Consider the following 55479-nt stretch of genomic DNA (forward strand, 5'->3'; position numbering starts at 1 on the left):
AGAGATAGCGTCGTGCCCGGCCTTCGTAGGAGCCGGCTTGCCGGCGATGGCGGCCGCATGGGCGCTGCAAGGCTCAAGGGTCATATGCAAGCCCTCGGCGCATGGCTATCATGCCTGCCTCATTGTGAGTCGAGACCTGCATGCTGACGTTGTTGAAACTCCTCAAAGATGGTCGATTCCACTCCGGGCAAGCGCTGGGGGTGGCGTTGGGCGTCAGCCGTAGCGCTGTCTGGAAACAGCTCCAGCAACTGGAGGCGGAATTCGGGCTGGTTATCCATAAAGTCCGTGGTCGAGGTTATCAACTCGCCAGTCCATTGGTGTTGCTGAGTGAGCTGGAGATAGCCGCGGCACAACCCTCGGTCTCCTGGCCGGTGCATGTCTACGACACCATCGACTCAACCAATGCCGAGGCGCTGCGCCTGGTGGAGAAAGGTGTTGTTGCACCTTTCATCGTGGTGGCCGAGCGGCAAACCGCGGGGCGAGGGCGTAGGGGGCGGCCGTGGGTCAGCCCGTTCGCGGAAAATATCTATTACAGTCTGTTGCTCAGGATCGAAGGCGGCATGCGCCAGCTGGAAGGCCTGAGCCTGGTGGTCGGCCTGGCCGTTTTAAGCGCATTGCGTGAGCTCGGTATCGCCGGGGCGGGGCTGAAGTGGCCAAATGACGTGCTGGTCGACAACAAGAAGATCGCCGGCATTCTGCTGGAGCTGGTCGGCGACCCCGCGGATGTCTGTCACGTCGTTCTGGGTGTCGGGATCAACGTCAATATGCAGGTTGCCGAACAGGTGGATCAGTTGTGGACATCGGCTCGCCTGGAAACGGGGCGCTCGATCGATCGCAATCAACTGATCGCCAGCCTCGGGGAAAAGTTGCGCTTTTACCTGGAGTGGCATCAGTCCTCCGGTTTTGCCGCGATCCAGGCCGAGTGGGAGCAGAATCATCTCTGGCAAGGGCGCAAGGTTGCCCTGGTTGCCGGGGTGAACCAGGTCGAAGGGATCGTGCTGGGCATCGATCAGCAGGGCGCCCTGCGTCTGCAGGTGGATGGCGTGGAAAAGGTTTTCAGTGGTGGCGAACTCAGTCTGCGCTTGCGTGATGATGCCTGAGTTCGAAGTCGCTAGCGGTTTTCGCAAGGGTTGGGCGCATTGGCTGCCCGCCCTGGTATTGGTTGGCTTGGCGGTGGCGTGTCCGCTCGATTGAGGTTCCTATGCGTTGGTTGTTTCTGTTGCTGCTGGTGCTCAATGGTGTCTATTACGTCTGGCACCAGCAGGAAGCGCCCTTGAGGGCCAAGGAAGTCGCCCCTCTTTCGCTGTATCGCAGCGCTCACCAGGATATCCAGTTGCTGAGCGAGTCGGATGGCGCCGGCGGGCGTCGCGCAGTCTCCGCGGCGCCGGAGCGCGAGGGTGATTGTGTCTATCTGGGCGCCGTGACTCGCCAGGATCTGGCGCAGACCATCGCCCAGCGCCTTCAGGGCAGCAATATCAAGGCGCGGGTCGGGCAGGTCAATCTGCCGGATTCAGCGGGCTACTGGGTACGCATCGCACCTGAAAGCCAGCATTTGCTGGACGATGCCCTGCTGCAGAGCCTTGCTAAAGAATTCAATGAGTTAAAACATAAAATAATGCCGTGCGAAGGCATTGCAACTGTCGAATAGTTTGAATAGAATGGCGCCCGCTTCGCAGTGAACACCTCTTGAGGGACTGGCTACGAAGCGTGTCAACGCAGCTAACCTCATAATTTAAATGAGAAAAATGCTTGACAGAAGGTCGACATGATGTAGAATGTCGGCTCGCTTAGGAGGGGTTCCCGAGCGGCCAAAGGGATCAGACTGTAAATCTGACGTCTACGACTTCGAAGGTTCGAATCCTTCCCCCTCCACCATATTTAAGCGTGAGCTGCAAGCTCCGCGGGTATAGTTTAGTGGTAGAACCTCAGCCTTCCAAGCTGATGATGCGGGTTCGATTCCCGCTACCCGCTCCAAGTTTGCTGTTTGTGCACCGTGTTTTGCTCTTGTAGCTCAGTTGGTAGAGCACACCCTTGGTAAGGGTGAGGTCAGCGGTTCAAATCCGCTCAAGAGCTCCATAATAACAAGGCAGATATGCAAATATCTGCCTTTGTTTTAATGGCTGATGCAGCTTGCTTAATTCTTCTCCTGAGGGTGATTTCGATGGCTAAGGAAAAGTTCGAACGTAATAAGCCGCACGTCAATGTGGGTACCATTGGTCACGTCGACCACGGTAAGACCACCCTGACCGCCGCTCTGACCCGGGTTTGTTCCGAAGTGTTCGGTTCGGCCAAGGTTGAGTTCGATAAAATCGACAGCGCCCCGGAAGAAAAAGCTCGCGGTATCACCATTAACACCGCTCACGTTGAATACGACTCGGCCGTGCGTCACTACGCACACGTTGACTGCCCAGGTCACGCCGACTACGTAAAAAACATGATCACCGGTGCTGCGCAGATGGATGGCGCGATTCTGGTTTGTTCGGCCGCTGATGGTCCGATGCCGCAAACCCGTGAGCACATTCTGTTGTCCCGCCAGGTTGGCGTTCCGTATATCGTGGTTTTCCTGAACAAGGCTGACCTGGTAGACGACGCTGAGCTGCTGGAGCTGGTTGAGATGGAGGTGCGCGATCTGCTGAGCACTTACGATTTCCCGGGTGACGACACTCCAATCATTATCGGTTCTGCCCGTATGGCGCTGGAAGGTAATGACGAAAACGGCATGGGTACTTCGGCTGTCAAGAAGCTCGTAGAGACTCTGGATGGCTATATCCCTCAGCCGGAGCGCGCAATCGACAAGCCGTTCCTGATGCCGATCGAAGACGTATTCTCGATCTCGGGTCGCGGCACTGTTGTAACTGGTCGTATCGAGCGCGGTATTGTTCGAGTTCAAGATCCACTGGAGATCGTTGGGTTGCGTGACACTGCTGTCACCACCTGCACCGGTGTTGAAATGTTTCGTAAGCTGCTCGACGAAGGTCGTGCAGGTGAAAACTGCGGCGTCTTGCTGCGCGGCACCAAGCGTGATGACGTCGAGCGTGGCCAGGTACTGGTCAAGCCGGGTTCGGTCAAGCCGCACACCAAGTTCACCGCAGAAGTTTACGTTCTGAGCAAGGAAGAAGGCGGTCGTCATACGCCGTTCTTCAAAGGCTATCGTCCGCAGTTCTACTTCCGTACGACTGATGTGACTGGTAACTGCGAGCTGCCGGAAGGCGTCGAAATGGTAATGCCAGGTGACAACATTCAGATGACTGTCACTCTGATCAAGACCATTGCGATGGAAGATGGCCTGCGTTTCGCTATCCGTGAGGGCGGTCGTACCGTCGGCGCGGGTGTGGTAGCGAAAGTAATCGAATAAGTAGTTGAAATGCCTCTCTCAGGTCGACATAATGGTCGGCCTGATTCAAGTTTTAGGTCAGTAGCTCAATTGGCAGAGCGACGGTCTCCAAAACCGTAGGTTGGGGGTTCGATTCCCTCCTGACCTGCCAGATTCACTCGGTGTGTCTGGCTTTCTTTTCACAGGATTCTCTTAGATGACCTCCAACGCTGAAGCCCAAGGCTCTCGCTTCGATCTTCTCAAGTGGCTCGTAGTAGTCGCTTTGGTGGTGATTGGTGTTGTTGGCAACCAGTATTATCATGGTTCGCCGATCCTGTACCGCGTACTGGCTCTGCTTGTCATCGCTGCCGTAGCTGCCTTTGTAGGCCTGCAGACCGCGAAAGGCAAGTCGTTCTTCGTGCTGGCAAAGGAAGCTCGTACCGAGATTCGTAAAGTCGTATGGCCGACTCGCCAAGAAACCACGCAGACCACGTTGATCGTGGTGGCTGTTGTTCTGGTAATGGCGTTGCTGTTGTGGGGGCTTGATTCCCTGCTCGGCTGGCTTGTTTCCTCGATTGTAGGCTAAGGGTGTCCCGTGGCTAAGCGTTGGTACGTTGTGCATGCTTACTCGGGTTACGAGAAGCATGTGATGCGCTCGTTGGTCGAGCGTGTAAAGCTGGCAGGCATGGAAGATGGCTTCGGCGAAATTCTGGTCCCTACTGAAGAAGTAGTGGAGATGCGTAACGGCCAGAAGCGCAAGAGCGAGCGTAAGTTCTTCCCTGGCTATGTGCTGGTACAGATGGACATGAACGAGGGGACTTGGCACTTGGTCAAGGACACGCCTCGGGTGATGGGTTTCATCGGCGGTACCGCCGACAAGCCTGCGCCGATCACCGACAAAGAAGCAGAAGCGATTCTGCGTCGTGTCGCTGATGGTAGCGACAAGCCGAAGCCGAAGACGCTGTTCGAGCCGGGCGAAGTCGTACGTGTTACCGATGGTCCGTTCGCTGATTTCAACGGCACCGTCGAAGAGGTCAACTACGAAAAGAGCCGCATCCAGGTGGCTGTGCTCATTTTCGGACGCTCTACTCCGGTAGAGCTGGAGTTCAGTCAGGTCGAAAAGGTCTAGCTGAACAAGCATCCCAACCCCACAGTCCAAGGCTGTGGGGTTTTGTCGTCACTGGGATAAACGCGCAAGTAACCGGGGAGCCTTTCGAGGCGTTAGAACCCGTAATTGGAGTGCCTCATGGCCAAGAAGATTACCGCTTACATCAAGCTGCAAGTGAAGGCCGCTCAGGCCAACCCTAGCCCACCCGTCGGTCCAGCTCTGGGTCAGCACGGCGTGAACATCATGGAGTTCTGCAAGGCCTTCAACGCCCGTACCCAGGGTCTTGAGCCAGGTCTGCCGACGCCTGTGATCATCACTGTTTACAGTGACCGCAGCTTCACTTTCGAAACCAAGTCCACCCCGGCTTCGGTTCTGCTGAAAAAGGCCGCTGGCCTGACCAGCGGTTCCGCTCGTCCGAACACCGTTAAGGTTGGCACCGTGACCCGTGCTCAGCTGGAAGAAATCGCGAAAACCAAAAACGCGGATCTGACTGCAGCTGATATGGATGCAGCCGTGCGTACCATCGCCGGTTCTGCTCGTAGCATGGGCCTTAACGTGGAGGGTGTGTAATGGCTAAGCTGACCAAGCGCCAAAAGGCTATCGCCGGCAAAATCGAAGCAGGCAAGGCCTACAACTTTGTAGAAGCCGCTGCTCTGCTGTCCGAGCTGTCGACTGTCAAGTTCAGCGAGTCCTTCGACGTTGCTGTAAACCTGGGCGTTGACCCACGTAAATCCGACCAGGTCGTACGTAGCGCTACTGTGCTGCCACACGGCACTGGCAAGACCGTTCGCGTTGCTGTGTTCACCCAGGGCCCGGCTGCTGAAGCCGCTCTGGCTGCCGGCGCCGATCGCGTTGGTATGGACGACCTGGCTGCCGAAATGAAAGGCGGCGACCTGAACTATGACGTCGTTATTGCTTCTCCGGACGCAATGCGTGTCGTAGGTCAACTGGGTCAGATCCTCGGTCCACGTGGTCTGATGCCTAACCCGAAAGTCGGCACCGTAACCCCAGACGTAGCCACCGCGGTTAAAAACGCCAAGGCTGGTCAGGTTCGTTATCGCACCGACAAAAACGGTATTATCCACACCTCCGTTGGCAAGGTCGGCTTCGACGCCGTCAAGCTGAAGGAAAACGTTGAAGCCCTGATCGCTGACCTGAAGCGTATCAAACCAGCTTCCTCGAAAGGTATCTACGTCAAGCGCGTAACCCTGAGCACCACCATGGGTCCAGGCCTGGTCATCGACCAAGGTTCGCTGGAAGCGTAAGACGCGATGGGTGCAAGCGATTGCACTCATCGAAAAAAATTGGGGTCCCTGCCTGGCGGGGGCTATCCAAGACCGTAGGCGGCGCAAGTCTTAAACCTCAAGCCTACGCAGATGGTGCTCCCGGTTCCTTACCGAATCAGACACCAAAACGACATCCGGCCTCGGCCAGATGAAACGGTAACAAGCAGGAGTTAAACCCGTGGCAATTAAACTCGAAGACAAGAAGGCCATCGTCGCTGAAGTCAACGAGGCTGCCAAAGTCGCTCTGTCCGCTGTCGTGGCTGATGCCCGTGGCGTAACAGTAGGCGCGATGACCGGACTCCGTAAAGAGGCCCGCGAAGCTGGCGTATACGTACGTGTCGTACGTAATACCCTGCTCAAGCGCGCTGTTGAAGGCACCGAGTACTCGGTCCTCAACGACGTGTTCAAAGGCCCGACCCTGATTGCTTTCTCCAAGGAACACCCGGGCGCTGCTGCTCGTCTGTTCAAAGAGTTCGCAAAGGGTCAGGACAAGTTCGAGATCAAGGCAGCTGCGTTCGAGGGCAAGTTCCTCGCAGCCAATCAGATCGACGTACTGGCAACCTTGCCGACCCGTGACGAAGCAATCTCCCAGCTGATGAGCGTGATTCAAGGCGCTACCAGCAAGTTGGCTCGTACTCTGGCGGCTATTCGCGACCAGAAAGAAGCCGTTGCAGCCTAAGGCTGAGCACTTCTTTTCGCGTATTTTTGTTTATTTCGATGGTCGCGTAGGCCGTCCCCCAATTCAGGAAATACAGTAATGTCTATCTCCCAAGAAGATATCCTCAACGCCGTAGCTGAAATGTCGGTTCTGCAGGTTGTTGAGCTGATCAAAGCTTTCGAAGAAAAATTCGGTGTTACCGCTGCTGCTGCTTCGGCAGGTCCTGCTGCTGCTGCCGCTGTTGTTGAAGAGCAAACCGAATTCAACGTCATCTTGCTGGAAGCTGGCGAGAAGAAAGTTAACGTGATCAAGGCAGTACGTGAACTGACCGGTCTGGGCCTGAAAGAAGCCAAGGCTGTAGTTGACGGCGCTCCTGGCCTGGTTCTGGAAGCTGTTGCCAAAGACGCAGCTGACAAAGCCAAAGCAACACTGGAAGAAGCAGGCGCTAAAGTCGAGCTGAAGTAAGCTCTGACTTTGCGTCTCCAGCCCGAGCGTTAAGCGACAGGCTGATGGCTGGTGGCTCTTGCCACCGGCCTTTTTCCGTTACTGGCGGCCGACTCGGTCGGTGCCTCTGACGTGCTTCAACCACCCGATGCGGTGGCGCAAACCATGGGGTTTGCACGATTTTCTGGCTGCTCCCGTCGGGGAGGGGCCAAACAAGCAGGTGACCAAGCTGGGGAACGCTGATGGCTTACTCATATACTGAGAAAAAACGTATCCGCAAGGACTTTAGCAAGTTGCCGGACGTCATGGATGTGCCGTACCTCCTGGCCATCCAGCTGGATTCGTATCGTGAATTCTTGCAGGCGGGAGCGACTAAAGATCAGTTCCGCGACGTGGGCCTGCATGCGGCCTTCAAATCCGTTTTCCCGATCATCAGCTACTCCGGCAATGCTGCGCTGGAGTACGTCGGTTATCGCCTGGGCGAACCGGCATTTGATGTCAAAGAATGCGTATTGCGCGGTGTGACTTACGCCGTACCTTTGCGGGTAAAAGTGCGCCTGATCATTTTCGACAAAGAATCGTCGAACAAAGCGATCAAGGACATCAAAGAGCAAGAAGTCTACATGGGTGAAATCCCCCTGATGACCGAGAACGGTACCTTCGTTATCAACGGTACCGAGCGTGTGATCGTTTCCCAGCTGCACCGTTCGCCGGGCGTGTTCTTCGACCACGACCGCGGCAAGACGCACAGCTCCGGCAAACTGCTGTACTCGGCGCGGATCATTCCTTACCGCGGCTCGTGGTTGGACTTCGAGTTCGACCCGAAAGACTGCGTCTTCGTGCGTATCGACCGTCGTCGCAAGCTGCCGGCTTCCGTGCTGCTGCGCGCTCTGGGCTACGCTACCGAAGAAGTGCTGGACGCGTTCTACACCACCAACGTTTTCCACGTGAAGGGCGAAACCCTGAACCTGGAACTGGTGCCTCAGCGTCTGCGCGGTGAAATCGCCGTCCTCGATATTCTCGATGACAAAGGCAAGGTGATTGTCGAGCAGGGTCGTCGTATTACCGCTCGTCACATCAACCAGTTGGAAAAAGCCGCGATCAAAGAGCTGGAAGTGCCGCTGGACTACGTCCTGGGCCGCACCACCGCCAAGGTCATCGTGCACCCGGCTACCGGCGAAATCCTGGCTGAATGCAACACCGAGCTGAACTCCGAGATCCTGGCGAAAATCGCCAAGGCCCAGGTCGTTCGCATCGAGACCTTGTACACCAACGACATCGACTGCGGTCCGTTCATCTCCGACACGCTGAAGATCGACTCCACCAGCAACCAACTGGAAGCGCTGGTCGAGATCTATCGCATGATGCGTCCTGGTGAGCCACCGACCAAGGATGCCGCCGAGACCCTGTTCAACAACCTGTTCTTCAGCCCTGAGCGCTATGACCTGTCTGCGGTCGGCCGGATGAAGTTCAACCGTCGTATCGGTCGTACCGAGATCGAAGGTTCGGGCGTACTGAACAAGGACGATATCGTCGCGGTCCTCAAGACCCTGGTCGACATTCGTAACGGCAAAGGCATCGTCGACGACATCGACCACCTGGGTAACCGTCGTGTTCGCTGCGTCGGCGAAATGGCCGAGAACCAGTTCCGTGTTGGCCTGGTACGCGTTGAGCGTGCGGTCAAGGAACGTCTGTCGATGGCGGAAAGCGAAGGCTTGATGCCGCAAGACCTGATCAACGCCAAGCCAGTGGCTGCGGCGGTGAAAGAGTTCTTCGGTTCCAGCCAGCTGTCGCAGTTCATGGACCAGAACAACCCGCTGTCCGAGATCACCCACAAGCGCCGTGTCTCCGCACTCGGCCCTGGTGGTCTGACCCGTGAACGCGCCGGCTTCGAAGTCCGTGACGTACACCCGACGCACTACGGTCGTGTTTGCCCGATCGAAACGCCGGAAGGTCCGAACATCGGTCTGATCAACTCCCTGGCCGCCTATGCGCGCACCAACCAGTACGGCTTCCTGGAAAGCCCGTACCGTGTGGTGAAAGACGCCCTGGTCACCGACGAGATCGTGTTCCTGTCCGCCATTGAAGAGGCCGATCACGTGATCGCCCAGGCTTCGGCGACCATGAACGAGCAGAAGGTGCTGATCGACGAGCTGGTTGCCGTACGTCACCTGAACGAGTTCACCGTCAAGGCGCCGGAAGACGTCACCTTGATGGACGTTTCGCCGAAGCAGGTTGTCTCGGTGGCGGCGTCGCTGATCCCGTTCCTCGAGCACGACGACGCCAACCGTGCGTTGATGGGTTCCAACATGCAGCGTCAGGCCGTACCGACCCTGCGTGCCGACAAGCCGCTGGTAGGTACCGGCATGGAGCGCAACGTTGCCCGTGACTCCGGCGTTTGCGTCGTGGCTCGTCGTGGCGGCGTGATCGACTCCGTCGATGCCAGCCGTATCGTGGTGCGTGTTGCCGATGACGAAGTTGAAACTGGCGAAGCCGGTGTCGACATCTACAACCTGACCAAGTACACCCGCTCGAACCAGAACACCTGCATCAACCAGCGTCCGCTGGTGCGTAAGGGTGATCGCGTTCAGCGCAGCGACATCATGGCCGACGGCCCGTCCACCGACATGGGTGAACTGGCGCTGGGTCAGAACATGCGCATCGCCTTCATGGCATGGAACGGCTTCAACTTCGAAGACTCCATCTGCCTGTCGGAACGTGTTGTTCAGGAAGACCGTTTCACCACGATCCACATCCAGGAACTGACCTGTGTGGCCCGTGACACCAAGCTTGGGCCAGAGGAAATCACTGCGGACATCCCGAACGTGGGTGAAGCCGCACTGAACAAGCTGGACGAAGCCGGTATCGTCTACGTCGGTGCCGAAGTCGGCCCGGGCGACATCCTGGTCGGCAAGGTCACTCCGAAAGGCGAGACCCAACTGACGCCGGAAGAAAAACTGCTGCGTGCGATCTTCGGTGAGAAGGCCAGCGACGTCAAAGACACCTCCCTGCGTGTACCAACCGGTACCAAGGGCACCGTTATCGACGTTCAGGTCTTCACCCGTGATGGCGTCGAGCGCGACACCCGTGCACTGTCCATCGAGAAGAGCCAGCTCGACGAGATCCGCAAGGACCTCAACGAAGAGTTCCGCATCGTTGAAGGCGCGACCTTCGAACGCCTGCGTTCTGCGCTGGTTGGCCACAAGGCCGAAGGCGGCGCTGGCCTGAAGAAAGGCCAGGAAATCACCGACGAAGTGCTCGACGGTCTGGAGCATGGGCAGTGGTTCAAACTGCGCATGACTGAAGATGCGCTGAACGAGCAGCTCGAGAAGGCCCAGGCCTACATCGTTGATCGCCGCCGTCTGCTGGACGACAAGTTCGAAGACAAGAAGCGCAAGCTGCAGCAAGGCGATGACCTGGCTCCGGGCGTACTGAAGATCGTCAAGGTCTACCTGGCAATCCGTCGTCGCATCCAGCCGGGCGACAAGATGGCCGGTCGTCACGGTAACAAGGGTGTGGTCTCCGTGATCATGCCGGTTGAAGACATGCCGCACGATGCCTATGGCACCCCGGTCGACGTCGTCCTCAACCCGCTGGGCGTACCTTCGCGTATGAACGTCGGTCAGATCCTCGAAACTCACCTGGGCCTGGCGGCCAAAGGTCTGGGCGAGAAGATCAACCGCATGATCGAGGAGCAACGCAAGGTCGCTGACCTGCGCAAGTTCCTGCACGAGATCTACAACGAAATCGGCGGTCGCAACGAGGACCTGGACAGCTTCACCGACCAGGAAATCCTCGACTTGGCGCACAACCTCAAGGCTGGTGTGCCAATGGCCACCCCAGTGTTCGACGGTGCCAAGGAAGTTGAAATCAAGGCCATGCTGAAACTGGCAGACCTGCCGGAAAGCGGCCAGATGCAACTGTTCGATGGTCGTACCGGCAACAAGTTCGAGCGTCCGGTTACCGTTGGCTACATGTACATGCTGAAGCTGAACCACTTGGTAGACGACAAGATGCACGCTCGTTCTACCGGTTCGTACAGCCTGGTTACCCAGCAGCCGCTGGGTGGTAAGGCGCAGTTCGGTGGTCAGCGTTTCGGGGAGATGGAGGTCTGGGCACTGGAAGCATACGGTGCCGCATACACTCTGCAAGAAATGCTCACAGTGAAGTCGGACGATGTGAACGGTCGGACCAAGATGTACAAAAACATCGTGGACGGCGATCACCGTATGGAGCCGGGCATGCCCGAGTCCTTCAACGTGTTGATCAAGGAAATTCGTTCCCTCGGCATCGATATCGATCTGGAAACCGAATAACACGTGACGCGAATCGAGAGCGGGGCTGTATGGCCCGCTCTCTGCTCCGCCAGGAGGAAAGGCCTTGAAAGACCTACTGAATTTGCTGAAAAACCAGGGTCAAGTCGAAGAGTTCGACGCCATCCGTATTGGATTGGCATCGCCTGAGATGATCCGTTCGTGGTCGTTCGGTGAAGTTAAAAAACCGGAAACCATCAACTACCGTACGTTCAAACCTGAGCGTGACGGCCTGTTCTGCGCCAAGATTTTTGGCCCGGTCAAGGATTACGAGTGCCTGTGCGGTAAGTACAAGCGCTTGAAGCACCGCGGTGTGATCTGCGAGAAGTGCGGCGTTGAAGTCGCCCTGGCCAAGGTTCGTCGTGAGCGCATGGCGCACATCGAACTGGCTTCGCCGGTTGCCCACATCTGGTTCCTGAAGTCCCTGCCGTCGCGTATCGGCCTGCTGATGGACATGACCCTGCGTGATATCGAGCGCGTTCTCTACTTCGAGAGCTACGTCGTTATCGACCCGGGCATGACCACCCTTGAAAAAGGCCAGCTGCTGAACGACGAGCAGTACTTCGAAGCCCTCGAAGAGTTCGGTGATGACTTCGACGCCCGCATGGGTGCTGAAGCTGTCCGTGAACTGCTGCACGCGATCGACCTGGAACACGAGATTGGCCGTCTGCGCGAAGAAATTCCGCAAACCAACTCCGAAACCAAGATCAAGAAGCTGTCCAAGCGTCTGAAGTTGATGGAAGCCTTCCAGGGTTCCGGCAACCTGCCAGAGTGGATGGTGCTGACCGTTCTGCCGGTTTTGCCGCCAGACCTGCGTCCACTGGTTCCGCTCGATGGCGGTCGCTTTGCGACTTCCGACCTCAACGATCTGTATCGTCGAGTGATCAACCGTAACAACCGTTTGAAGCGCCTGCTGGACCTGTCCGCGCCTGACATCATCGTGCGCAACGAAAAGCGCATGCTGCAGGAAGCTGTGGATGCCCTGCTGGACAACGGTCGTCGCGGTCGCGCCATTACCGGTTCGAACAAGCGTCCTCTGAAATCCCTGGCTGACATGATCAAGGGTAAGCAAGGTCGTTTCCGTCAGAACTTGCTCGGTAAGCGCGTTGACTACTCGGGTCGTTCGGTTATTACCGTAGGTCCGACCCTGCGTCTGCACCAGTGCGGTCTGCCGAAGAAGATGGCCCTCGAGCTGTTCAAACCGTTCATTTTCGGCAAGCTGGAAATGCGTGGTCTCGCGACCACCATCAAGGCCGCGAAGAAGATGGTCGAGCGCGAACTGCCAGAGGTTTGGGACGTTCTCGCTGAAGTGATTCGCGAACACCCGGTTCTCCTCAACCGTGCACCGACCCTTCACCGTCTGGGTATCCAGGCGTTTGAACCGGTACTGATCGAAGGTAAGGCTATCCAGCTGCACCCGCTGGTCTGTGCTGCGTACAACGCCGACTTCGACGGCGACCAAATGGCCGTGCACGTACCGCTGACGCTGGAAGCCCAGCTCGAAGCGCGTGCGTTGATGATGTCGACCAACAACATCCTGTCGCCCGCCAACGGTGAGCCAATCATCGTTCCGTCGCAGGACGTTGTATTGGGTCTGTACTACATGACCCGTGAGGCGATCAACGCCAAGGGCGAAGGTCGTATTTTCGCCGACCTGCAGGAAGTCGACCGCGTATTCCGCGCCGGCGAAGCCGCCCTGCACGCCAAGATCAAGGTTCGTATCAACGAAACCGTCAATGATCGTGATGGTGGCAGCGTCAAGAACACCCGTATCGTCGACACCACTGTCGGCCGTGCGCTGCTGTTCCAGGTGGTTCCGGCCGGCCTGTCGTTCGACGTCGTCAACCTGCCGATGAAGAAGAAGGCGATCTCCAAGCTGATCAACCAGTGCTACCGCGTGGTTGGTTTGAAAGAGACCGTGATCTTCGCTGACCAGTTGATGTACACCGGTTTTGCCTATTCGACCATTTCCGGCGTTTCCATCGGCGTTAACGACTTCGTTATCCCGGATGAAAAAGCCCGCATCATCGGTGCCGCCACCGACGAAGTGAAAGAGATCGAAAGTCAGTACGCCTCCGGCCTGGTCACCCAGGGCGAGAAGTACAACAAAGTGATCGACTTGTGGTCCAAGGCGAACGACGAAGTGTCCAAGGCGATGATGGCCAACCTCTCGAAAGAGAAGGTCATCGACCGTCATGGCGACGAAGTCGACCAGGAATCCTTCAACTCGATGTACATGATGGCCGACTCGGGTGCGCGGGGTTCCGCTGCACAGATTCGTCAGCTGGCCGGTATGCGTGGCCTGATGGCCAAGCCGGACGGTTCCATCATTGAGACGCCGATCACCGCGAACTTCCGTGAAGGCCTGAGCGTACTCCAGTACTTCATCTCCACTCACGGTGCTCGTAAAGGTCTCGCGGATACCGCGTTGAAAACCGCGAACTCCGGTTACCTGACCCGTCGTCTGGTAGACGTGGCGCAGGATCTGGTGGTGACCGAAGTCGACTGTGGCACTGAGCAAGGCTTGCTCATGACGCCGCACATCGAAGGCGGCGACGTTGTCGAGCCGTTGGGTGAGCGCGTTCTGGGTCGAGTGATCGCCCGTGACGTCTTCAAGCCGGGCACCGAGGAAATTATCGTTCCTGCCGGTACCCTGGTCGACGAGAAGTGGGTTGAATTCATCGAGCTGAACAGCATCGATGAAGTCATCGTGCGCTCGCCAATCAGCTGCGAAACCCGCTATGGCATCTGCGCCAAGTGCTACGGCCGTGACTTGGCTCGTGGTCACCAGGTGAACATCGGTGAAGCGGTCGGCGTTATCGCTGCCCAGTCCATCGGTGAGCCGGGTACCCAGCTGACCATGCGTACGTTCCACATCGGTGGTGCGGCAAGCCGGACCTCCGCAGCCGACAGCGTTCAGGTGAAGAATGGCGGTACCGTCCGTCTGCACAACCTGAAGCACGTTGAGCGAGTGGATGGCCACCTGGTTGCGGTGTCCCGTTCCGGTGAGCTGGCGATTGCCGACGACTACGGTCGTGAGCGCGAGCGCTACAAGCTGCCGTACGGTGCGGTGATTTCGGTTAAAGAGGGTGACAAGGTCGACGCTGGCGCAATCGTGGCCAAGTGGGATCCGCACACTCACCCAATCGTTACCGAAATGAAAGGTACCGTGACCTACGTGGGCATGGAAGAAGGCATCACGATCAAGCGTCAGACTGACGAATTGACCGGTATGACCAACATTGAAGTCCTCGACGCCAAAGACCGTCCAGCAGCCGGCAAGGACATTCGTCCTGCGGTGAAGATGGTCGACGACAACGGCAAGGATCTGTTGCTGCCAGGCACTGACGTTATCGCTCAGTACTTCCTGCCAGCCAACGCCCTGGTCGGTGTGGCGGATGGTGCGAAAATCGCGATCGGTGATGTTATCGCGCGGATTCCGCAAGAAACTTCGAAAACTCGCGACATCACCGGTGGTCTGCCGCGTGTTGCCGACTTGTTCGAAGCTCGTCGTCCGAAAGAAGCCTCGATTCTGGCTGAAGTCAGCGGCACCATCGCGTTCGGTAAAGAGACCAAGGGCAAGCGCCGTCTGGTCATTACCCCGAACGACGGTAGCGATCCGTACGAGGAGCTGATTCCGAAGTGGCGTCACCTGAACGTCTTCGAAGGCGAACAAGTGAACCGCGGCGAAGTCATCTCCGACGGTCCGAGCGATCCACACGATATCCTGCGTCTGCTGGGTGTGAGTGCGCTGGCCAAGTACATCGTCAACGAGATCCAGGACGTTTACCGTCTGCAAGGCGTGAAGATCAACGACAAGCACATCGAGACCATCCTGCGTCAGATGCTGCGTAAAGTTGAAATCGCTGAATCCGGCGATTCCACCTTCATCAAGGGCGACCAGATGGAGCTGACTCACGTTCTGGTAGAGAACGAGCGTCTGGCTGGCGACGACAAGTTCGTTTCCAAGTTCACTCGCGTTCTGCTGGGTATCACCAAGGCGTCGTTGTCGACCGAATCGTTCATCTCGGCGGCCTCTTTCCAAGAGACCACCCGCGTACTGACCGAAGCGGCCGTTACCGGCAAGCGCGACTACCTGCGCGGCCTGAAAGAAAACGTGGTTGTGGGTCGTCTGATCCCGGCCGGTACCGGTCTGGCTTATCACAGCGAGCGCAAGCGTCGTCGTGAACTGGACAAACCGTTGCGCGTAAGCGCCAGTGAAGTGGAAGCTGCACTGACCGAAGCGCTGAACTCTAGCGGTAACTGAGTTCCGCGGTAGTGAGAACAAGGCCCTGGTAGCCTCCGCCAACGCCATCGAGACATTTTTTGTTGCGATGGTCGGTGTGAGGAGATCGGGGCCTTGTCTTGACTGGGGGCAAGATCCTCTTTAGACTCTTGTACCCCTAAATTTGGCGGGAATTCGTTCCTGCCATTTTGCTTTTCTTGCAAGACAATAGCGTCGCAAGACAACAGTGGAGCTAGTAGATGGCAACTATCAACCAGCTGGTACGTCAGCCGCGTAAGCGTATCGTCGAGAAATCCGACGTACCTGCGCTGCAGAACTGCCCGCAACGTCGTGGCGTGTGCACTCGTGTGTACACCACCACGCCGAAAAAACCTAACTCGGCACTGCGTAAAGTATGCCGTGTGCGCCTGACCAACGGTTTCGAGGTTTCCTCGTACATCGGCGGTGAAGGCCACAACCTGCAAGAGCACAGCGTGGTGCTGATCCGTGGCGGTCGTGTAAAAGACTTGCCAGGTGTTCGTTACCACACCGTTCGCGGCTCCCTGGATACCTCCGGCGTCAAAGGTCGTAACCAAGGTCGTTCGAAATACGGTACCAAGCGTCCGAAGTAATCGGCCGTTTGCTGCAGTAACTGATTTTTATTTTTTTGAGTCGATAAGAGTAAGGTCGGGCGTACATCCACTGGGTGTCATGTTCCCGGGCTAACCTGAAGACCGTTTGAGGGCTTATCAATGCCAAGACGTCGTGTAGCAGCCAAGCGTGAGATTCTGGACGATCCGAAATACGGTAGCCAGATTCTCGCCAAATTCATGAACCACGTGATGGAAAGCGGCAAGAAAGCCGTGGCCGAACGTATCGTTTATGGTGCTCTGGATAAAGTTAAAGAGCGCAAAAACGCTGACCCCCTGGAACTCTTCGAGAAAGCACTCGACGCCATCGCTCCGCTGGTCGAAGTGAAGTCGCGCCGTGTAGGCGGTGCTACTTACCAGGTTCCGGTCGAAGTTCGTCCGTCCCGTCGTAACGCTCTGGCAATGCGCTGGTTGGTAGACTTCGCCCGCAAGCGCGGCGAGAAGTCCATGGCTCTGCGTTTGGCTGGCGAACTGATGGACGCCGCTGAAGGTAAAGGTGCTGCAGTTAAGAAGCGTGAAGACGTGCACCGTATGGCTGAAGCCAACAAGGCTTTCTCGCACTACCGCTTCTAATTTTAGCGTCACTCAATTTGCGAGGGCTTTATGGCTCGTACAACCGATATTAAACGCTACCGTAACATTGGTATCGTTGCTCACGTGGACGCGGGTAAAACCACGACTACTGAGCGCGTCCTGTTTTACACGGGCGTAAACCACAAAATGGGCGAGGTGCACGACGGCGCCGCGACCATGGACTGGATGGTGCAGGAGCAGGAGCGGGGTATTACCATTACCTCCGCTGCGACCACCGCATTCTGGGAAGGTTCTGCCAAGCAGTTTCCCAAGCACCGCTTCAACATCATCGATACCCCCGGCCACGTTGACTTCACCATTGAAGTAGAGCGTTCGCTGCGCGTACTCGACGGTGCGGTCGTTGTGTTCTGCGGTACTTCCGGTGTCGAGCCTCAGTCTGAAACCGTATGGCGTCAAGCCAACAAGTACGGTGTTCCACGTCTCGTTTACGTGAACAAGATGGACCGTGCCGGTGCGAACTTCCTGCGCGTTGTTGCGCAGATCAAGCAGCGCCTGGGTCACACTCCAGTGCCTATCCAGTTGGCTATCGGTTCCGAAGACAACTTCCAGGGTCAGATCGATCTGATGTCCATGGAAGCGGTCTACTGGGACGACGCTGACAAAGGCATGGCTGCTCGTCGCGAGCCGATCCCTGCAGAACTGCAGGAATTGGCTGAAGAGTGGCGTGGCAACATGGTTGAGGCTGCTGCCGAAGCCACTGAAGAGCTGATGAACAAGTACCTCGAAGGTGAAGAGCTCACCATCGAGGAAATCAAGGGCGGCCTGCGTCAGCGTACTATCGCTGGTGAGATCGTTCTGGCTGTTTGCGGTTCTTCCTTCAAGAACAAGGGCGTTCCCCTGGTTCTCGACGCTGTTATCGACTACCTGCCTGCACCTGTCGACATTCCTGCCATCAAGGGTTCCGACCCGGATGACGAGACTATCGCCATGGAGCGTCATGCAGACGACAGCGAACCGTTCTCCGCTCTGGCGTTCAAAATCGCCACCGACCCATTTGTGGGTACCCTGACCTTCGCTCGCGTTTACTCGGGCGTGTTGAGCTCCGGCGACGGCGTGATCAACTCGGTCAAGGGCAAGAAAGAGCGCGTGGGTCGTATGGTGCAGATGCATGCCAACACCCGTGAAGAGATCAAGGAAGTACGCGCTGGCGACATCGCGGCCTTGATCGGCATGAAGGACGTCACCACCGGTGACACCCTGTGCTCGGCTGACAAGCCAATCATCCTGGTTCGCATGGACTTCCCGGAGCCGGTTATTTCGGTTGCCGTTGAGCCGAAGACCAAGGATGACCAGGAAAAAATGGGTATCGCTCTGGGCAAACTTGCTCAGGAAGACCCATCTTTCCGCGTCAAAACTGATGAAGAGACTGGTCAAACGATCATCTCCGGCATGGGCGAATTGCACCTGGACATCCTGGTTGACCGGATGCGCCGTGAGTTCAACGTCGAAGCCAACATCGGTAAGCCTCAGGTTTCCTATCGTGAGAAAATCACGAAGAACTGTGAAATCGAAGGCAAGTTCGTTCGTCAGTCCGGCGGTCGTGGCCAGTTTGGTCACTGCTGGATTCGTTTTGCACCGGCTGACGAAGGTCAGGAAGGTCTGCAATTCGTGAACGAAGTGGTTGGTGGTGTGGTTCCTAAGGAATACATCCCGGCTATCCAGAAGGGTATCGAAGAGCAGATGAAGAACGGCGTTGTTGCCGGCTATCCGCTGATCGGCCTGAAGGCGACTGTGTTTGACGGTTCTTACCACGACGTCGACTCCAACGAGATGGCGTTCAAGGTGGCTGCTTCCATGGCGACCAAGCAACTCGCGTCCAAGGGCGGCGGTGTTGTGCTTGAGCCGATCATGAAGGTAGAAGTTGTAACACCTGAGGACTACATGGGTGACGTGATGGGTGACCTGAACCGTCGTCGTGGTCTGATCCAGGGTATGGAAGACACGGTTTCCGGCAAGGTGATCCGCGCCGAGGTTCCGTTGGGCGAAATGTTCGGTTATGCGACCGATGTTCGTTCCATGTCCCAGGGTCGCGCGAGCTACTCTATGGAATTCTCCAAATACTCCGAAGCTCCGTCGAACATCGTCGAAGCTCTCGTTAAAAAACAAGGCTGATTCAGCCCTTTAGGCTAGGAGTTAATTGTCGTGGCTAAAGAAAAATTTGATCGTTCCCTCCCGCACGTCAACGTTGGCACCATCGGTCACGTCGACCACGGTAAAACCACGCTGACCGCTGCTCTGACTCGTGTTTGCTCTGAGATTTTCGGTTCGGCCGTCGTTGATTTCGATAAAATCGACAGCGCACCAGAAGAAAAAGCTCGTGGTATCACCATCAACACCGCGCACGTCGAGTACAACTCGAAGATCCGTCACTACGCTCACGTTGACTGCCCAGGTCACGCTGACTATGTGAAGAACATGATCACTGGTGCTGCCCAGATGGACGGCGCGATCCTGGTTTGCTCGGCCGCCGATGGTCCGATGCCACAAACCCGTGAGCACATCCTGCTGTCCCGTCAGGTAGGCGTTCCGTACATCGTGGTTTTCCTGAACAAGGCTGACCTGGTAGACGACGCTGAGCTGCTGGAACTGGTTGAGATGGAAGTGCGCGATCTGCTGAGCACTTACGACTTCCCAGGTGATGACACTCCAATCATCATCGGTTCCGCGCGTATGGCGCTGGAAGGCAAAGACGACAACGAAATGGGCACCACTGCCGTTCGTAAACTGGTTGAAACCCTGGACAGCTACATCCCAGAACCAGTTCGTCTGACCGACAAGCCATTCCTGATGCCAATCGAAGACGTATTCTCGATCTCGGGTCGCGGTACTGTTGTGACTGGTCGTATCGAGCGCGGTATCGTTCGCGTTCAGGACCCACTGGAAATCGTTGGTCTGCGTGACACCACCGTCACCACCTGCACCGGTGTTGAAATGTTCCGTAAACTGCTCGACGAGGGTCGTGCGGGCGAGAACTGCGGCGTTCTGCTGCGTGGTACCAAGCGTGACGACGTTGAGCGTGGCCAGGTTCTGGTCAAGCCAGGTTCGGTCAAGCCGCACACCAAGTTCACCGCAGAAGTTTACGTTCTGAGCAAGGAAGAAGGCGGCCGTCATACTCCGTTCTTCAAAGGCTACCGTCCACAGTTCTACTTCCGTACGACTGACGTGACTGGTAACTGCGAGCTGCCAGAAGGCGTTGAAATGGTAATGCCAGGTGACAACATTCAGATGACTGTCACTCTGATCAAAACCATCGCGATGGAAGACGGTCTGCGTTTCGCTATCCGTGAAGGCGGTCGTACCGTCGGCGCTGGCGTCGTAGCCAAAATCATCGAGTAAGCTTCTCTTTTGAGATCGCTTCGATGCTTTGAAAAAACCCCCGCCTAGCGGGGGTTTTTTTATTAGGTTGACACCTATCTGGGCCGTCTATAGAATTGCGCCTCCTTTTAACGGGCGTATTGCGCTCGCTGGGAATAGCAGCCGGAGTCTGAAATCCAATGCAAAATCAGCAAATCCGTATCAGGTTGAAGGCTTTTGACCATCGCCTGATCGACCAATCCACCCAGGAAATCGTGGAAACCGCGAAACGTACTGGTGCTCAAGTGCGTGGTCCAATTCCACTGCCTACCCGTAAAGAGCGGTTCACCGTTCTGGTCTCCCCGCACGTCAACAAAGACGCGCGCGACCAGTACGAGATCCGTACTCATAAGCGTGTACTGGACATCGTCCAGCCAACGGATAAAACCGTTGATGCGCTGATGAAGCTTGATCTTGCGGCAGGTGTGGAAGTGCAGATCAGCCTCGGCTAAGACTCGGTCTTAGTCGTGTAACGCTCTGAAATGGGCGGCCATAGCGGGTGAAAGCCCCGTACACTCATGAGGTTTACAACATGACTATTGGTGTAGTCGGTCGTAAATGCGGTATGACCCGTATTTTCACCGAAGAAGGTGTCTCCATTCCGGTTACGGTCATTGAGATCGAACCGAATCGCGTCACCCAGTTCAAAACTGAAGAAACCGATGGCTATCGTGCAGTGCAAGTCACTGTCGGCGAGCGTCGTGCTTCGCGTGTTACAGCCGCTCAAGCTGGCCACTTCGCTAAAGCGAACGTTGCCGCTGGTCGTACCGTAATGGAATTCCGCCTTGAAGAAGGCGACTACCAGGCCGGCGATCTGATCAACGCTGAAATCTTCGCTGCTGGTCAACTGGTTGATGTAACCGGTCAGTCCAAAGGTAAAGGCTTCCAGGGTACGATCAAGCGCTGGAATTTCCGCGGGCAAGATAATACCCACGGTAACTCCGTGTCCCACCGCGTTCCAGGCTCTATCGGCCAGTGCCAGACTCCTGGTCGTGTATTCAAGGGCAAAAAAATGTCCGGTCATATGGGCGCTGAGCGCGTGACCGTGCAGTCCCTCGAAGTAGTGCGCGTGGACGCTGAACGCAATCTGTTGTTGGTCAAGGGCGCTGTTCCTGGCGCTACTGGCGGCAACTTGGTTGTACGTCCAGCAGCCAAGGCTCGCGGTTAAGGGGAAGCTGACATGCAATTAAATGTAAATGACGCTCAAGCGATCGAAGTTTCCGAACTGACATTTGGCGGCGAATTCAACGAGACGCTGGTTCACCAAGCAGTCGTGGCCTACATGGCTGGCGGCCGTCAGGGTAGCAAGCAGCAAAAGACCCGTTCCGACGTTTCCGGTGGCGGCAAGCGCCCGTGGCGTCAGAAAGGTACTGGCCGTGCTCGTGCCGGTACTATCCGTAGCCCAATCTGGCGTGGCGGCGGTACCACTTTCGCAGCTCGTCCTCAGGATCACTCCCAGAAGCTGAACAAGAAGATGTATCGCGCAGCAATGCGTTCCATCCTTGCTGAGCTGGTGCGTACTGATCGTCTGGTCGTGGTTCAGGATTTCGCCGTTGAAACGCCGAAAACCAAAGACCTGCTGAACAAGCTGACTGGCATGAGTCTGACCGACGTTCTGATCGTGTCTGACGCTGTTGATCAGAACCTGTACCTGGCTGCTCGTAACCTGCCTCACGTCGATGTCCGTGACGTACAGGGTTCCGATCCAGTTAGTCTGATCGCATACGACAAGGTGTTGATCACCGTGTCGGCCGTGAAGAAATTCGAGGAGCTGCTGGGATGAACCAGGAACGCGTATTTAAAGTTCTGCTTGGCCCGCACGTTTCCGAGAAGGCTACGGTCCTGGCAGACAAGAAAGGTCAGTTCGTTTTCAAGGTTGCGACTGACGCAACCAAGCTGGAAATCAAGAAGGCCGTCGAAAGCCTGTTCAGCGTGAAAGTAGAGCGTGTGACTACCCTGAATGTCCTGGGTAAAAGCAAACGCACTGCTCGCGGTCTGGGCAAGCGTAATGACTGGAAGAAGGCAGTTATCTCCCTTCAGCCAGGCCAAGATCTCGATTTCAGCAGCAGTGCTGAGTAAGGAAGGGGTGCATCATGGCAATCGTTAAATGCAAACCGACTTCCCCTGGCCGCCGTTTTGTGGTCAAGGTGGTCAACAAGGAGCTGCATAAAGGCGCTCCTCACGCACCGCTGCTCGAGAAAAAATCGAAGACTGGTGGTCGTAACAACAATGGCCGTATTACCACTCGTCACATCGGTGGTGGTCATAAGCAGCATTATCGTCTGGTCGATTTCCGTCGCAACGACAAAGATGGCATCTCTGCCACTGTCGAGCGTATCGAATACGATCCAAACCGTACTGCTCACATCGCTCTGCTGCTGTACGCAGACGGCGAGCGTCGCTACATCATCGCCCCTAAAGGCGTGAGTGCTGGCGACCAGCTGATCGCAGGCGCTCTGGCTCCAATCAAGCCAGGTAACGCTCTGCAACTGCGCAACATCCCAGTGGGTTCCACCGTACACGGCATCGAATTGAAGCCAGGTAAAGGTGCACAGATCGCTCGTTCCGCTGGTGCTTCGGCTCAGCTGATCGCTCGTGAAGGTGTCTACGTGACCCTGCGTCTGCGCTCCGGTGAAATGCGTAAAGTGCTGTCGGAATGCCGTGCAACGCTGGGCGAAGTCTCGAACTCCGAGCACAGCCTGCGTTCCCTGGGTAAAGCCGGTGCCAAACGCTGGCGTGGCGTTCGCCCAACCGTTCGTGGTGTTGCCATGAACCCGGTTGACCACCCACATGGTGGTGGTGAAGGTCGTACCTCTGGTGGTCGTCATCCGGTATCGCCGTGGGGCTTCCCGACTAAGGGCGCGAAGACTCGTGGTAATAAGCGTACCGACAAAATGATCGTCCGTCGTCGCAAGTAAATAGAGGGATACGACAGTGCCACGTTCTCTGAAAAAAGGTCCTTTTATCGATCTTCACCTACTGAAGAAGATCGAAGTGGCGGCGGAAAAGAACGATCGCAAACCAGTTAAGACCTGGTCGCGCCGTTCCATGATCCTGCCACAAATGGTCGGTTTGACCATTGCAGTGCATAACGGTCGTCAACACGTCCCCGTTCTCGTGAACGAAGACATGGTCGGCCACAAACTGGGCGAGTTTGCCGGTACCCGCACATATCGTGGGCACGTGGCTGACAAGAAAGCCAAGCGTTAAGGGGTTAGGAAATGGAAGTAGCCGCTAAGTTGTCGGGCGCTCGAATCTCCGCCCAGAAAGCCCGCTTGGTCGCCGACCAGATCCGCGGGAAGAAGGTGGGCGAAGCGCTCAACTTGTTGGCTTTCAGCAGTAAGAAAGCCGCCGAGATCATGAAGAAAGTGCTGGAGTCGGCCGTAGCCAACGCCGAGCATAACGAAGGCGCAGACGTTGATGACCTGAAGGTCAGCACCGTTTTCGTCAACGAAGGGCGTTCGCTGAAGCGCATCATGCCACGTGCCAAAGGCCGGGCTGATCGCATCGTCAAGCGGTCTTGCCATATCACTGTCAAGGTTGCTGACAAGTAACGGAGTCGAAGAGATGGGTCAGAAAGTACATCCCATTGGCATTCGCCTGGGAATCGTCAAGGAGCACACCTCCGTCTGGTACGCAGACGGTCGGACTTATGCGGACTATTTGCTCGCAGATCTGAAAGTGCGTGAGTACCTCCAAGACAAACTAAAAAGCGCGTCCGTAAGCCGTATCGATATCCATCGTCCGGCCCAAACTGCACGCATCACCATCCACACCGCTCGTCCAGGTATCGTTATCGGGAAGAAGGGTGAGGATGTTGAGAAACTGCGTCAGGACCTGACCAAGCAAATGGGTGTGCCTGTGCACATCAATATCGAAGAGATCCGCAAGCCGGAGCTCGACGGTATGCTGGTTGCCCAGAGCGTAGCTCAGCAGCTGGAGCGTCGTGTGATGTTCCGTCGCGCCATGAAGCGCGCCGTACAGAACGCCATGCGCATTGGTGCCAAAGGCATCAAAATCCAAGTGAGCGGTCGTCTCGGCGGTGCTGAAATCGCACGTACTGAATGGTATCGCGAAGGTCGTGTGCCACTGCACACCCTGCGTGCCGACATCGACTATGCCAACTACGAAGCTCACACCACTTACGGTGTGATCGGTGTAAAGGTTTGGATCTTCAAAGGCGAAGTAATTGGTGGTCGCCAAGAAGAACTGAAACCACAAGCACCAGCGCCTCGTAAAAAAGCTGCTAAGTAAGGGGTACGCCAAATGTTGCAACCAAAGCGTACGAAGTTCCGCAAGCAGATGACAGGCCACAACCGTGGTCTGGCTCAGCGCGGTAGCAAAGTCAGCTTCGGCGAGTTCGCGCTGAAGTCTGTTGCTCGTGGTCGTCTCACCGCTCGTCAGATCGAGTCAGCGCGTCGTGCTCTGACCCGTCACGTAAAACGTGGCGGCAAGATCTGGATCCGTGTATTCCCGGACAAGCCTATTTCCAAAAAGCCCCTCGAAGTTCGGATGGGTAAAGGTAAGGGTAACGTGGAGTACTGGGTTGCCCAGATTCAGCCAGGCAAAGTCCTGTATGAAATCGAGGGTGTTACTGAAGAGCTGGCGCGTGAGGCTTTTGCCCTGGCTGCTGCAAAGCTGCCGCTCGCCACCGCTTTTGTTAAACGGACGGTGATGTGATGAAAGCGAATGAACTTCGTGAAAAATCAGCACAGCAGCTGAACGAGCAACTGCTCGGCCTGCTGCGCGACCAGTTCAATCTGCGTATGCAGAAAGCAACTGGCCAGTTGGGGCAGTCTCACCTGCTCTCGCAAGTTAAGCGCGATATTGCTCGTGTGAAGACTGTGCTCAACCAGCAGGCAGGTAAGTGATCATGGCTGAAGCCGAAAAGACCGTCCGTACGCTGACTGGCCGTGTTGTCAGCGACAAAATGGACAAGACCATCACCGTTCTGATCGAGCGTCGCGTAAAGCACCCGATCTACGGTAAATACGTTAAGCGTTCGACTAAGCTGCACGCGCACGACGAAACCAACCAGTGCCACATTGGCGACAAGGTCACGATTCGTGAAACTCGTCCGATGGCCAAGACCAAGTCTTGGGCGCTGGTTGATGTTCTCGAACGCGCTGTGGAAGTCTAAGGGCTAGGGGTCGGAGAAATTATATGATTCAGACTCAATCCATGCTCGATGTGGCCGATAACAGCGGCGCTCGCCGCGTTATGTGCATCAAGGTGCTGGGTGGCTCGCATCGTCGTTACGCTGGTATCGGTGACATCATCAAAGTAACCGTCAAGGAAGCAATTCCGCGCGGTAAAGTGAAGAAAGGCCAAGTGATGACTGCTGTTGTAGTCCGCACTCGCCATGGCGTCCGTCGTGCTGACGGCTCCATCATCCGCTTTGATGGCAACGCTGCTGTTCTGTTGAACAACAAGCAAGAGCCGATCGGCACCCGTATCTTTGGGCCAGTGACCCGTGAACTTCGTACTGAGAAGTTCATGAAGATCGTCTCGCTCGCCCCAGAAGTGCTGTAAGGAGATCCGACATGCAAAAGATTCGTCGTGACGACGAGATCATCGTGATCGCCGGCAAAGACAAAGGTAAGCGCGGTAAGGTGCTTAAGGTTCTCGCTGATGACCGTCTGGTCATCGGTGGTCTGAACCTGGTCAAGCGTCATACCAAGCCTAACCCGATGTCGGGCGTACAGGGCGGTATCGTCGAAAAAGAAGCGCCACTGCACGCTTCCAACGTCGCCATTTTCAACGGCGAAACCAACAAGGCTGACCGCGTTGGTTTCAAAGTAGAAGACGGCAAAAAAATTCGTGTCTTCAAGTCGACCCAAAAAGCGGTTGATGCTTGAACACTGCTAGGTAGAAGACCATGGCACGACTGAAAGAGATTTACCGGAAGGAAATCGCTCCGAAGCTTAAGGAAGAACTTAAGCTCGCGAACGTGATGGAAGTTCCGCGCATTACCAAGATCACCCTGAACATGGGTCTGGGCGAAGCGATCGGTGACAAGAAAATCATCGAGCACGCTGTGGCTGACCTGGAGAAGATCACCGGCCAGAAAGTCGTTGTGACTCACGCTCGCAAATCCATCGCTGGCTTCAAAGTCCGCGAAGGTTGGCCGATCGGTGTCAAAGTGACCCTGCGTCGCGATCGTATGTATGAGTTCCTGGATCGTCTGCTGTCGATCTCCCTGCCTCGGGTTCGCGACTTCCGCGGCCTGAATGCCAAGTCCTTCGACGGTCGTGGCAACTACAGCATGGGCGTGAAAGAGCAGATCATTTTCCCGGAAATCGATTACGACAAGATCGATGCTCTGCGCGGTCTGGACATTACCCTGACCACCACTGCCAAGAACGATGATGAAGGTCGCGCATTGCTGCGTGCTTTCAAATTCCCGTTCCGCAACTGATTGGAGTAGGAAAATGGCCAAGAAGAGCATGAAAAACCGTGAGCTGAAGCGTCAGCTCACCGTTGCCAAGTACGCCACCAAGCGTGCAGCACTGAAAGCTATCATCGTCGATCTGAACGCAAGTCCAGAAGCGCGTTGGGAAGCTTCGGTTGCCCTGCAGAAGCAGCCACGTGACGCCAGCGCTTCGCGCATGCGTAACCGCTGCCGCATCACCGGTCGTCCGCACGGCGTTTACCGCAAGTTCGGCCTCGGCCGTAACAAGCTGCGTGAAGCGGCCATGCGTGGTGACGTACCAGGTCTGGTTAAAGCCAGCTGGTAAGCCATACCGCCCAAGTCGCGGTGGTCGGACTCGCAAGAACCGACCATTGGTGACCTTGAGTATGAAACAAGCCCCTTTTGGGGCTTGATTCATTTCTGGGGTGTGTCTAGAATGACCGGCTCGCCTGAGCCTGCACTTTTTACGTGTGGAGATACTCGGCGACAGTTGTAGCCGCAAGGCTAATTCTTTTTGTATCAGGAGCGTCTAGCCCATGAGTATGCAGGACCCGTTAGCGGACATGCTAACTCGAATCCGTAATGCCCAGATGGCTGAAAAGTCCGTCGTAAGCATGCCGTCTTCCACGTTGAAGGTGGCTGTAGCAAAAGTCCTGAAGGACGAAGGTTACATCGCGGGTTATCAGATCAGCAGCGAAACCAAGCCGTTGCTATCCATCGAGCTGAAATACTTCGAAGGCCGTCCGGTCATCGAAGAAGTGAAGCGCGTTAGCCGTCCAGGCCTGCGTCAGTACAAGTCCGTTGAGGATCTGCCGAAAGTTCGTGGCGGTCTTGGCGTGTCTATCGTCTCCACCAACAAAGGTGTGATGACGGATCGTGCTGCGCGCGCTGCCGGTGTCGGCGGCGAAGTTCTTTGCACTGTGTTCTAAGGGGGGATAAGCATGTCTCGCGTCGCTAAGAACCCCGTTAAGCTGCCAGCCGGTGTCGAAGTCAAATTCGCAGGCCAACAGCTTTCGGTGAAGGGTGCCAAGGGTACTCTTGAACTGAACATCCATTCGTCCGTTGAGATCGTTGAAGAAGCTGGTGAGCTGCGTTTCGCTGCTCGCAATGGCGATCAACAAACTCGCGCAATGGCCGGTACCACGCGTGCGTTGGTAAACAACATGGTCCAAGGCGTAAGCCAAGGCTTCGAGCGCAAGCTCCAGCTGGTCGGTGTTGGTTACAAAGCGCAAGCAAAAGGCACGGTGTTGAACCTGGCCCTTGGCTTCTCGCACCCAGTGGATTACGAACTGCCGGAAGGCATCACCGCTGAGACCCCTAGCCAAACCGATATCCTGATCAAGGGCATCGATAAGCAGCTGGTAGGTCAGGTGGCCGCTGAGATCCGCGACTTCCGTCCACCAGAGCCGTACAAAGGCAAAGGTGTGCGCTACGCGGACGAAGTCGTCCGTCGTAAAGAAGCCAAGAAGAAGTAGGGCATAGCAAATGACCGACAAAAAAGTTACTCGACTGCGTCGCGCTCGCAAAGCACGCCTGAAAATGCACGAACTCGAAGTCGTGCGTCTCTGCGTGTTCCGCTCTTCGCAGCACATCTACGCCCAGGTCATTTCGGCCGACGGCAACAAAGTTCTGGCAAGTGCCTCGACTTTGGACAAAGAACTGCGTGATGGTGCCACTGGCAACATCGACGCGGCCACTAAGGTTGGCCAGCTGGTCGCTACGCGTGCTAAAGCCGCTGGCGTCTCGCAGGTGGCTTTCGACCGCTCTGGCTTCAAGTATCACGGCCGCGTCAAGGCGCTGGCTGATGCTGCTCGTGAAGCTGGGCTGGAGTTCTAAGTTATGTCAAATAACGACCAAAAGCGCGACGAAGGCTACATCGAGAAGCTGGTTCAAGTTAACCGCGTAGCCAAAACCGTTAAAGGCGGCCGTATCTTCACCTTCACCGCGTTGACCGTGGTGGGTGATGGTAAAGGCCGTGTAGGCTTCGGCCGTGGCAAGTCACGTGAAGTGCCTGCCGCGATCCAGAAGGCTATGGAAGCTGCTCGCCGCAACATGATCCAGGTTGATCTGAACGGCACCACTCTGCAGTACGCCATGAAGTCCGCCCACGGCGCTTCGAAGGTTTACATGCAGCCTGCTTCTGAAGGTACCGGTATCATCGCTGGCGGCGCTATGCGTGCTGTCCTCGAAGTGGCCGGTGTGCAGAACGTTCTGGCCAAGTGCTACGGCTCGACTAACCCGGTAAACGTGGTTCACGCCACTTTCAAGGGTTTGAAGGCTATGCAGTCCCCTGAGTCCATTGCTGCCAAGCGCGGCAAAACTGCAGCGGAGATCCGTTGATCATGGCAACTGTAAAAGTAACGCTGATCAAAAGCATGACCGGCCGCATCCCTAACCACAGACTGTGCGTTAAGGGTCTGGGTCTGCGTCGCATCGGTCACACTGTAGAAGTCCTGGATACTCCCGAGAATCGCGGGATGATCAACAAGGCTTACTACATGCTGCGTGTAGAGGGTTAATCGATGAAACTCAATGATCTGAGTCCAGCGCCGGGTTCCCGTCGCGAAAAGCATCGTCCGGGCCGTGGTATCGGTAGCGGTTTGGGTAAGACCGGTGGCCGTGGCCACAAAGGTCAGACCTCCCGCTCCGGTGGCACCATTGCTCCAGGCTTTGAAGGCGGTCAACAGCCGCTGCATCGTCGCCTGCCGAAGTTCGGTTTCGTTTCCCTGAAAGCCATGGACCGCGCAGAAGTGCGTCTGTCCGAGCTGGCCAAAGTGGAAGGCGACGTCGTTACCGTGCAGTCCCTGAAAGATGCCAACGTGATCAACCAGAACGTACAGCGTGTGAAAATCATGCTGTCGGGCGAAGTGACTCGCGCAGTAACTATCAAGGGCATCGCAGCCACCAAAGGTGCGCGTGCGGCTATCGAAGCAGCTGGCGGCAAGTTCGAGGAATAAATGGCTAAGCAAGGTGCTCTCTCAGCGCTCAGCAAAGGCGGGTTATCCGAGCTCTGGGCTCGACTGCGTTTTCTATTCCTGGCGATTATCGTCTACCGGATAGGCGCGCACATCCCAGTTCCAGGTATCAACCCGGACCGGCTGGCGGACCTGTTTCGACAGAATGAGGGGACCATTCTTAGCTTGTTCAACATGTTTTCCGGCGGCGCGCTGGAACGGATGAGCATCTTTGCACTGGGGATCATGCCGTACATTTCGGCATCGATCATCATGCAACTGATGTCCGCCGTCAGCCCGCAGCTGGAGCAGTTGAAGAAGGAAGGTGAGGCTGGTCGTCGTAAGATCAGCCAATACACCCGCTATGGCACCGTCGTCCTGGCACTTGTTCAAGCCATTGGCATGTCCATTGGCCTGGCTAACCAGGGCGTCTCGTTTAGTGCTGGCTTCAGCTTCCATTTCGTTGCGGTGTCCACTTTCGTGGCCGGCGCGATGTTCATGATGTGGTTGGGCGAGCAGATTACCGAGCGCGGTGTGGGCAACGGTATCTCGATGTTGATTTTTTCGGGTATCGTCGCCGGTCTTCCGAGAGCAATCGGGCAGTCTTTCGAGTCTGCGCGTCAGGGTGATATCAATATCTTCGCCCTGGTTGCCATCGGTTTGTTGGCAGTAGCGATCATCGGTTTCGTGGTGTTCATTGAGCGTGGCCAGCGTCGTATTGCTGTTCACTACGCCAAGCGTCAGCAGGGCCGCAAGGTCTTCGCTGCGCAGACCAGCCACCTGCCGCTGAAGGTGAATATGGCCGGTGTTATTCCTGCTATCTTCGCGAGCAGCATTTTGCTGTTCCCGGCTTCGCTGGGTGCCTGGTTCGGTCAGTCTGAAGGTATGGGCTGGTTGCAGGACATCTCGCAGTCGATCGCTCCTGGTCAGCCGTTGAATATTCTGCTGTTTAGTGCAGGGATTATTTTCTTCTGCTTCTTCTATACGGCGTTGATGTTCAATCCGAAAGACGTAGCGGAAAACCTGAAGAAGTCCGGTGCCTTTATTCCGGGTATCCGTCCAGGCGAGCAGTCGGCGCGCTACATTGATGGCGTTCTGACCCGTTTGACCATGTTCGGTGCTCTTTATATGACGGCCGTGTGCCTGCTGCCCCAGTTCCTGGTGGTTGCGGCAAACGTTCCGTTCTACCTTGGCGGGACCTCGTTGCTGATCGTGGTCGTGGTTGTGATGGACTTCATGTCCCAAGTACAATCGCACCTCGTTTCGCACCAGTACGAATCCCTGATGAAGAAAGCCAACCTGAAGGGTTACGGCAGCGGCATGCTGCGCTGACCCATAAGGTTCGAGGAGTTGGTGATGAAAGTTCGTGCATCGGTGAAAAAGCTGTGCCGTAACTGCAAGATTATTCGCCGCGAAGGTGTGGTTCGAGTAATTTGCAGCGCGGAACCGCGTCACAAACAGCGCCAAGGCTGAGTGTGATCTGCTTAAAGCCCAGCAGCTAGTGCGCTGCTGGGTTGATTATTTGTTATTACAGCGATATTATCTCGCGCCCTATTTCTTGGCTTCCGGGGCGTAGGTAGCTGTCAATTGGAGTCCCACTGAATGGCCCGTATTGCAGGCGTTAACATTCCAGATAACAAGCACACTGTTATCTCGCTGACCTACATCTATGGTGTTGGTCGCACTACTGCACAGAAAATTTGTGCGGTGACTGGGGTCAACCCAGCCGCAAAGATCAAGGATCTGAGCGACGAGCAGATTGAACAGCTGCGTGGCGAAGTGGCGAAGTTCACCACTGAAGGTGACCTGCGTCGCGAAATCAACATGAAAATCAAACGCTTGATGGACTTGGGCTGCTACCGCGGTCTGCGCCATCGTCGTGGTCTGCCAGTACGCGGTCAGCGTACCAAGACCAACGCGCGTACTCGCAAAGGTCCGCGTAAGCCGATCCGCAAGTAATCGCACCAGCGAATCGACAGGAATCTAGTCATGGCAAAACCTGCTGCTCGTCCTCGTAAGAAAATTAAAAAGACAGTGGTTGATGGCATCGCCCACATCCACGCGTCTTTCAACAACACCATCGTGACCATCACCGACCGTCAAGGTAACGCTCTTTCCTGGGCTACCTCCGGTGGTTCGGGTTTCCGCGGTTCCCGCAAGTCCACCCCGTTCGCTGCTCAAGTAGCTGCTGAGCGTGCTGGTCAAGCTGCGCTGGAATATGGCCTGAAAAACCTCGACGTTAACGTCAAAGGTCCAGGTCCAGGTCGTGAGTCCGCTGTCCGTGCATTGAACGGCTGTGGCTATAAGATCGCCAGCATCACCGACGTGACGCCAATCCCGCACAACGGGTGCCGTCCGCCGAAGAAGCGCCGCGTGTAATCCAGGAGATTGTAAAGAATGGCTCGTTACATTGGTCCAAAATGCAAACTGGCTCGTCGCGAAGGCACCGATCTCTTCCTGAAGAGCGGCGTGCGCGCTATCGAATCCAAGTGCAACATCGAAGCAGCACCTGGTATCCACGGCCAACGCCGCGGTCGCCAGTCCGACTACGGCACCCAACTGCGTGAAAAGCAGAAGGTCCGTCGTATTTATGGCGTTCTTGAGCGTCAGTTCAGCGGCTACTACAAAGAAGCTGCCGGCCGTAAAGGCGCAACCGGTGAAAACCTGCTGCAACTGCTCGAATGCCGTCTGGACAACGTTGTATACCGTATGGGTTTTGGCTCGACTCGTGCCGAATCCCGTCAACTGGTATCGCACAAGTCGATCAGCGTTAACGGCAAAACCGTCAACGTCCCGTCCTACCAGGTTCGTGCTGGTGACGTGGTAGCTATTCGTGAGAAAGCTAAGAATCAACTGCGCATTGTCCAGGCTCTCGATCTGTGTGCCCAGCGTGGCCGCGTAGAATGGGTAGAAGTGGACACTGAGAAGAAGTCGGGCGTTTTCAAGAACGTGCCTGCTCGCAGTGACCTCTCCGCCGACATCAACGAAAGCCTGATTGTCGAGCTCTACTCCAAGTAAGGGCTAGAAAATAGGTGCATCCATGCAGATTTCGGTAAATGAGTTCCTGACACCCCGTCACATTGACGTGCAGGTTGTCAGTCCAACCCGCGCTAAAATCACCCTCGAGCCTCTCGAGCGTGGTTTTGGCCATACCCTGGGCAACGCGCTGCGCCGCATCCTGTTGTCCTCAATGCCAGGCTGTGCAGTAGTCGAGGCCGAGATTGACGGTGTGCTCCACGAGTACAGCGCCATCGAAGGTGTACAGGAAGACGTCATTGAAATCCTGTTGAACCTTAAAGGTTTGGCTATCAAGCTGCACGGCCGTGACGAAGTTACGCTGACCTTGTCGAAGAAGGGTTCGGGGGTGGTTACCGCTGCCGATATTCAGCTGGATCATGATGTCGAGATCGTTAACCCCGATCACGTAATCGCCAACCTGGCGTCTAACGGCGCCTTGAACATGAAGCTCACCGTAGCTCGTGGTCGTGGTTATGAACCAGCAGACTCGCGTCAGAGCGATGAAGACGAAAGCCGCAGCATTGGTCGCTTGCAGCTCGACTCTTCGTTCAGCCCGGTTCGCCGTATCGCTTACGTGGTGGAAAACGCCCGTGTCGAGCAGCGCACCAATCTGGACAAGCTGGTTATTGATCTGGAAACCAACGGTACTCTGGATCCTGAAGAGGCTATCCGCCGTGCTGCAACCATCCTGCAACAGCAGTTGGCTGCGTTCGTCGACCTCAAAGGTGACAGTGAGCCAGTGGTAATCGAGCAGGAAGACGAGATCGATCCGATCCTGCTTCGCCCGGTTGACGATCTGGAACTGACTGTACGTTCGGCTAACTGCCTTAAGGCGGAAAACATCTACTACATCGGCGACCTGATTCAGCGTACCGAAGTAGAGCTGTTGAAGACTCCGAACCTGGGCAAGAAATCCTTGACTGAAATCAAGGACGTTCTGGCCTCCCGCGGTCTGTCCCTCGGCATGCGCCTCGACAACTGGCCGCCTGCAAGTCTTAAGAAGGACGACAAGGCGACTGCCTGATCGTCGTAATCACCGAACGTTGTGTTTGGTAAGGAATGAACCATGCGTCATCGTAAAAGTGGTCGTCACCTGAGCCGCACCAGCTCGCACCGCAAGGCCATGTTTCAAAACATGGCAGTGTCGCTGTTCGAGCACGAGCTGATCAAAACGACTCTGCCAAAAGCCAAAGAACTGCGTCGCGTTGCTGAGCCGCTGATCACTCTGGCCAAAGTAGATAGCCTGGCTAACCGCCGTCTGGCTTTCGACCGTACTCGTTCGAAAGCTATCGTTGGTAAGCTCTTCAACGACCTGGGCAAGCGTTACGCTACCCGTGAGGGTGGCTACCTGCGCATCCTCAAGTGCGGTTTCCGCACTGGCGACAACGCGCCTATGGCGTACGTCGAGTTGGTTGATCGTGCTACTGCCGGCGAAGCTGTATCTGCCGAGTAAGACGTCAGTCTGAAACAAGAAACCGGGCCTAGTGCCCGGTTTTTTGTGTCTGCTATTAAGCAAAGATCATTCGATAGTGTATTTCTATTAAAGGCAATTATTTAATGAATTTGTAGGTGTCATGTTGATGGTCAATACTCCTCCTCAGCCGATTAGCCGGCAGCACCAAGACCGAGAGAGGAAGGATAAGCATGAGCCAGAACAAAACGCTGACCACCGCCAGCGGTGCGCCCGTTGCGGATAACCAGAATTCCCGTTCCGCCGGCCCCCGTGGCCCGCTGCTGCTCGACGACTTTCACCTGATCGAGAAGCTCGCTCACTTCAACCGTGAAAACATCCCTGAGCGCCGTGTCCACGCCAAGGGCTCGGGAGCCTACGGTACGTTCACCGTTTCCAAGGACATTACCCAGTACACCAGCGCCAAGCTGTTCGAGTCCGTGGGCAAGCAGACCCCGACCTTTCTGCGTTTCTCCACCGTCGGTGGCGAGCGCGGTTCGGCTGATACCGAGCGCGATCCACGGGGCTTCGCCCTGAAGTTCTACACCGAGGAAGGCAACTGGGACATTGTCGGCAACAACACACCGGTGTTCTTTATCCGCGATCCGCTGAAATTCCCCGACTTTATCCACACCCAGAAACGCCTGCCGCAAAGCAACCTGAAAAGCGCGCAGATGATGTGGGACTTCTGGTCGCACTCGCCTGAGGCGCTGCACCAGGTCACCATCCTGTTCTCTGACCGTGGGATCCCGGACGGCTACCGTCACATGCACGGCTTCGGCAGCCACACCTACAGCCTGATCAACGCCAAGGGCGAGCGTCACTGGGTGAAATGGCACTACAAGACCAAGCAGGGGATCAAGAACCTGGCACCGGCCGAGGCGGCCCGCCTGGCGGGTACCGATCCTGACTACGCCCAGCGCGATCTGTTCGGCGCCATCGAGCGCGGCGACTTCCCGAAATGGAGCGTGTGCATCCAGATCATGACCGAGGCCCAGGCCGCGGCGCATTACGAGAACCCTTTCGACGTGACCAAGACCTGGTCGCAGAAAGAGTTCCCGCTGATCGAAGTCGGCGAACTGGAGCTCAACCGCAATCCGCTGAACTACTTCGCTGAAGTCGAGCAGGCGGCGTTCGCTCCGAGCAACATGGTGCCGGGTGTCGGCCTGTCGCCGGACCGCATGCTGCAAGGCCGGGTCTTCGCCTATGCCGATGCCCACCGCTACCGTGTCGGCACCAATCACCAGCAACTGCCGGTGAATGCTCCACGCAGCCCGGTCAACAGCTACCAGCGTGACGGCTCCATGGCCTTTGGCAGCAACGGTGGCGCTGCGCCGAACTACGAGCCGAACAGCTACGTCGAAGCGCCCAAACAGGCTCCTCGCTACGCTGAGCCAGCCTTGGCCCTCAGTGGTGCGGCGGATCGTTACGATCACCGCGAAGATACCGACTACTACAGTCACGCCGGTGCGTTGTTCCGCCTGATGAGCGCCGAGCAGAAAGCGCTGCTGATCAGCAATATTGCCGGTGCGATGGCGGGTGTTTCCGACGATGTGGTCGAGCGTCAGTTGCAGCATTTCTTCAAGGCCGATCAGGCTTACGGTGAAGGCATTGCCAAGGCTTTGGGCGTAGTGCTGAACTAAGTCTAAACGAGAAGCAGAACCGCCCTCACTTTGGGCGGTTTTTGCGTTTTTTAGGCTGCTTTTCTCGGAAATTCTTCACATTATTTGCGCTTTTGCAGTGACCTTGCGGTCAGCTTGGTTCAAAATACAGCCTTTCAAGCAGGGAGATGTAGGGTTATGCAAGGTAACCAGGTCGTAGTCGATTACCTCAACACGTTGCTGACCGGGGAACTGGCGGCTCGTGATCAGTATTTCATCCATTCGCGGATGTACGAGGACTGGGGCTTCAGCAAGCTCTACGAGCGCATCAATCACGAGATGGAAGAAGAGGCACAACACGCCGATGCACTGATGCGACGGATCCTGATGCTGGAAGGCACGCCACGCATGCGTCCGGACGACCTGGATATCGGTACCACGGTGCCGGACATGTTCGCCGCCGACCTGCGCCTGGAATACAAAGTGCGTGCCGCGCTGTGCAAGGGCATCGAACTCTGTGAACTGCACAAGGATTACGTCACCCGCGAGATCCTGCGCCAACAGTTGGCCGATACCGAGGAAGATCACACCTACTGGCTGGAGAAGCAGTTGGGGTTGATCAAGTCCATCGGTTTGCAGAATTACCTGCAATCGCAGTTTTGAGAATGGCCGCTGCTGCGCAGCGGATCGCCAGCGAGCCGGCTCCTACGGTTCGGCGTTCACCGCAGAGGTATCGCCGTATCTGACCCTTGTAGGAGCTGGCTTGCCGGCGATAGCGATTTCAGCCTCAATAAAAAAGCCCCTGTCATCGCTCAATGACAGGGGCTTTTTCATTTCATGCGGTTACGCCCGATCGCGCAGCAACAGCGGCTTCAGGTAATGCCCGGTATGGGACTGCGACATCTCCGCAACCTGCTCCGGCGTACCGACCGCAATGATCTGTCCGCCCTTGGAACCACCTTCCGGCCCGAGATCCACCAACCAGTCGGCGGTCTTGATCACATCCAGGTTGTGCTCGATCACCACCACGGTGTTGCCGTGGTCACGCAGGCGATGCAGCACGTCCAGCAACTGCTGGATATCCGCGAAGTGCAGGCCGGTGGTTGGCTCGTCGAGGATATACAGGGTCTTGCCGGTGTCGCGCTTGGACAGCTCGCGGGACAGCTTGACCCGCTGCGCCTCGCCACCGGACAAGGTGGTCGCCGATTGCCCCAGCTTGATATACGACAGGCCCACATCCATCAGCGTCTGCAGCTTGCGCGCCAGCGCCGGAACCGCATCGAAGAACTCTCGCGCCTCTTCGATGGTCATCTCCAGCACCTCGTGGATGCTCTTGCCCTTGTACTTGACCTCCAGGGTTTCGCGGTTGTAACGCTTGCTCTTGCACACATCGCACGGCACATAGATGTCCGGCAGGAAGTGCATCTCCACCTTGATCAGGCCATCGCCCTGGCAGGCTTCGCAGCGCCCGCCCTTGACGTTGAACGAGAAGCGCCCCGGACCGTAACCCCGTGAACGGGATTCCGGCACGCCAGCGAACAGCTCGCGGATCGGCGTGAACAAGCCGGTGTAGGTCGCCGGATTCGAACGCGGGGTACGACCGATGGGGCTCTGGTCGATATCCACGACCTTGTCCAGGTGCTGCAGGCCGTTGATGCTGTCGTGGGCCGCGGCTTCCAGTGTGGTCGCGCCATTGAGCGCGGTGGCACTGAGGGGGAACAGGGTGTTGTTGATCAGTGTCGACTTGCCGGAACCGGACACGCCCGTCACGCAGGTCAGCAGGCCCAGCGGGATCTCCAGGTCGACGTTGCGCAAGTTGTTGCCACGCGCGCCCTTGAGATTCAGCACCTGCTTCTTGTTGCGCGGTGTGCGTTTGCCCGGTACTTCAATCTTCACCCGGCCGGACAAGTACTTGCCGGTCAACGAGTCTGGATGAGCCATGACCTCGGCCGGCGTTCCTTCGGCGACGATATGGCCGCCATGCACGCCCGCACCCGGGCCGATGTCGACCACATAATCCGCCAGGCGAATTGCGTCTTCATCGTGCTCGACCACGATCACAGTGTTGCCGATGTCACGCAGGTGCTTCAGGGTGCCGAGCAGACGGTCGTTGTCCCGCTGGTGCAAACCGATGGACGGCTCATCGAGGATGTACAACACCCCCACCAGGCCGGCACCGATCTGGCTAGCCAGGCGAATGCGCTGCGCCTCGCCGCCGGACAGGGTGTCGGCACTGCGGTCGAGGGACAGATAATCCAGGCCGACGTTGACCAGGAACTGCAGGCGCTCGCGGATTTCCTTGAGAATCTTGTCGGCGATTTCCCCACGGCGTCCGGTCAGCTTGAGCACGCCGAAGTATTCGCAGGCATCGCCGATCGGCAGGTTGGTCACCGCCGGCAGGGTCTTCTCGCCCACCCACACGTGCCGCGCCTCGCGACGCAGGCGGGTGCCGCGGCAATCCGGGCAGGGTTGGGTGCTGAGGAACTTGGCCAGCTCTTCACGCACGGTAGCCGATTCGGTTTCGCGGTAACGACGCTCCAGGTTCGGCACGATGCCTTCGAACGGGTGGGAGCGCTTGACGATATCGCCGCGGTCGTTGAGGTACTTGAAGTCGACGTTCTGGCTGCCGCTGCCTTGCAGAAGAAGTTTCTGCTGGTCCGCCGGCAACGTGTTGAACGGCACTTCCAGGCTGAAGCCGTAGTGGGCCGCCAGCGACCCGAGCATCTGGAAGTAATAGACGTTGCGCCGGTCCCAGCCGCGGATCGCGCCCTCGGCCAGGGTCAGCTCGCCATTGACCAGGCGCTTGGTGTCGAAGAACTGCTTCACCCCCAGGCCGTCACAGGTCGGGCAGGCGCCGGCCGGGTTGTTGAAGGAGAACAGCTTGGGTTCCAGCTCGCTGATGGCATGGCCGCAGATCGGGCAGGCGAACCGCGCGGAGAAGATCATCTCCTCGCCGGGTTCGTCGTCCATCGGCGCCACCAGGGCGATGCCGTCCGCCAGCTTCAGCGCGGTCTCGAAGGACTCGGCCAGGCGTTGTTGCAGATCGCCACGGACCTTGAAGCGGTCGACCACCACATCGATGGAGTGCTTCTTCTGCTTGTCGAGCTTGGGCACTTCGTCCAGTTCGCAAAGCCGGCCGTTGACCCGCGCGCGGACAAAGCCCTGCGCCCGCAGCTCTTCGAACACCGACAGATGCTCACCCTTGCGCTCGCGAATCACCGGCGCCAGCAACATCAGCTTGGCGCCTTCGGGCTGGGCCAGCACCAGGTCGACCATCTGGCTGACGGTCTGGGCCTCCAGCGGGATATCGTGGTCCGGGCAGCGCGGGGTGCCTACACGGGCATACAACAGGCGCAAGTAATCGTAGATTTCGGTGATGGTACCGACCGTCGAGCGCGGGTTATGCGACGTCGACTTCTGTTCGATGGAGATCGCCGGCGACAGGCCTTCGATGGTGTCGACGTCGGGTTTTTCCATCATCGAGAGGAATTGCCGGGCATAGGCCGACAGCGATTCCACGTAGCGGCGTTGCCCTTCGGCATACAAGGTATCGAAGGCCAGTGACGACTTGCCGGACCCGGACAAGCCGGTGATCACGATCAGCTTGTCCCTGGGCAGGGTCAGGTCGATGTTCTTCAGGTTGTGGGTTCGAGCCCCACGAATCAGGATCTTGTCCAAGATGGCCTCGCACGGCGGGCGGTAAACGCAAGAGTATAAGGCTAAATACTGGATGGATGCACACTATCGGACGACAGTATTTCAGTCTTGCATGACAGCTCGCGACAAAGCGTCGCCATGTATCCCCTCTATCGATGGGACTGGTAGAATCGCCGCCGGTTCACACGAGGTTTTTCCATGCACGATCCCCACAGCGAACGCATGAGTGGTAGCGAGACCCGCGCGGCAAGCGGTCTGGCCCTGGTGTTCGCTTTCCGTATGCTTGGCATGTTCATGGTGTTGCCGGTTCTGGCTACTTACGGGATGGATCTCGCGGGGGCGACACCGGCCCTGATCGGCCTGGCGATCGGCGCCTACGGCCTGACCCAGGCGGTGTTCCAGATTCCCTTCGGGATCATTTCCGACCGCATCGGCCGCCGCCCGGTGATCTACCTGGGGCTGGTGGTCTTCGCCCTGGGCAGCTTGCTGGCGGCCAACGCCGACTCGATCTGGGGCGTGATCGCCGGCCGGGTCCTGCAGGGCGCCGGGGCGATTTCCGCGGCGGTGATGGCATTGCTCTCGGACCTGACCCGCGAACAGCACCGGACCAAGGCCATGGCGATGATCGGCATGACCATCGGTCTGTCGTTCGCCGTGGCGATGGTGGTCGGCCCCTTGCTGACCCGCGCCTTCGGTCTGTCAGGCCTGTTCCTGGCCACCGGCGGCATGGCGTTGCTGGGCATCCTGATCATCGCCTTCATGGTGCCGCGCTCCACCGGTCCGCTGCAGCACCGTGAGTCCGGCGTGGCCCGCCAGGCGTTGTTGCCGACCCTCAAGCATCCCGACCTGCTGCGTCTGGACCTGGGGATTTTTGTGCTGCACGCGATGTTGATGTCCAGCTTCGTCGCCTTGCCCCTGGCCTTGGTGACGAAGGCCGGGCTGCCGAAGGAGCAGCACTGGTGGGTGTACCTGACTGCGCTGCTGATTTCCTTCTTCGCCATGATTCCGTTCATCATCTATGGCGAGAAAAAACGCAAAATGAAACGAGTTTTACTCGGTGCCGTGACGACCCTGATGCTCACTGAGCTATTCTTCTGGGAGTTCGGCGACAGTTTGCGGGCCCTGGTGGTAGGGACGGTGGTGTTCTTCACCGCGTTCAATCTGCTGGAAGCCTCCTTGCCGTCGTTGATCAGCAAGGTTTCACCGGCGGGCGGCAAGGGCACGGCGATGGGGGTGTATTCCACCAGCCAGTTCCTCGGTTCCGCGCTCGGCGGGATCATGGGCGGCTGGATGTTCCAGCATGGCGGTTTGTCGGCGGTTTTCCTTGGATGCGCTGGTCTGGCTGCCCTCTGGCTGGCCTTTGCTGTTACCATGCGCGAACCACCCTATGTGACGAGCCTGCGCGTGCCGTTATCGCCTGAAGCGATCCGCGAAGCAGGTCTGGTCGAGCGCCTTAAGGCACTCGTAGGGGTAACCGATGCAGTAGTGGTGGCCGAAGAGGCTGCCATTTACATCAAATTGGACACCGAATTGTTGGATCGCACGACCCTTGAGCGCCTGGTCAATGAGCCAGCGCCCCAAGCGTGCGAAGCCTAGGAGAACGTTATGGCCCGTGGGGTTAACAAAGTCATATTGGTCGGCACGTGCGGCCAGGATCCTGAAGTTCGCTACCTGCCCAATGGCAACGCCGTGACCAACCTGAGTCTGGCGACCAGCGAACAATGGACCGACAAGCAGACCGGTCAGAAGGTCGAGAAGACCGAGTGGCACCGTGTGTCGATGTTCGGCAAGGTGGCCGAGATTGCCGGCGAGTACCTGCGTAAAGGTTCGCAGGTCTACATCGAAGGCAAGCTGCAGACCCGCGAGTGGGAAAAAGACGGCATCAAGCGCTACACCACTGAAATCGTCGTCGACATGCAGGGCACCATGCAGTTGCTGGGCGGCCGTCCACAACAGGGCGACCAACAAGGCGGCGGCTACGACCAGTCCGCGCCACGGCAGCAGGCTCCTCGCCCACAACAGGCTTCGCGTCCACAGCAGTCGGCCCCGCAGCAATCGCGTCCGGCTCCACAGCAGGCCGCACCGCAGCCGGCTCCGGATTTCGACAGCTTTGATGACGATATTCCGTTCTAGGGTATAGCTTAGACCTAAAGTGTAAAATTTTTCCCTGAAAGCCCCAAGAATCAAGCGCTTGGGGCTTTTTCTTTGCCCCGATAAATGTAAGATTTTGAGCCGTGAGTATCCCTCGCTGGCGAGTTTCACGCCAGCGGCGTGCTACAGATGCAAGCTGGCGAATCCAAAGTTTAGCCTAAGGGGGGTTGTTAGCTGCACAGCTAATGATACGATTATGGCTAACGTTTAGCTGATCTGGCTTTTTTGCTGCGCAGCTAATGATGCTTTGGAGGCTAAGGTTATGGACCATTACCCACATCGCTCGGGATTCGAATTCGAAAGGCGGATGCTGGATGCGCTGGTGGAGGCTCTCACTGAGGCGTTCGGCGCCGAAGCCTCGGTGCAAGACGCTTCACACGAGTTCGCTTCATCTGCGTCTGATTCTGAGCTTGATGGCGTGGTCGTGATCAAGAGTCAGAGTAAAACCCTATTGATATTCGTAGAAGTCAAAAGGGAGGTCTACCCAAGAGACTTAAGGAACGCTGTTTACCAGCTCAATAGGTGTATGCGCGACCGCCATCCTCGTCATGAAGCTATTGGATTGCTCGCGGCAGGCGTACTGAGCCCCGGAGCTAAGCAGGAGCTTAAGGAGCAGAATATCGCCTCATTCGAACTGGGAGGAAGTCTTTACCTTAGGCACGATGGCTGGTTCATCAATATCGAAAAGCCTTCTCACCGCTCCAAAAAAAACACCCAAGGCATTGATCTTTTTACTGACGCTCGTGAAAGCGTTATCCACGCGCTTTTGATGAATAGTAATGGGTGGCTTACAGGTACAGAGCTGGCCGAGCAAGCTGAGACCTCTGCGTACACTTGTTCCCTGGTCCTGCAAGAGCTGACGTTGCGTGAGTGGGTGGAGTCTGCTGGTGGAGGACCGAGCAAGCGCAGAATGCTAGTTCGACCTGAAAAGCTTTTGGACGCCTGGTCTGAGCAGTGGCAGGAGCGCAAAGAAAAGAAGTCGAAATGGTACACCTTTGTCGAAAATCCCAAGCACCTGCTGGCTCACTTGGCGGATCGAATAGATCGTCAGAGAGTGGATTTTCCGTGGGCATTCACAGGAACCGCTGCTGCTAATGTCTTTGCCCCATTGCTGACCAGCACTGAGGGGGCAGAAATTATTGTGCCCAAAGGCTACACAGATAGGATGGCTGACGCCCTTGGCCTTAAGCCTGTCGGCAAAGGGGCGAACGTCACGCTTATCGAGCGCGAACCTGCGAGCTTGCTTTACCGGAATAGACACCCAGACCACCCTGCATTTTTCGCAAGCCCATACATCCTGTACTTAGACCTGCTGGATGGCCGTGGTCGAAATAGAGAACTAGCTGATCACCTCAAGCATCATTTGGACTCTTCATGGCAACGGAATTAAAACCACGTACTGCGGCTGGTTACAATCCGGACGTTACCTCGGCGTGCGAGAGGACTTTGCTCACGCTGCTAAGCGCTTTCGGGAATCTCAAAGACACCCTGCGATTGGTTGGTGGGCTTGTTCCTCGCTATCTCACTCCGGCGGCCCCGCCAGATATTCCGATGCACGCGGGTACGTCGGACGTAGATATCGTGTTGAACCTGGAGGTACTTGCTGTTGGCAATGAGTACGCGAGCCTTGCTGAGCAATTAAATGCGCGTGGGTTCACCCGCTGGGTCGAAGATGGAAGGGCCGCGTCTTGGCGCTGGCGCCGCAAGGTCGATGAGCATATCGAGGTAGTCGTAGAGCTTCTTCGGGATGCAGGTGATCAGGCACCTGGCAGGTCAATCAGCGTTGATGGGGAGAGGGTATCGCACGTTTCTACGGCGACGACGACGAGGATGAGCGCGTTGGTAGGCAGCGTTTTGCAGCAGGCTTGATCCAAGGCTTGCTGGCGGAGATCGAAGTCCAGTTAACGAGGCCTCGTGAGGTTACTCGGTTCGGTAGCATGGGGCCTTCTACGCGGCTCCATGCTTCACCGATATCTGCAAGCTAGGTGTTCGGTCCCGGAATGTGACTGGCGGGGGTATTTAAGTCGAAAAGTTTCAATCGGTATAGAGGATTGTTCAGGGTAAGCGTCTGCTGATCACCCCTGGCTACGTTGAGCTTTTAGCTCGTGCTACTCCTTGGCTAAAAATTGTTTGGCGATCATTGCCACTGCCTCCGCCGGAGACGTCAGGGCTGTGTCTATATCAAACGGGGCGTTATCCCACGGCTCATATTCATGATCCAATACAGACTGCCAGGTGGGCGGCGTCAGCCCAGGAATATCAATCTTCCTGGCTTCTACCCGTCGCTGATGTTCATGTTTATCAGAGCAAACCACCTGGATATTCACTAATGGAACACCCGCGTGTATGGCGATTTCGTTCCACGCTTTACGGCTTTCGATTACTGGGTTAACGCAGTCGACTATGACAGTACTGCCAAAACGAAGATTGCTCAGCGCAAGCTCATTGGCGACCATGTAACCGCTTCGCCCCACGTCTTGTGCCAGAGCAGCGGAATTTCGGATAGCCTGCTCAATCGTATCGATCCGCAGATACACGGCACTTGTTCTGGTGGCAAGGCCACTTGCGATAGTCGTTTTTCCGGTACCAGGAAGGCCGCTGAAGACAATGAGCATTCTATGTCCTTCGGTTAGTGGGTGAACCCAGTTTAGGTGCCCGCTGAGACCGTGAAACATATTCAGCCAAGCCCATGATGAAAATCTTAATTTTTGGTTCGATCACGCAGTTTTTCTTTAGCCGGCCAATAAAATCTTAAGATTTGCAGAAAACCTTAACTTTTTCTTAAGTCGCCGACGCGATCTTCTACTCACTCACCTCCCGCGAAGCCTTCCCCAGGGTTTCCCACAATTCCCGCATGGTCGGGTTCTGGTTCGTCAGTGAACAATAAGCGCGAATCTCCAGGCCGGTATTCCATTCATTACCACCGGCCTTCACCAGTTGCCCGCTACCCACGGCCGGCGCGGCCGCGCTCTGCGGTAGCCAGGCCACACCGTAGCCTTCGATGGCCATCTGCATCAGCAGCATGGTCATGTCGGCCTCGTAGCAACGGGTCAGTTCGCAAGGCGTGGCCGCGTTCTTGAGGATCAGGTCGGCCACTCGTCCGAGAAAGGTCGTGGCGGTGTAGGCCAGGTAGGGGACGGGTTTTCCAGCCTTTCCGGGCAGTCGATACAGCGGCTTGCCGCTACGGTCCGGCGCACAGAAAGGCAAAAAGGCGTCCCGACCCAGGGGCAGGCTGGCGAACTTGTCGGCGTCGATCAGGATCGGCGCCTGGGGGTGGTGGTAAACGATCATCAGGTCGCAATTGCCTTCTGCCAGGGCAATCACCGCGTCGTGGATATTTGCCGCGACCACCCGCACGTTGAACGGCTCGTGATGCTTTTGAAATTGCGCCAGCCATTTGGGCAGAAAGGTGATCGACAGGCTGTGGCCCGCCGTGATCTGAATCGAACGCCCAGGCATTTTTTCGTCCTGGCGCAGGGTTGAGCGTAATTCCAGCAGGGCCGCCAGTGCCTCGCGGCCCTGTTCGCAAAACAGTTGGCCGGCCTGGGTCAATTGCACCGGGTAGGTGCCGCGGTCGACCAGTTGCGCGCCGACCCAGTCTTCCAGCGAGCGAATCCGTCGCGATAGCGCCGATTGGGTGACGCAGCGCACCTCGGCGGCCCGGGAAAAATTCTTGTATTGCTCGATCGCCAGCAGATCGTCCAGCCACTTGATTTGCATGCTGCCCACCTCGGTCGCGGTGAGCAGAAGTCTACGTCAGCAATTGGCGGGCTTCGTCGGCTTTTTCGTAACTATTCCAAAAGCGCATCGGGCGATGGCTATTACTCATCATCTGCCGATCCGGCTCACCCTAGAATCGACCCATGGACACGCTCCCCTGTAGGCGCTGGCTTGTCGGGACGCCGCATCGCAGCGATGAGGCCCGTGAGTCTTGCATCGATCAGGCGGCCGCCATCGCCAGCAAGCTGGCTCCTACAAGGGACCGAGGTGTTTGTAAGTGATGTATTTGGGCGCGACGCCGTAGAGCGGCCGGGCCAACGATCTTTTTCCTGCCAAGCAAAAAAACCGACAACAGACTTGAGGGAAACACCATGAGCAAAAACAGATTGCCCCGTCATATCGCCATCGGCATTGCCGCCGGGGTCCTGGTCGGCTGGCTGTGCCATCACTTCGCGGCGGACGCCAAGTCGGCCAAGGATATCGCCGCTTACTTCTCGATGGTCACCGATATCTTCCTGCGCCTGATCAAGATGATTATCGCGCCCCTGGTGTTCGCCACCCTGGTGGGCGGTATCGCCAGCCTCGGCAGTTCGCGGTCGGTGGGCCGTATTGGCACCCGGGCCATGGCCTGGTTTATCAGTGCGTCGCTGATCTCGCTGCTGATCGGCATGTTGCTGGTGAACCTGTTCCAGCCAGGTGCCGGGATGAACCTGCATGTCGACCAGGGCGCGGTCGCGGCCCAGGTGGTGAATACCGGCGACTTCAGCCTCAAGGTGTTTGTCAGTCACGTATTCCCACGCAGCATTGCCGAGGCCATGGCCAACAACGAGATTCTGCAGATTGTGGTGTTCTCGCTGTTTTTCGGTTTCGCGTTGGCGGGGCTGAAGCAGGCCGGCTTCACCCGCATCACCAGCCTGGTGGATGAGCTGGCCAAGGTGATGTTCAAGATCACCGACTACGTCATGGCCTTCGCGCCCATCGGTGTGTTCGCCGCCATTGCCAGTGCGATCACCACTGAAGGCCTCGGCCTGCTGCTGGACTACGGCAAGCTGATCGCGGAGTTCTACCTGGGTATCGCGCTTCTCTGGGCGGTGCTGTTCGGCGCCGGTTACCTGTTTCTCGGACGTTCGGTGTTCACCCTCGGCAAGCTGATCAAGGAGCCGATCCTGTTGGCGTTTTCCACCGCCAGCAGTGAGTCCGCCTACCCGAAAACCATGGAGGCCCTGGAGAAGTTCGGCGCGCCGAAACGTGTCTCCAGCTTCGTCTTGCCCCTCGGCTACTCGTTCAACCTCGACGGTTCGATGATGTACCAGGCCTTTGCCATCATGTTCATCGCCCAGGCCTACAACATTGAACTGAGCTTCACCCAGCAGTTGCTGATCCTGCTGACCCTGATGGTCACCAGCAAAGGCATGGCCGGTGTCGCCCGGGCTTCGGTCGTGGTGGTGGCCGCGACCCTGCCGATGTTCAACCTGCCCGAAGCCGGCCTGTTGTTGATCATCGGCATCGACCAGTTCCTCGACATGGCTCGCACCGCGACCAATGTGGTCGGCAACAGTATCGCCACTGCGGTGGTCGCCCGCGCCGAGCAGGTGCATGAGACCGAGGCGGAAGGCGGCGAGCTGCCCGCCGTCGAATCCGTTGTACTTGCACGTACCCCGGCTACTGCGGTTTGAGAGTCTCGACCATGAATACCCAAGGCAAAACATCCGTGGCGCTGCCAGTTGCCCGCAAGCTGGGCATCGTCGGCGGCCTTGGCTCGCTGGCCGGCGGCGATCTGTTCTTCAAGCTGGTCAAGTCCAGGGCGGTGCTGGCGGATCAGGGGCGCTACCATTTCCTCTTCGAGCAGCATCCGTTCAAGGACGTGCTGCTGCCCCTGGACCGCGAAGCGAGCATGACCGCGCGCAAGTTCTATGTGTTCCAGGTCTGCCAGTCCTTCGAGGCGGGCGGGGTCGACGCGGTGGTGCTGCCCTGTTTCGCCAGCCAGACGTTCCGTGAAGAAATCCAGCAGGAACTGGGGATTCCCGTTCTCGACCTGATGGCGGCCCTGGCGGAACATATTCGCCGGATCGCCGAGCCAGGCACGCGGCTGGGGATTCTGGCCTCGGATTATGTGCGTCACTCCGGTTTGTTCGAACGCTACCTGGGCGGCGATTTCCAGCTGGTCTATCCACCCGAATCGGAGCAGCGCACCCTGATGGACGCCATGTACGGCCTTAACGGGATCAAGGATGGCTATCTGCAAGGCGTACCGCTGGAAGGCGTGTACCAGGCCTGCCTGGCGCTGCAGGTGCAGGGTGCGAACCTGATCGTGCCGGGGCTGACCGAGCTTTCGCTGGTCTGCGCCGATTTGCAGCGGCGCGGCCTGAGCGTGCTCGACATCAACGAGATCTATGCCGCCGCCGTGACCAGCGCCGACGATGAACCGCCGCAGGTACCCTTCAAACTGGGAATCGTCGGCGGTGTCGGCCCTGCGGCCACCGTGGACTTCATGGCCAAGGTGGTCCGCCACACCCCGGCGGGCCGCGACCAGGAACATATCAAGATGGTGGTCGAGCAGAACCCGCAGATCCCGGATCGCACGGCCAACCTGCTGTTCGCCGAAGCCGACCCGACCCTGGCGCTCTACGCCACCTGCAAGCGCCTGGAAAGTGCCGGCGCGCAGGCCATCGCGATCCCGTGCAACACCGCCCATGCCTTTGTTGAACGACTCCAGCCTTACCTGCGAGTACCGATCGTCAACATGCTCAGTGAAACCGTCGAGGCGATTGCCCGGCAGCACGGCAGTGGCAAGCACATCGGCTTGCTCGCCACCTCGGGCACGGTGCAGAGCCAGGTCTACCACCAGGCCGCCCGCCATGCCGGCTTGCCCCTGCTGATTCCCGGCTTCGACTATCAGGAACTGGTGATGAACGCCATCTATGGCGAGCGCGGCATCAAGGCCGGTTTCACCGATGGCCTGTGCAAGGAGCAATTGCTGCTGGCGGTCGAGCATCTGTGTGAGCAGGGGGCCGAGGTGATCATCCTCGGCTGCACGGAGCTGCCCCTGGTGCTTAGCCACTGCGAAGACTTTCAGGTACGCGGCCATCGTGTGGCGCTGGTGGACCCGACGACCGTTCTGGCGCTGCGTTGTGTCAGTCTGGCGGGTTCCGATGGCGGATGGGGTCACTACATCTCTGCCCACTGAGACTAGCGATACCAGTGTTCGATGGCCTGCAGCAGTTGTGCAATGGCGTCCCAGAGGGGCGTATCACCGGCCTTGGCGCCGATGGCCTGCTCAAGCGCTTTTGCTGTCTCGGCAATCGCCTGGGCGCCCATCATCAATCCGGCCCCTTTGATCCGGTGAGCTCGGTGGCTGGCCTCGGGAAAATCTGCGCGGCTGACCGCATCCTGGAGCGCCGCCAAGTCTTTTTCCAGGGCTTCGCGGTACAGCGACTGCAACATGGCGGCGTCGTAATGCGGCACTGGCGGGGCGGCGGGCGAGGGTTCATGGTCAAGCCATAACTGCAACAGATTGCGCAGCGCGTCCAGGTACAGCGGCTTCTTCAGCACCCCGTCCATGCCACTGTCCATGCAGCGCTTCTGGTGGGCCGGGCCGCTCTGCACGGAGAGGGCGATGATCGGCAAATAGTCCGGCCCACGCTCCCGCGCCCGAATGCGCCGTGCAACCTCGTAACCGCTGATTCCCGGCATGCAGCAATCCAGCAGCAGCAGTCGGATGGGCTGTTGCTCTATGACCTGCAAGGCTTGCGCGCCGCTCGACACCACCACGGCGCGGATGCCCAGTATCTTGAGTTGTTCGTTGAGGATAAAACGGTGGGCGGGCTGATCGTCCACGACCAGCACGGCGCCGGGTTCAACGCCGATCCGAGCGCTTCGTCCGGCATTGCCAACGGCCTCGTTACCTGACAGTGGCGTTATTCCTGAGAAACGGATTCCCGGGTTTGATGGAAGATCTTGAACAGCTCGCTGTCGTTCTTGATGCCGAGCTTGCGATAAGCCGATTGCTTTTGTGTGCTGATGGTATTGGCGCTGCGCGAAAACTTCGCGGCGATTGCGTTCACGGACATGCCATCGAGGAAACAACGCAGCACTTCCTGTTCTCTCGGCGAGAGATTGGAGCTCTGGGCCAACGAGCTGGACAGTTCGGGACTCGAACCCAGGTGGGCCAGAGGGAAACCTGATTGCGCCTCCGTTATTTTTGCGGTCATGGAGGGCTGTAGGTAAATCCGACCTTGGGCGACGGTTCGAATGGCGCTGGCCAGTTCACCCAGGTTCTGCACCTTGCCCAGGAAACCCCGGCTCCCGGCCTTCAGCGCCAAGGCAACGGTGGCTGGCGTGTAGTGCGAGGACAGGACCAGCGGCTTGCATTTACCGAAGCGTCGCCTGAGCACCCGAATCAGGTTGATACCGTCGATTTCCGAAGGCCCCAGGATGAAATCGATCACCACCACATCCGCTGGCCGCTGCGCCAGTGCCGTGACCAGCTCCCGACCAGTTCCAAAGGACCCTATCACTTCAAGATCCGCTTCTTTGGCCAGGCCGATTTCGATCCCTTGTCGAACCACCTCATGGTCGTCTAACAACATAACGGTGTATGGGGTTGAAAACGAAGGGGACATGAAGAGGATCCGTGTTGTAAGTGTAATTCTTTGTAAGAATTATCTGTCTTTATGGTCAAGTTATAACGTATGCGCGCATAGGCTGCAATGTGCGCTTCGGCATGGCAACGCAGCGCTTGAGGTCCTTCCGAAAGTCTAGTGTGAGGGCGTTTGGTACGGTTGGGGGGCGGGTGTATGAGTTTTCGAGAAATCACGAATGAATACTCGTGATTTCTCGATGGGTAATACCACCGCGCAGGACCAAAGTAGGGTTTCCCCCGCCGACGAGGTACGCCCGGAACCTAGGTACCGAGCCTCAATCATTGCCGGGGGCTCCTTAAACCTACGAACGGGAACGCCATGAAAATTACTGCACTCTCCTCCGTCGCTGTTTCTCTGGCCCTGGCCGCCGCGGTATCGCTGCCGGTATCCGCCAACGACGGCGTGATCAATTTCAGCGGTCTGGTGACCGATGTGACTTGCACCGTCGAGGGCGCTGCGCCGGGTACCGGTGCCGTGGTCAAGGACGTGAACCTGGGCGGCGTCTCCGCTTCGCGTCTGGCGAATGCCGGTGATCGCGCCAACCTGACCGGTTTCACCATTCGCATTGGCGCGCCGGGCGAGGGCGCCTGCACCAACGGGCGCACCGCCATGGTCGCGTTCGATCCGACCAGCCCGGCAATCGATGTTGCCACCGGTCGTTTGAACATCGACGGCCACGACGACCCGACCGACACCGACACCGCGAAGAACGTCCAGGTCGAAGTGACCAACCGTGACGGTACGCCGATCAACGTCTACAGCGAAAAATCCGAAGGGGTGGTCATCGCTGACAACCAGGCGATTATCCCGCTGGCCGCGCAGATGTACTCCAGTGGGCTGGCCCGCGAGGGTACGGTCAATACCCGTGTCGGCTTCATGGTCGTGTACGCCGACTAAGGGGTGCTCAGGTCTGCGTACGCAGACCTTGCCTGCCTCGGACCTGCGATAGCCCCGCGGGTCCTTTCCTCGGACCCGAAGAGAACCCAGCCGATGAAAAGCATGGCCCGCTTCGCTTTTGCCTCCTGTGCTTTTGCCCTGCTAGCGCTGCAGATGTTGCCCACCCACGCCGGCGTGATCATTCATGGCACGCGGGTGATCTATCCCGCCGAACAGCAGGAAGTCATCGTGCGCCTGGAGAACAAGGGTAGCCGTCCGGCACTGGTGCAGACCTGGCTGGATGCTGGCGACCTGCGCTCCACGCCGGCGACCGCGCAAGCGCCGTTCACCCTGACTCCGCCCATCTTCCGTATTGAGCCGCATCAGCAACAGGCCGTACGCCTGCGCTATTCCGGCGAGCCATTGCCGACCGATCGCGAAAGTCTGTTCTGGCTGAACGTGCTGGAAGTGCCGCCGACTTCCGCCGATGCCGCGCAAAAGAACCAGATCGAATTGTCTTTCCGTACGCGCTTGCGGGTGTTCCTGCGGCCACCAGCGTTGCCGTATTCGGTCAACAACGCCGCGGCGAAACTGCAGTGGAAACTGGTGCCCCATGACCAGGGCTATGCGCTGCAAGCCACCAATCCGACGCCGTACCACGTGTCGCTCGCCTCGGTCGACTTGCTCGGCGATGGCAAGCGTTACAGCAAGGCGGCGAACAAGGCGGCCAACGACAGCCTGTTGCTGCCCTCCGGTGACGTCAAGCTGTTTGCCTTGCCCGGACTACCGACCCGGCCCAATGGCGCGGCGAAGGTCGAGTTCACCGCCGTCAGCGACTTCGGCGCCCGCGTGCGCCACTCGGCCAACCTGGTTTTTTGATAGCGGATAACCCATTACATGAATGCGATTCCGATTTCCCGCGCCCTGGCGTCGTTCATGGCCCTGATGATGGCGCTGCTGGTGGCCGTTCCGCTGCACGCGAGTGTTGTTATCAGCGGCACGCGCGTGGTCTACCCACAGCACGAAAAGGAAGTGACGGTCAGGCTCGAAAGCAAGAACCAGAAACCGGTTCTGCTCCAGGTATGGCTGGACAATGGCGATGAACAATCCACGCCGGATCTGGCCGGGATTCCGTTTCTGCTGACGCCGCCGATCTTTCGCATGGAGCCGGACCAGCACCAGGTGCTGCGCCTGGCCTATACCGGCGAGCCGTTGCCGCAGGAACGTGAGAGTCTGTTCTGGCTCAACGTGCTGGAGGTGCCTTCCCAGGGGCTGGATACCGAGCAGAGCAACCAGTTGCAGTTGGCTTTCCGCACTCGGATCAAGCTGTTCTTTCGCCCGACGAAGCTGCCCTACGAGGTCGAGGCGGCTGCGGCGAAACTGCAATGGCGACAGGTTTCCAGCGAGCGGGGACAGATGTTGGAAGTCTACAACCCGACGCCTTATCACCTGAGCTTCGATCAGATCGATCTGGTCGCGGCGGGGCAGCGGCATGCCCGGGAGCTCGGTGCGTCGGGAGCCGAGAACATGGTGGTGCCCAATGGCCACAACCGTTTTCTGTTGCCGGGCCTGAAGTCACTGCCGAGTAGCGCGATGACCGCCGAGTTTCAGACGATCGATGATTTCGGCGTCAGGGTTTCGCACACGGCCAGGATCACACCATGACGGCCTGTCTCCCGCCGTAGCACCCCATAGGACGCCAGCGTCCACCGCATCGGATTGACCCACGTCATCCAGTTGATCGCCCAAGCCCGTTTTTGCCCATTCATCGAGGCAGGAATTCGCTTTGCCGAAATTCGGACAGCAGCTACTTTTTGGAACGGTACACATGAGTTCGAACACGTCAGCCAGAGCAGGAAATTGGCCCCTGTCACGCCAACGATTGACGCTTATCGCCCGCAGCCTGCTGCTGCTTAGTGGGGCTCAGGCCATGGTGAGCCATGGGGTCGAACATGTGGCGTTCAACCCGGCTTTTTTCCCGGGTGGGGCGGCCGGTTTGCAGGTCGATATTTCCCGGTTCAACCAGGGCAATGTCGTACTGCCGGGGACCTACCGTTCCGATGTCTACCTCAACGATCAGTGGATCGGGCGTGAAACCCTGACCTTCGCCGCGGTCGAGGGGCAGGACGCGGCGCAACTGTGCCTGGAGCGTGATGCATTGCTCACGTTCGGCATCGACCTCGACGGTGTCGCCGAGCAGGCCGCGAAGGCTGGCGAAACACCGCCGGCAACGTTTCCCGCCGAGTCGGTCTGCGGCGATATCGCCACCTACATACCGGGCGCCAGCGCCCGCTTCGACTCGGGAGAGAGCCGCCTGAGCCTGCAGATTCCACAGGTTTATCTGTCACGCAAGGCACGCGGTTATGTCAGTCCGCAGCAGTGGGACAGCGGAGTCGATGCGGCCTTTGTGCGTTACAACGTCAACACCTATGCCACCGAGGCCAATGGTCGCTCGCTCAACTCCAGTTATCTGGGGCTGAACACCGGGCTCAACCTGGGCGACTGGCACTTTCGTCATAACGGCAGCTACAGCCGTTCCAATGGCGGCGGCTCTGGCTATCAGAGCAGTGCCAGTTATGTGCAGCGCGAACTGGCCCCATTGCAATCGCAGATGATGGCGGGCGAAATCTATACCTCGGGCGAGTTGTTCGACAGTGTCCGCCTGCGTGGTGCCAGCCTGTTTACCGATGACCGCATGCTGCCGGATTCCCTGACCGGTTTTGCCCCGGTGGTGCGTGGGACCGCCGAGACCAACGCCAGGGTCAGCGTGCGCCAGCGCGGCATCCTGTTGGACGAGGTCAGCGTGGCGCCCGGTCCGTTCGTGCTCGACGACCTGTTTCCCACCGGCTACGGCGGAGACCTGGAAGTCACCGTCACCGAGGCCGACGGGCGCCAGCGCCAGTTCATCGTCCCCTTTGCCGCCAATGCCAACCTGTTGCGTCCTGGCTACAACCGTTATGCGCTGAGCGTTGGGCAACTGGATGAGGTCGGCCTGCGGCATCCGCCAAGGCTGATGCAGGCGACCTACCAGCACGGCCTCAGCAACCTGCTGACCGGCTACACCGGAGCGGTGCTCGGCGAGGACTATCACGCGCAATTGTTCGGCGCGGCGTTCAATACCCCGTATGGCGCGCTGTCATTCGACCTGACGAACTCCAACGCACGGATCCCGGGGCACGGTTCGCGCCAGGGGCAAAGTGCGCAGCTGCGTTACAGCAAGAATTTCGCCGCCACCGGGACCCACTTCGCCCTCGGCGCGTACCGTTATTCCACCGAGGACTTCCTTAGCGTGCGCGATGCCGCGCAGGTCCGTGACCTCGCGCTCGAGGGGCTCGGCCTGGACAATGTGTCGCGTCTGCGCGACCGGATGGATATCAGCCTCAACCAGAGCCTGGGCAATGGCTCGGTCTATCTCACCGGGTCCTCGCAGAATTACTGGAACCGCAAGAACGGCAACCTGACCTTCACCACTGGCTACACCGGCACCTGGAAGGGCTTGCACTACACCATCGGCGCCCAGCGCAGCCGCGACCTGCTCAGTGACCGGGTCGACAAGCAGATTGATTTGACCCTGAGCATGCCGCTGGGCGGCGGTGTTCGTTCGCCGACCCTGACCACCGCGGCCTACCACGGCGATCAGAGCAGCGGCGAGCGGGTCAGCCTCGGCGGCAGCTTCGGCGAGCGCAGCGAGTTCGTCTATGGGGCCAGTGCCAACCATGCCCAGGGCAATGGCAGCGGTGCCAGCGCCGACCTGCAGTACCTCGGTCGACATGGCGTGGTGTCCGGTAGCTATGGCCAGAGCAGCGACTACCGTTCGGCGTCGCTGGGCATGACCGGCGGCATTGTCGCTCATCCGGGCGGCGTGACCCGGGCCTCGGAGCTGGGCGACACCCTCGGCGTCATCCAGGTGCCTGATGCCACGGGCGCACGGGTCAACGGCAACCACGGCGCGCAAGTGGGGGAGAACGGTTTTGCCGTCGTGCCCCATCTCACCCCGTATCGCAAGAACGTCGTCGAACTGGACCCCAAGGACCTGTCCGTCGATGTGGAACTCAAGACTGCCGCGCTGAACGTGGCACCACGCGCCGGCTCCGTGGTGATGCTCAAGTACGAGACCGTCAGCGGCCAGGCCATGCTGATCACGGCGCTACGCGAGGACGGCAGCCCGCTGCCATTCGGCGCCGATGTATTCGATGAAAACGGCGCCAGTGTCGGCATGGTCGGGCAGGGCGGCAAGGCGTTTGTCCGCGTGCCTCGGGAGCAGGGGCAGTTGACGGTCAAATGGGGTTCCCTGGCCACGGCGGCGTGCCGTTTCGACTACGACCTGGCCCCGGGGCATTCGGCTGCCGGCGCTGAACGCCTGCGCCTGCTGGACGGGGGCGATTGTCGAAGCGATGTCGCCATCGCCTCGGAGGAAGTGCCTGGGGCGGACGAGCGCGACACCACCGATGAAACCAGTTGATCGGAGCGTGAACAGCCACCCCCGACGCCGACCAATGCCTTATTTCATTCTTGCGGGACTGAACATGAAACCTTCCACCTCATTCATTCCGACACTGCTGGTCCTTGGCCTGCCGCTTGCCGCCCACGCGTGCGATTATTACCCGAACGGCCGAACCAGCGTGTCCTTTCCGGCCACCATCACCGTGCCGTCCACTTTGCCGGTGGGCGGGTTGATCGCCAGCCAGGTATTTACCGGCGCCTATCCAAGTGGTGTCAGTACCTGCAATGCCCCCGTCTCGCAGGTGGAAACCGGGCGTTATACCGATGCGGATGTGGTGACGGTACCGGGGGTGAGTGGTCGCGTTCATCGGACGAATGTTCCTGGCGTTGGCATCCAGATCGTGGCGACGCTTCTCTCCGGGGCCACCTATCACCTCAATATGAGAAGCCAGGCGGCAACGCTTCCGGCGGCACAATATCGGCATGACATCCGCACGATGCAGGCGCGTTTTTACAAGATCGGGCCAGTTGCCAGCGGCACCTACGCTAGCGGGAATCTCCATGAAAACAGATGGTATGGAAACAATATCCATACGGCGGTCCTGAACA

61 protein-coding genes and 4 tRNA genes (1 of these 65 only partly in view) are annotated in these 55479 nt (G+C 57.8%); 60 read left to right on the forward strand and 5 right to left on the reverse strand.

The window, feature by feature from the left end:
* Window positions 1-140 precede the first annotated feature (140 nt).
* The 49 genes from birA to bfr all read left to right on the forward strand — a co-directional run bounded on the left by birA (window position 141) and on the right by bfr (window position 36043).
* Window positions 141-1100 (forward strand): bifunctional biotin--[acetyl-CoA-carboxylase] ligase/biotin operon repressor BirA, encoded by a 960-nt coding sequence (gene birA, locus AC07T0_RS21280; protein WP_495003071.1) that lies wholly within the window; start codon window positions 141-143, stop codon window positions 1098-1100.
* A gap of 101 nt (window positions 1101-1201) precedes the next feature.
* Window positions 1202-1648, forward strand: coding sequence for an SPOR domain-containing protein (locus tag AC07T0_RS21285; RefSeq protein WP_495003072.1), 447 nt, complete (start codon window positions 1202-1204; stop codon window positions 1646-1648).
* Between the two features lie 142 nt (window positions 1649-1790).
* Window positions 1791-1875: transfer RNA gene (locus tag AC07T0_RS21290), tRNA-Tyr, on the forward strand.
* A gap of 25 nt (window positions 1876-1900) precedes the next feature.
* Window positions 1901-1974 (forward strand) — tRNA-Gly (locus tag AC07T0_RS21295).
* A 26-nt stretch (window positions 1975-2000) separates the two neighbouring features.
* Window positions 2001-2076 (forward strand) — tRNA-Thr (locus tag AC07T0_RS21300).
* A gap of 85 nt (window positions 2077-2161) precedes the next feature.
* Window positions 2162-3355, forward strand: a complete 1194-nt coding sequence (gene tuf / locus AC07T0_RS21305; RefSeq protein WP_495003073.1) for an elongation factor Tu — start codon at window positions 2162-2164, stop codon at window positions 3353-3355.
* A 54-nt stretch (window positions 3356-3409) separates the two neighbouring features.
* Window positions 3410-3485 (forward strand) — tRNA-Trp (locus AC07T0_RS21310).
* A 45-nt stretch (window positions 3486-3530) separates the two neighbouring features.
* Window positions 3531-3899, forward strand: a complete 369-nt coding sequence (secE, locus tag AC07T0_RS21315) for a preprotein translocase subunit SecE (RefSeq protein WP_100944346.1) — start codon at window positions 3531-3533, stop codon at window positions 3897-3899.
* Window positions 3900-3908: 9 nt separating this feature from the next.
* The gene (gene nusG, locus AC07T0_RS21320; RefSeq protein WP_003186097.1) at window positions 3909-4442 is read left to right on the forward strand and encodes a transcription termination/antitermination protein NusG; all 534 of its coding nucleotides are present in this window, start codon (window positions 3909-3911) and stop codon (window positions 4440-4442) included.
* 117 nt (window positions 4443-4559) lie between these two features.
* Window positions 4560-4991, forward strand: coding sequence for a 50S ribosomal protein L11 (gene rplK / locus AC07T0_RS21325; RefSeq protein WP_003176435.1), 432 nt, complete (start codon window positions 4560-4562; stop codon window positions 4989-4991).
* On the forward strand, window positions 4991-5686 hold the full coding sequence (rplA, locus tag AC07T0_RS21330) for a 50S ribosomal protein L1 (protein ID WP_218227233.1): 696 nt from the start codon (window positions 4991-4993) through the stop codon (window positions 5684-5686). Before rplK ends, rplA begins: the two co-directional genes overlap by 1 nt.
* Before the next feature lie 199 nt (window positions 5687-5885).
* On the forward strand, window positions 5886-6386 hold the full coding sequence (gene rplJ, locus AC07T0_RS21335) for a 50S ribosomal protein L10 (RefSeq protein WP_177095582.1): 501 nt from the start codon (window positions 5886-5888) through the stop codon (window positions 6384-6386).
* A gap of 78 nt (window positions 6387-6464) precedes the next feature.
* Window positions 6465-6830 carry a 50S ribosomal protein L7/L12 gene (gene rplL / locus AC07T0_RS21340; RefSeq protein WP_495003074.1) on the forward strand — a complete coding sequence of 122 codons (366 nt, stop codon included), beginning with the start codon at window positions 6465-6467 and terminating at the stop codon, window positions 6828-6830.
* 221 nt (window positions 6831-7051) lie between these two features.
* Window positions 7052-11125: a DNA-directed RNA polymerase subunit beta gene (gene rpoB / locus AC07T0_RS21345; RefSeq protein ID WP_495003075.1), complete on the forward strand. Its 4074-nt coding sequence runs from the start codon at window positions 7052-7054 to the stop codon at window positions 11123-11125.
* A gap of 64 nt (window positions 11126-11189) precedes the next feature.
* Window positions 11190-15389: a DNA-directed RNA polymerase subunit beta' gene (rpoC, locus tag AC07T0_RS21350; RefSeq protein ID WP_100944351.1), complete on the forward strand. Its 4200-nt coding sequence runs from the start codon at window positions 11190-11192 to the stop codon at window positions 15387-15389.
* A 218-nt stretch (window positions 15390-15607) separates the two neighbouring features.
* On the forward strand, window positions 15608-15979 hold the full coding sequence (rpsL, locus tag AC07T0_RS21355) for a 30S ribosomal protein S12 (RefSeq protein ID WP_003186084.1): 372 nt from the start codon (window positions 15608-15610) through the stop codon (window positions 15977-15979).
* Between the two features lie 120 nt (window positions 15980-16099).
* The gene (gene rpsG / locus AC07T0_RS21360; RefSeq protein ID WP_495003076.1) at window positions 16100-16570 is read left to right on the forward strand and encodes a 30S ribosomal protein S7; all 471 of its coding nucleotides are present in this window, start codon (window positions 16100-16102) and stop codon (window positions 16568-16570) included.
* Window positions 16571-16600: 30 nt separating this feature from the next.
* Window positions 16601-18703, forward strand: coding sequence for an elongation factor G (gene fusA, locus AC07T0_RS21365; protein ID WP_495003077.1), 2103 nt, complete (start codon window positions 16601-16603; stop codon window positions 18701-18703).
* A gap of 30 nt (window positions 18704-18733) precedes the next feature.
* Complete coding sequence (gene tuf / locus AC07T0_RS21370) at window positions 18734-19927, forward strand: elongation factor Tu (RefSeq protein WP_495003078.1); 1194 nt, start codon at window positions 18734-18736, stop codon at window positions 19925-19927.
* A 158-nt stretch (window positions 19928-20085) separates the two neighbouring features.
* A complete protein-coding gene (gene rpsJ / locus AC07T0_RS21375; protein ID WP_003186070.1) occupies window positions 20086-20397 on the forward strand; it encodes a 30S ribosomal protein S10 in 312 nt (103 codons plus the stop codon).
* 80 nt (window positions 20398-20477) lie between these two features.
* A complete protein-coding gene (gene rplC / locus AC07T0_RS21380; RefSeq protein WP_007253310.1) occupies window positions 20478-21113 on the forward strand; it encodes a 50S ribosomal protein L3 in 636 nt (211 codons plus the stop codon).
* Between the two features lie 12 nt (window positions 21114-21125).
* Entirely contained in the window at window positions 21126-21728 is a 603-nt protein-coding gene (gene rplD / locus AC07T0_RS21385; protein ID WP_121135086.1) for a 50S ribosomal protein L4, read from the forward strand.
* A complete protein-coding gene (gene rplW, locus AC07T0_RS21390) occupies window positions 21725-22024 on the forward strand; it encodes a 50S ribosomal protein L23 (RefSeq protein WP_002555488.1) in 300 nt (99 codons plus the stop codon). The genes rplD and rplW overlap by 4 nt, the downstream gene beginning before the upstream one ends.
* A 14-nt stretch (window positions 22025-22038) precedes the next feature.
* Window positions 22039-22863 carry a 50S ribosomal protein L2 gene (rplB, locus tag AC07T0_RS21395; protein ID WP_103495383.1) on the forward strand — a complete coding sequence of 275 codons (825 nt, stop codon included), beginning with the start codon at window positions 22039-22041 and terminating at the stop codon, window positions 22861-22863.
* A gap of 16 nt (window positions 22864-22879) precedes the next feature.
* Window positions 22880-23155 carry a 30S ribosomal protein S19 gene (gene rpsS / locus AC07T0_RS21400; protein WP_002555486.1) on the forward strand — a complete coding sequence of 92 codons (276 nt, stop codon included), beginning with the start codon at window positions 22880-22882 and terminating at the stop codon, window positions 23153-23155.
* Window positions 23156-23166: 11 nt separating this feature from the next.
* Window positions 23167-23499, forward strand: a complete 333-nt coding sequence (gene rplV / locus AC07T0_RS21405) for a 50S ribosomal protein L22 (RefSeq protein WP_003103908.1) — start codon at window positions 23167-23169, stop codon at window positions 23497-23499.
* A 13-nt stretch (window positions 23500-23512) separates the two neighbouring features.
* On the forward strand, window positions 23513-24199 hold the full coding sequence (gene rpsC, locus AC07T0_RS21410) for a 30S ribosomal protein S3 (RefSeq protein ID WP_008065719.1): 687 nt from the start codon (window positions 23513-23515) through the stop codon (window positions 24197-24199).
* Between the two features lie 12 nt (window positions 24200-24211).
* Window positions 24212-24625, forward strand: coding sequence for a 50S ribosomal protein L16 (rplP, locus tag AC07T0_RS21415; RefSeq protein ID WP_003232424.1), 414 nt, complete (start codon window positions 24212-24214; stop codon window positions 24623-24625).
* The gene (rpmC, locus tag AC07T0_RS21420) at window positions 24625-24816 is read left to right on the forward strand and encodes a 50S ribosomal protein L29 (RefSeq protein ID WP_002555481.1); all 192 of its coding nucleotides are present in this window, start codon (window positions 24625-24627) and stop codon (window positions 24814-24816) included. Before rplP ends, rpmC begins: the two co-directional genes overlap by 1 nt.
* A 2-nt stretch (window positions 24817-24818) precedes the next feature.
* The gene (rpsQ, locus tag AC07T0_RS21425) at window positions 24819-25085 is read left to right on the forward strand and encodes a 30S ribosomal protein S17 (protein ID WP_003194644.1); all 267 of its coding nucleotides are present in this window, start codon (window positions 24819-24821) and stop codon (window positions 25083-25085) included.
* Between the two features lie 23 nt (window positions 25086-25108).
* Entirely contained in the window at window positions 25109-25477 is a 369-nt protein-coding gene (gene rplN, locus AC07T0_RS21430) for a 50S ribosomal protein L14 (protein WP_002555479.1), read from the forward strand.
* A gap of 11 nt (window positions 25478-25488) precedes the next feature.
* On the forward strand, window positions 25489-25803 hold the full coding sequence (gene rplX / locus AC07T0_RS21435; RefSeq protein ID WP_071553151.1) for a 50S ribosomal protein L24: 315 nt from the start codon (window positions 25489-25491) through the stop codon (window positions 25801-25803).
* Between the two features lie 20 nt (window positions 25804-25823).
* Window positions 25824-26363 carry a 50S ribosomal protein L5 gene (gene rplE / locus AC07T0_RS21440; protein WP_495003079.1) on the forward strand — a complete coding sequence of 180 codons (540 nt, stop codon included), beginning with the start codon at window positions 25824-25826 and terminating at the stop codon, window positions 26361-26363.
* A gap of 13 nt (window positions 26364-26376) precedes the next feature.
* Window positions 26377-26682 (forward strand): 30S ribosomal protein S14, encoded by a 306-nt coding sequence (gene rpsN, locus AC07T0_RS21445; protein ID WP_100944356.1) that lies wholly within the window; start codon window positions 26377-26379, stop codon window positions 26680-26682.
* Window positions 26683-26893: 211 nt separating this feature from the next.
* Window positions 26894-27286 (forward strand): 30S ribosomal protein S8, encoded by a 393-nt coding sequence (gene rpsH / locus AC07T0_RS21450; RefSeq protein WP_003228724.1) that lies wholly within the window; start codon window positions 26894-26896, stop codon window positions 27284-27286.
* A 12-nt stretch (window positions 27287-27298) separates the two neighbouring features.
* On the forward strand, window positions 27299-27832 hold the full coding sequence (gene rplF, locus AC07T0_RS21455) for a 50S ribosomal protein L6 (protein WP_003176412.1): 534 nt from the start codon (window positions 27299-27301) through the stop codon (window positions 27830-27832).
* A gap of 10 nt (window positions 27833-27842) precedes the next feature.
* Window positions 27843-28193, forward strand: a complete 351-nt coding sequence (rplR, locus tag AC07T0_RS21460; protein ID WP_003186037.1) for a 50S ribosomal protein L18 — start codon at window positions 27843-27845, stop codon at window positions 28191-28193.
* 3 nt (window positions 28194-28196) lie between these two features.
* Window positions 28197-28697: a 30S ribosomal protein S5 gene (gene rpsE / locus AC07T0_RS21465; RefSeq protein ID WP_100944357.1), complete on the forward strand. Its 501-nt coding sequence runs from the start codon at window positions 28197-28199 to the stop codon at window positions 28695-28697.
* Window positions 28698-28699: 2 nt separating this feature from the next.
* Complete coding sequence (rpmD, locus tag AC07T0_RS21470; RefSeq protein WP_010438202.1) at window positions 28700-28876, forward strand: 50S ribosomal protein L30; 177 nt, start codon at window positions 28700-28702, stop codon at window positions 28874-28876.
* 3 nt (window positions 28877-28879) lie between these two features.
* On the forward strand, window positions 28880-29314 hold the full coding sequence (gene rplO / locus AC07T0_RS21475) for a 50S ribosomal protein L15 (protein ID WP_010220318.1): 435 nt from the start codon (window positions 28880-28882) through the stop codon (window positions 29312-29314).
* Entirely contained in the window at window positions 29315-30643 is a 1329-nt protein-coding gene (gene secY / locus AC07T0_RS21480; protein WP_100944359.1) for a preprotein translocase subunit SecY, read from the forward strand.
* A gap of 24 nt (window positions 30644-30667) precedes the next feature.
* A complete protein-coding gene (gene rpmJ, locus AC07T0_RS21485) occupies window positions 30668-30784 on the forward strand; it encodes a 50S ribosomal protein L36 (protein ID WP_002555468.1) in 117 nt (38 codons plus the stop codon).
* A 129-nt stretch (window positions 30785-30913) separates the two neighbouring features.
* The gene (gene rpsM, locus AC07T0_RS21490; RefSeq protein WP_003186020.1) at window positions 30914-31270 is read left to right on the forward strand and encodes a 30S ribosomal protein S13; all 357 of its coding nucleotides are present in this window, start codon (window positions 30914-30916) and stop codon (window positions 31268-31270) included.
* 30 nt (window positions 31271-31300) lie between these two features.
* Window positions 31301-31690, forward strand: a complete 390-nt coding sequence (gene rpsK, locus AC07T0_RS21495; RefSeq protein WP_007924177.1) for a 30S ribosomal protein S11 — start codon at window positions 31301-31303, stop codon at window positions 31688-31690.
* 18 nt (window positions 31691-31708) lie between these two features.
* On the forward strand, window positions 31709-32329 hold the full coding sequence (gene rpsD, locus AC07T0_RS21500; RefSeq protein ID WP_017123253.1) for a 30S ribosomal protein S4: 621 nt from the start codon (window positions 31709-31711) through the stop codon (window positions 32327-32329).
* A gap of 22 nt (window positions 32330-32351) precedes the next feature.
* A complete protein-coding gene (locus tag AC07T0_RS21505; protein ID WP_003176403.1) occupies window positions 32352-33353 on the forward strand; it encodes a DNA-directed RNA polymerase subunit alpha in 1002 nt (333 codons plus the stop codon).
* 42 nt (window positions 33354-33395) lie between these two features.
* Window positions 33396-33782 (forward strand): 50S ribosomal protein L17, encoded by a 387-nt coding sequence (gene rplQ, locus AC07T0_RS21510; RefSeq protein WP_100944360.1) that lies wholly within the window; start codon window positions 33396-33398, stop codon window positions 33780-33782.
* A gap of 191 nt (window positions 33783-33973) precedes the next feature.
* Complete coding sequence (locus AC07T0_RS21515; RefSeq protein WP_495003080.1) at window positions 33974-35422, forward strand: catalase; 1449 nt, start codon at window positions 33974-33976, stop codon at window positions 35420-35422.
* 156 nt (window positions 35423-35578) lie between these two features.
* Window positions 35579-36043, forward strand: coding sequence for a bacterioferritin (gene bfr / locus AC07T0_RS21520; RefSeq protein ID WP_495003081.1), 465 nt, complete (start codon window positions 35579-35581; stop codon window positions 36041-36043).
* Window positions 36044-36223: 180 nt separating this feature from the next.
* On the opposite strand, the gene uvrA is transcribed toward bfr, so the two are convergent.
* Window positions 36224-39058, reverse strand: a complete 2835-nt coding sequence (uvrA, locus tag AC07T0_RS21525) for an excinuclease ABC subunit UvrA (RefSeq protein ID WP_495003082.1) — start codon at window positions 39056-39058, stop codon at window positions 36224-36226.
* A 177-nt stretch (window positions 39059-39235) separates the two neighbouring features.
* Here uvrA and AC07T0_RS21530 point away from each other — a divergent pair, with 177 nt between their 5' ends.
* The 4 genes from AC07T0_RS21530 (at window position 39236) to AC07T0_RS21545 (ending at window position 43057) form a co-directional block, all read left to right on the forward strand.
* A complete protein-coding gene (locus tag AC07T0_RS21530) occupies window positions 39236-40633 on the forward strand; it encodes an MFS transporter (protein ID WP_495003083.1) in 1398 nt (465 codons plus the stop codon).
* A 9-nt stretch (window positions 40634-40642) separates the two neighbouring features.
* On the forward strand, window positions 40643-41170 hold the full coding sequence (locus AC07T0_RS21535; protein WP_495003084.1) for a single-stranded DNA-binding protein: 528 nt from the start codon (window positions 40643-40645) through the stop codon (window positions 41168-41170).
* A gap of 280 nt (window positions 41171-41450) precedes the next feature.
* Window positions 41451-42578, forward strand: a complete 1128-nt coding sequence (locus AC07T0_RS21540) for a type IV toxin-antitoxin system AbiEi family antitoxin (RefSeq protein ID WP_495003085.1) — start codon at window positions 41451-41453, stop codon at window positions 42576-42578.
* A complete protein-coding gene (locus AC07T0_RS21545) occupies window positions 42563-43057 on the forward strand; it encodes a hypothetical protein (RefSeq protein WP_495003086.1) in 495 nt (164 codons plus the stop codon). The genes AC07T0_RS21540 and AC07T0_RS21545 overlap by 16 nt, the downstream gene beginning before the upstream one ends.
* Window positions 43058-43296: 239 nt before the next feature.
* Here the strand turns inward: AC07T0_RS21545 and AC07T0_RS21550 are convergent, their stop codons facing one another.
* Both AC07T0_RS21550 and AC07T0_RS21555 read right to left on the reverse strand, forming a co-directional pair.
* A complete protein-coding gene (locus tag AC07T0_RS21550) occupies window positions 43297-43803 on the reverse strand; it encodes a P-loop nucleotide/nucleoside kinase family protein (RefSeq protein ID WP_495003087.1) in 507 nt (168 codons plus the stop codon).
* A 187-nt stretch (window positions 43804-43990) separates the two neighbouring features.
* Window positions 43991-44908, reverse strand: a complete 918-nt coding sequence (locus AC07T0_RS21555; protein ID WP_495003088.1) for a LysR substrate-binding domain-containing protein — start codon at window positions 44906-44908, stop codon at window positions 43991-43993.
* Between the two features lie 371 nt (window positions 44909-45279).
* Here AC07T0_RS21555 and AC07T0_RS21560 point away from each other — a divergent pair, with 371 nt between their 5' ends.
* A complete protein-coding gene (locus AC07T0_RS21560; RefSeq protein WP_495003089.1) occupies window positions 45280-46584 on the forward strand; it encodes a dicarboxylate/amino acid:cation symporter in 1305 nt (434 codons plus the stop codon).
* An 11-nt stretch (window positions 46585-46595) separates the two neighbouring features.
* Window positions 46596-48095, forward strand: a complete 1500-nt coding sequence (gene cuyB, locus AC07T0_RS21565) for a cysteate racemase (RefSeq protein WP_495003090.1) — start codon at window positions 46596-46598, stop codon at window positions 48093-48095.
* Between the two features lie 2 nt (window positions 48096-48097).
* On the opposite strand, the gene AC07T0_RS21570 is transcribed toward cuyB, so the two are convergent.
* Window positions 48098-48745 carry a response regulator gene (locus AC07T0_RS21570; RefSeq protein WP_495003091.1) on the reverse strand — a complete coding sequence of 216 codons (648 nt, stop codon included), beginning with the start codon at window positions 48743-48745 and terminating at the stop codon, window positions 48098-48100.
* An 80-nt stretch (window positions 48746-48825) separates the two neighbouring features.
* On the reverse strand, window positions 48826-49497 hold the full coding sequence (locus tag AC07T0_RS21575) for a response regulator (protein WP_495003092.1): 672 nt from the start codon (window positions 49495-49497) through the stop codon (window positions 48826-48828).
* Between the two features lie 372 nt (window positions 49498-49869).
* Here AC07T0_RS21575 and AC07T0_RS21580 point away from each other — a divergent pair, with 372 nt between their 5' ends.
* The 5 genes from AC07T0_RS21580 to AC07T0_RS21600 form a co-directional block, all read left to right on the forward strand.
* Window positions 49870-50448 (forward strand): fimbrial protein, encoded by a 579-nt coding sequence (locus AC07T0_RS21580; protein ID WP_495003093.1) that lies wholly within the window; start codon window positions 49870-49872, stop codon window positions 50446-50448.
* Between the two features lie 93 nt (window positions 50449-50541).
* Window positions 50542-51306, forward strand: coding sequence for a fimbrial biogenesis chaperone (locus AC07T0_RS21585; RefSeq protein ID WP_495003094.1), 765 nt, complete (start codon window positions 50542-50544; stop codon window positions 51304-51306).
* 18 nt (window positions 51307-51324) lie between these two features.
* The gene (locus AC07T0_RS21590) at window positions 51325-52092 is read left to right on the forward strand and encodes a fimbrial biogenesis chaperone (protein ID WP_495003095.1); all 768 of its coding nucleotides are present in this window, start codon (window positions 51325-51327) and stop codon (window positions 52090-52092) included.
* A 163-nt stretch (window positions 52093-52255) separates the two neighbouring features.
* Window positions 52256-54889 (forward strand): fimbria/pilus outer membrane usher protein, encoded by a 2634-nt coding sequence (locus AC07T0_RS21595; RefSeq protein WP_495003096.1) that lies wholly within the window; start codon window positions 52256-52258, stop codon window positions 54887-54889.
* 34 nt (window positions 54890-54923) lie between these two features.
* Window positions 54924-55479: the 5' portion of a fimbrial protein gene (locus AC07T0_RS21600; RefSeq protein WP_495003097.1), read on the forward strand. It continues 434 nt past the right edge of the window; only the first 556 of its 990 coding nucleotides appear in the window; it begins with the start codon at window positions 54924-54926; the stop codon falls past the right edge of the window.

It is taken from the genome of Pseudomonas sp. GW821-FHT04D07 (genome assembly GCF_059420225.1).

Bases quoted from the DNA above. Each gene is read 5' to 3' on its own strand.
- birA (WP_495003071.1), top strand. From the start codon at position 141: ATGCTGACGTTGTTGAAACTCCTCAAAGATGGTCGATTCCACTCCGGG.
- AC07T0_RS21285 (WP_495003072.1), top strand. From the start codon at position 1,202: ATGCGTTGGTTGTTTCTGTTGCTGCTGGTGCTCAATGGTGTCTATTAC.
- tuf (WP_495003073.1), top strand. From the start codon at position 2,162: ATGGCTAAGGAAAAGTTCGAACGTAATAAGCCGCACGTCAATGTGGGT.
- secE (WP_100944346.1), top strand. From the start codon at position 3,531: ATGACCTCCAACGCTGAAGCCCAAGGCTCTCGCTTCGATCTTCTCAAG.
- rplK (WP_003176435.1), top strand. From the start codon at position 4,560: ATGGCCAAGAAGATTACCGCTTACATCAAGCTGCAAGTGAAGGCCGCT.
- rplA (WP_218227233.1), top strand. From the start codon at position 4,991: ATGGCTAAGCTGACCAAGCGCCAAAAGGCTATCGCCGGCAAAATCGAA.
- rplL (WP_495003074.1), top strand. From the start codon at position 6,465: ATGTCTATCTCCCAAGAAGATATCCTCAACGCCGTAGCTGAAATGTCG.
- rpoB (WP_495003075.1), top strand. From the start codon at position 7,052: ATGGCTTACTCATATACTGAGAAAAAACGTATCCGCAAGGACTTTAGC.
- rpsL (WP_003186084.1), top strand. From the start codon at position 15,608: ATGGCAACTATCAACCAGCTGGTACGTCAGCCGCGTAAGCGTATCGTC.
- rpsG (WP_495003076.1), top strand. From the start codon at position 16,100: ATGCCAAGACGTCGTGTAGCAGCCAAGCGTGAGATTCTGGACGATCCG.
- fusA (WP_495003077.1), top strand. From the start codon at position 16,601: ATGGCTCGTACAACCGATATTAAACGCTACCGTAACATTGGTATCGTT.
- rpsJ (WP_003186070.1), top strand. From the start codon at position 20,086: ATGCAAAATCAGCAAATCCGTATCAGGTTGAAGGCTTTTGACCATCGC.
- rplC (WP_007253310.1), top strand. From the start codon at position 20,478: ATGACTATTGGTGTAGTCGGTCGTAAATGCGGTATGACCCGTATTTTC.
- rplD (WP_121135086.1), top strand. From the start codon at position 21,126: ATGCAATTAAATGTAAATGACGCTCAAGCGATCGAAGTTTCCGAACTG.
- rplW (WP_002555488.1), top strand. From the start codon at position 21,725: ATGAACCAGGAACGCGTATTTAAAGTTCTGCTTGGCCCGCACGTTTCC.
- rplB (WP_103495383.1), top strand. From the start codon at position 22,039: ATGGCAATCGTTAAATGCAAACCGACTTCCCCTGGCCGCCGTTTTGTG.
- rplV (WP_003103908.1), top strand. From the start codon at position 23,167: ATGGAAGTAGCCGCTAAGTTGTCGGGCGCTCGAATCTCCGCCCAGAAA.
- rpsC (WP_008065719.1), top strand. From the start codon at position 23,513: ATGGGTCAGAAAGTACATCCCATTGGCATTCGCCTGGGAATCGTCAAG.
- rplP (WP_003232424.1), top strand. From the start codon at position 24,212: ATGTTGCAACCAAAGCGTACGAAGTTCCGCAAGCAGATGACAGGCCAC.
- rpmC (WP_002555481.1), top strand. From the start codon at position 24,625: ATGAAAGCGAATGAACTTCGTGAAAAATCAGCACAGCAGCTGAACGAG.
- rpsQ (WP_003194644.1), top strand. From the start codon at position 24,819: ATGGCTGAAGCCGAAAAGACCGTCCGTACGCTGACTGGCCGTGTTGTC.
- rplN (WP_002555479.1), top strand. From the start codon at position 25,109: ATGATTCAGACTCAATCCATGCTCGATGTGGCCGATAACAGCGGCGCT.
- rplX (WP_071553151.1), top strand. From the start codon at position 25,489: ATGCAAAAGATTCGTCGTGACGACGAGATCATCGTGATCGCCGGCAAA.
- rplE (WP_495003079.1), top strand. From the start codon at position 25,824: ATGGCACGACTGAAAGAGATTTACCGGAAGGAAATCGCTCCGAAGCTT.
- rpsN (WP_100944356.1), top strand. From the start codon at position 26,377: ATGGCCAAGAAGAGCATGAAAAACCGTGAGCTGAAGCGTCAGCTCACC.
- rpsH (WP_003228724.1), top strand. From the start codon at position 26,894: ATGAGTATGCAGGACCCGTTAGCGGACATGCTAACTCGAATCCGTAAT.
- rplF (WP_003176412.1), top strand. From the start codon at position 27,299: ATGTCTCGCGTCGCTAAGAACCCCGTTAAGCTGCCAGCCGGTGTCGAA.
- rplR (WP_003186037.1), top strand. From the start codon at position 27,843: ATGACCGACAAAAAAGTTACTCGACTGCGTCGCGCTCGCAAAGCACGC.
- rpsE (WP_100944357.1), top strand. From the start codon at position 28,197: ATGTCAAATAACGACCAAAAGCGCGACGAAGGCTACATCGAGAAGCTG.
- rpmD (WP_010438202.1), top strand. From the start codon at position 28,700: ATGGCAACTGTAAAAGTAACGCTGATCAAAAGCATGACCGGCCGCATC.
- rplO (WP_010220318.1), top strand. From the start codon at position 28,880: ATGAAACTCAATGATCTGAGTCCAGCGCCGGGTTCCCGTCGCGAAAAG.
- secY (WP_100944359.1), top strand. From the start codon at position 29,315: ATGGCTAAGCAAGGTGCTCTCTCAGCGCTCAGCAAAGGCGGGTTATCC.
- rpmJ (WP_002555468.1), top strand. From the start codon at position 30,668: ATGAAAGTTCGTGCATCGGTGAAAAAGCTGTGCCGTAACTGCAAGATT.
- rpsM (WP_003186020.1), top strand. From the start codon at position 30,914: ATGGCCCGTATTGCAGGCGTTAACATTCCAGATAACAAGCACACTGTT.
- rpsK (WP_007924177.1), top strand. From the start codon at position 31,301: ATGGCAAAACCTGCTGCTCGTCCTCGTAAGAAAATTAAAAAGACAGTG.
- rpsD (WP_017123253.1), top strand. From the start codon at position 31,709: ATGGCTCGTTACATTGGTCCAAAATGCAAACTGGCTCGTCGCGAAGGC.
- AC07T0_RS21505 (WP_003176403.1), top strand. From the start codon at position 32,352: ATGCAGATTTCGGTAAATGAGTTCCTGACACCCCGTCACATTGACGTG.
- rplQ (WP_100944360.1), top strand. From the start codon at position 33,396: ATGCGTCATCGTAAAAGTGGTCGTCACCTGAGCCGCACCAGCTCGCAC.
- AC07T0_RS21515 (WP_495003080.1), top strand. From the start codon at position 33,974: ATGAGCCAGAACAAAACGCTGACCACCGCCAGCGGTGCGCCCGTTGCG.
- bfr (WP_495003081.1), top strand. From the start codon at position 35,579: ATGCAAGGTAACCAGGTCGTAGTCGATTACCTCAACACGTTGCTGACC.
- AC07T0_RS21530 (WP_495003083.1), top strand. From the start codon at position 39,236: ATGCACGATCCCCACAGCGAACGCATGAGTGGTAGCGAGACCCGCGCG.
- AC07T0_RS21535 (WP_495003084.1), top strand. From the start codon at position 40,643: ATGGCCCGTGGGGTTAACAAAGTCATATTGGTCGGCACGTGCGGCCAG.
- AC07T0_RS21540 (WP_495003085.1), top strand. From the start codon at position 41,451: ATGGACCATTACCCACATCGCTCGGGATTCGAATTCGAAAGGCGGATG.
- AC07T0_RS21545 (WP_495003086.1), top strand. From the start codon at position 42,563: ATGGCAACGGAATTAAAACCACGTACTGCGGCTGGTTACAATCCGGAC.
- AC07T0_RS21550 (WP_495003087.1), bottom strand. From the start codon at position 43,803: ATGCTCATTGTCTTCAGCGGCCTTCCTGGTACCGGAAAAACGACTATC.
- AC07T0_RS21555 (WP_495003088.1), bottom strand. From the start codon at position 44,908: ATGCAAATCAAGTGGCTGGACGATCTGCTGGCGATCGAGCAATACAAG.
- AC07T0_RS21560 (WP_495003089.1), top strand. From the start codon at position 45,280: ATGAGCAAAAACAGATTGCCCCGTCATATCGCCATCGGCATTGCCGCC.
- cuyB (WP_495003090.1), top strand. From the start codon at position 46,596: ATGAATACCCAAGGCAAAACATCCGTGGCGCTGCCAGTTGCCCGCAAG.
- AC07T0_RS21575 (WP_495003092.1), bottom strand. From the start codon at position 49,497: ATGTTGTTAGACGACCATGAGGTGGTTCGACAAGGGATCGAAATCGGC.
- AC07T0_RS21580 (WP_495003093.1), top strand. From the start codon at position 49,870: ATGAAAATTACTGCACTCTCCTCCGTCGCTGTTTCTCTGGCCCTGGCC.
- AC07T0_RS21585 (WP_495003094.1), top strand. From the start codon at position 50,542: ATGAAAAGCATGGCCCGCTTCGCTTTTGCCTCCTGTGCTTTTGCCCTG.
- AC07T0_RS21590 (WP_495003095.1), top strand. From the start codon at position 51,325: ATGAATGCGATTCCGATTTCCCGCGCCCTGGCGTCGTTCATGGCCCTG.
- AC07T0_RS21595 (WP_495003096.1), top strand. From the start codon at position 52,256: ATGAGTTCGAACACGTCAGCCAGAGCAGGAAATTGGCCCCTGTCACGC.